The 56,489-nt window shown below is 72.4% G+C and carries 52 protein-coding genes and 1 pseudogene (2 of these 53 cut by a window edge); 20 read left to right on the forward strand and 33 right to left on the reverse strand.

Translation table 11 applies throughout. From position 1 onward, the window contains the following. From ABGB01_RS19915 to ABGB01_RS19930, 4 genes are all read left to right on the forward strand, one after another. Positions 1 to 213, forward strand: partial view of an endonuclease/exonuclease/phosphatase family protein gene (locus tag ABGB01_RS19915; protein WP_347775038.1) — the final stretch only. The gene continues 831 nt to the left of window position 1, outside the view; 213 of the gene's 1,044 nt are visible here — the last part of the coding sequence; its start codon lies beyond the left edge, outside the window; the stop codon is at positions 211 to 213. Between the two features lie 10 nt (positions 214 to 223). Then, positions 224 to 2,023 (forward strand): metallophosphoesterase, encoded by a 1,800-nt coding sequence (locus ABGB01_RS19920; RefSeq protein ID WP_347775039.1) that lies wholly within the window; start codon positions 224 to 226, stop codon positions 2,021 to 2,023. Positions 2,024 to 2,191: 168 nt separating this feature from the next. Further along, positions 2,192 to 2,914, forward strand: coding sequence for a VIT1/CCC1 transporter family protein (locus tag ABGB01_RS19925; protein WP_347775040.1), 723 nt, complete (start codon positions 2,192 to 2,194; stop codon positions 2,912 to 2,914). A 50-nt stretch (positions 2,915 to 2,964) separates the two neighbouring features. Next, positions 2,965 to 3,501, forward strand: coding sequence for a GNAT family N-acetyltransferase (locus ABGB01_RS19930; protein ID WP_347775041.1), 537 nt, complete (start codon positions 2,965 to 2,967; stop codon positions 3,499 to 3,501). Positions 3,502 to 3,516: 15 nt separating this feature from the next. Here ABGB01_RS19930 and ABGB01_RS19935 read toward each other — a convergent pair whose 3' ends face one another. After that, positions 3,517 to 5,193: a protein kinase gene (locus ABGB01_RS19935; protein ID WP_347775042.1), complete on the reverse strand. Its 1,677-nt coding sequence runs from the start codon at positions 5,191 to 5,193 to the stop codon at positions 3,517 to 3,519. 112 nt (positions 5,194 to 5,305) lie between these two features. Next, entirely contained in the window at positions 5,306 to 5,842 is a 537-nt protein-coding gene (locus ABGB01_RS19940; protein WP_347775043.1) for an XRE family transcriptional regulator, read from the reverse strand. A 76-nt stretch (positions 5,843 to 5,918) separates the two neighbouring features. On the opposite strand from ABGB01_RS19940, the gene ABGB01_RS19945 reads away from it, so the two are divergent. Both ABGB01_RS19945 and ABGB01_RS19950 read left to right on the forward strand, forming a co-directional pair. After that, positions 5,919 to 7,052 (forward strand): aminotransferase class V-fold PLP-dependent enzyme, encoded by a 1,134-nt coding sequence (locus ABGB01_RS19945; protein ID WP_347775044.1) that lies wholly within the window; start codon positions 5,919 to 5,921, stop codon positions 7,050 to 7,052. A 20-nt stretch (positions 7,053 to 7,072) separates the two neighbouring features. Then, complete coding sequence (locus ABGB01_RS19950) at positions 7,073 to 8,449, forward strand: amino acid permease (RefSeq protein WP_347775045.1); 1,377 nt, start codon at positions 7,073 to 7,075, stop codon at positions 8,447 to 8,449. On the opposite strand, the gene ABGB01_RS19955 is transcribed toward ABGB01_RS19950, so the two are convergent. Both ABGB01_RS19955 and pgi read right to left on the reverse strand, forming a co-directional pair. Then, positions 8,446 to 9,081, reverse strand: coding sequence for a LysE family translocator (locus tag ABGB01_RS19955; RefSeq protein WP_347775046.1), 636 nt, complete (start codon positions 9,079 to 9,081; stop codon positions 8,446 to 8,448). The two genes, ABGB01_RS19950 and ABGB01_RS19955, sit on opposite strands and share 4 nt — an antisense overlap. Positions 9,082 to 9,129: 48 nt before the next feature. Continuing rightward, the gene (gene pgi / locus ABGB01_RS19960; protein ID WP_347775047.1) at positions 9,130 to 10,773 is read right to left on the reverse strand and encodes a glucose-6-phosphate isomerase; all 1,644 of its coding nucleotides are present in this window, start codon (positions 10,771 to 10,773) and stop codon (positions 9,130 to 9,132) included. 175 nt (positions 10,774 to 10,948) lie between these two features. Here pgi and ABGB01_RS19965 point away from each other — a divergent pair, with 175 nt between their 5' ends. Both ABGB01_RS19965 and ABGB01_RS19970 read left to right on the forward strand, forming a co-directional pair. Further along, complete coding sequence (locus ABGB01_RS19965) at positions 10,949 to 13,252, forward strand: phosphoketolase family protein (protein ID WP_347775048.1); 2,304 nt, start codon at positions 10,949 to 10,951, stop codon at positions 13,250 to 13,252. Beyond that, a complete protein-coding gene (locus ABGB01_RS19970; RefSeq protein WP_347775049.1) occupies positions 13,228 to 14,436 on the forward strand; it encodes an acetate kinase in 1,209 nt (402 codons plus the stop codon). The genes ABGB01_RS19965 and ABGB01_RS19970 overlap by 25 nt, the downstream gene beginning before the upstream one ends. Positions 14,437 to 14,497: 61 nt before the next feature. On the opposite strand, the gene ABGB01_RS19975 is transcribed toward ABGB01_RS19970, so the two are convergent. After that, complete coding sequence (locus ABGB01_RS19975) at positions 14,498 to 14,905, reverse strand: ATP-binding protein (RefSeq protein ID WP_347775050.1); 408 nt, start codon at positions 14,903 to 14,905, stop codon at positions 14,498 to 14,500. Positions 14,906 to 15,140: 235 nt separating this feature from the next. Here ABGB01_RS19975 and ABGB01_RS19980 point away from each other — a divergent pair, with 235 nt between their 5' ends. The 4 genes and pseudogenes from ABGB01_RS19980 to ABGB01_RS19995 form a co-directional block, all read left to right on the forward strand. Next, the gene (locus tag ABGB01_RS19980; RefSeq protein WP_347775051.1) at positions 15,141 to 15,623 is read left to right on the forward strand and encodes a cation:proton antiporter regulatory subunit; all 483 of its coding nucleotides are present in this window, start codon (positions 15,141 to 15,143) and stop codon (positions 15,621 to 15,623) included. 8 nt (positions 15,624 to 15,631) lie between these two features. Then, positions 15,632 to 16,792, forward strand: coding sequence for a cation:proton antiporter (locus ABGB01_RS19985; protein ID WP_347775052.1), 1,161 nt, complete (start codon positions 15,632 to 15,634; stop codon positions 16,790 to 16,792). A 17-nt stretch (positions 16,793 to 16,809) separates the two neighbouring features. Then, positions 16,810 to 17,403 carry a pentapeptide repeat-containing protein gene (locus tag ABGB01_RS19990; RefSeq protein WP_347775053.1) on the forward strand — a complete coding sequence of 198 codons (594 nt, stop codon included), beginning with the start codon at positions 16,810 to 16,812 and terminating at the stop codon, positions 17,401 to 17,403. A gap of 125 nt (positions 17,404 to 17,528) precedes the next feature. Beyond that, a pseudogene (locus ABGB01_RS19995) lies at positions 17,529 to 17,663 on the forward strand (aldo/keto reductase); the annotation flags it as partial. A 92-nt stretch (positions 17,664 to 17,755) separates the two neighbouring features. Here the strand turns inward: ABGB01_RS19995 and ABGB01_RS20000 are convergent. From ABGB01_RS20000 to ABGB01_RS20035, 8 genes are all read right to left on the reverse strand, one after another. After that, positions 17,756 to 18,397 carry a copper resistance protein CopC gene (locus ABGB01_RS20000; RefSeq protein WP_347775054.1) on the reverse strand — a complete coding sequence of 214 codons (642 nt, stop codon included), beginning with the start codon at positions 18,395 to 18,397 and terminating at the stop codon, positions 17,756 to 17,758. A 77-nt stretch (positions 18,398 to 18,474) separates the two neighbouring features. Next, the gene (locus ABGB01_RS20005) at positions 18,475 to 19,047 is read right to left on the reverse strand and encodes a hypothetical protein (protein WP_347775055.1); all 573 of its coding nucleotides are present in this window, start codon (positions 19,045 to 19,047) and stop codon (positions 18,475 to 18,477) included. Between the two features lie 72 nt (positions 19,048 to 19,119). Further along, positions 19,120 to 20,088 (reverse strand): acyl-CoA desaturase, encoded by a 969-nt coding sequence (locus ABGB01_RS20010; RefSeq protein WP_347775274.1) that lies wholly within the window; start codon positions 20,086 to 20,088, stop codon positions 19,120 to 19,122. 269 nt (positions 20,089 to 20,357) lie between these two features. Further along, a complete protein-coding gene (locus ABGB01_RS20015) occupies positions 20,358 to 21,497 on the reverse strand; it encodes an FAD-dependent monooxygenase (protein WP_347775056.1) in 1,140 nt (379 codons plus the stop codon). Positions 21,498 to 21,522: 25 nt separating this feature from the next. Beyond that, complete coding sequence (locus ABGB01_RS20020) at positions 21,523 to 23,058, reverse strand: MFS transporter (RefSeq protein WP_347775057.1); 1,536 nt, start codon at positions 23,056 to 23,058, stop codon at positions 21,523 to 21,525. Positions 23,059 to 23,252: 194 nt separating this feature from the next. Continuing rightward, a complete protein-coding gene (locus ABGB01_RS20025) occupies positions 23,253 to 24,653 on the reverse strand; it encodes an FAD-binding oxidoreductase (protein WP_347775058.1) in 1,401 nt (466 codons plus the stop codon). A gap of 43 nt (positions 24,654 to 24,696) precedes the next feature. Further along, a complete protein-coding gene (locus ABGB01_RS20030) occupies positions 24,697 to 24,975 on the reverse strand; it encodes a hypothetical protein (protein ID WP_347775059.1) in 279 nt (92 codons plus the stop codon). 69 nt (positions 24,976 to 25,044) lie between these two features. Beyond that, a complete protein-coding gene (locus ABGB01_RS20035; RefSeq protein WP_347619218.1) occupies positions 25,045 to 25,944 on the reverse strand; it encodes a hypothetical protein in 900 nt (299 codons plus the stop codon). A gap of 203 nt (positions 25,945 to 26,147) precedes the next feature. Between ABGB01_RS20035 and ABGB01_RS20040 the strand changes: the two genes are divergently transcribed. Next, a complete protein-coding gene (locus ABGB01_RS20040; RefSeq protein ID WP_347775060.1) occupies positions 26,148 to 27,920 on the forward strand; it encodes an exo-alpha-sialidase in 1,773 nt (590 codons plus the stop codon). 185 nt (positions 27,921 to 28,105) lie between these two features. On the opposite strand, the gene ABGB01_RS20045 is transcribed toward ABGB01_RS20040, so the two are convergent. Further along, the gene (locus ABGB01_RS20045) at positions 28,106 to 29,089 is read right to left on the reverse strand and encodes a PRC and DUF2382 domain-containing protein (protein WP_347775061.1); all 984 of its coding nucleotides are present in this window, start codon (positions 29,087 to 29,089) and stop codon (positions 28,106 to 28,108) included. Positions 29,090 to 29,336: 247 nt separating this feature from the next. On the opposite strand from ABGB01_RS20045, the gene ABGB01_RS20050 reads away from it, so the two are divergent. Further along, positions 29,337 to 29,624, forward strand: coding sequence for an iron-sulfur cluster biosynthesis family protein (locus ABGB01_RS20050; RefSeq protein WP_132337477.1), 288 nt, complete (start codon positions 29,337 to 29,339; stop codon positions 29,622 to 29,624). A 54-nt stretch (positions 29,625 to 29,678) separates the two neighbouring features. On the opposite strand, the gene ABGB01_RS20055 is transcribed toward ABGB01_RS20050, so the two are convergent. Then, on the reverse strand, positions 29,679 to 30,659 hold the full coding sequence (locus ABGB01_RS20055; RefSeq protein ID WP_347775062.1) for an acetylxylan esterase: 981 nt from the start codon (positions 30,657 to 30,659) through the stop codon (positions 29,679 to 29,681). 119 nt (positions 30,660 to 30,778) lie between these two features. Here ABGB01_RS20055 and ABGB01_RS20060 point away from each other — a divergent pair, with 119 nt between their 5' ends. Beyond that, positions 30,779 to 31,054: a hypothetical protein gene (locus ABGB01_RS20060; protein ID WP_347619213.1), complete on the forward strand. Its 276-nt coding sequence runs from the start codon at positions 30,779 to 30,781 to the stop codon at positions 31,052 to 31,054. A gap of 70 nt (positions 31,055 to 31,124) precedes the next feature. On the opposite strand, the gene ABGB01_RS20065 is transcribed toward ABGB01_RS20060, so the two are convergent. The 8 genes from ABGB01_RS20065 to ABGB01_RS20100 form a co-directional block, all read right to left on the reverse strand. Then, positions 31,125 to 35,174: a hypothetical protein gene (locus tag ABGB01_RS20065; RefSeq protein WP_347775063.1), complete on the reverse strand. Its 4,050-nt coding sequence runs from the start codon at positions 35,172 to 35,174 to the stop codon at positions 31,125 to 31,127. A 228-nt stretch (positions 35,175 to 35,402) separates the two neighbouring features. Beyond that, positions 35,403 to 36,443, reverse strand: a complete 1,041-nt coding sequence (locus ABGB01_RS20070; protein WP_347775064.1) for an ABC transporter ATP-binding protein — start codon at positions 36,441 to 36,443, stop codon at positions 35,403 to 35,405. 13 nt (positions 36,444 to 36,456) lie between these two features. Continuing rightward, complete coding sequence (locus tag ABGB01_RS20075; RefSeq protein ID WP_347775065.1) at positions 36,457 to 38,151, reverse strand: iron ABC transporter permease; 1,695 nt, start codon at positions 38,149 to 38,151, stop codon at positions 36,457 to 36,459. Next, complete coding sequence (locus ABGB01_RS20080) at positions 38,151 to 39,161, reverse strand: extracellular solute-binding protein (protein ID WP_347775066.1); 1,011 nt, start codon at positions 39,159 to 39,161, stop codon at positions 38,151 to 38,153. The genes ABGB01_RS20075 and ABGB01_RS20080 overlap by 1 nt, the downstream gene beginning before the upstream one ends. Positions 39,162 to 39,188: 27 nt before the next feature. Next, positions 39,189 to 40,706: a CehA/McbA family metallohydrolase gene (locus ABGB01_RS20085; RefSeq protein ID WP_347775067.1), complete on the reverse strand. Its 1,518-nt coding sequence runs from the start codon at positions 40,704 to 40,706 to the stop codon at positions 39,189 to 39,191. A gap of 98 nt (positions 40,707 to 40,804) precedes the next feature. Further along, a complete protein-coding gene (locus tag ABGB01_RS20090; RefSeq protein ID WP_347775068.1) occupies positions 40,805 to 41,779 on the reverse strand; it encodes an alpha/beta hydrolase in 975 nt (324 codons plus the stop codon). 76 nt (positions 41,780 to 41,855) lie between these two features. Beyond that, positions 41,856 to 42,692 (reverse strand): alpha/beta hydrolase, encoded by an 837-nt coding sequence (locus ABGB01_RS20095; RefSeq protein WP_347775069.1) that lies wholly within the window; start codon positions 42,690 to 42,692, stop codon positions 41,856 to 41,858. A gap of 232 nt (positions 42,693 to 42,924) precedes the next feature. Further along, positions 42,925 to 43,587: a TetR/AcrR family transcriptional regulator gene (locus tag ABGB01_RS20100; protein WP_347775070.1), complete on the reverse strand. Its 663-nt coding sequence runs from the start codon at positions 43,585 to 43,587 to the stop codon at positions 42,925 to 42,927. Positions 43,588 to 43,648: 61 nt separating this feature from the next. Between ABGB01_RS20100 and ABGB01_RS20105 the strand changes: the two genes are divergently transcribed. Further along, entirely contained in the window at positions 43,649 to 44,515 is an 867-nt protein-coding gene (locus ABGB01_RS20105) for an NAD(P)-binding domain-containing protein (RefSeq protein WP_347775071.1), read from the forward strand. Between the two features lie 90 nt (positions 44,516 to 44,605). Continuing rightward, positions 44,606 to 44,788, forward strand: coding sequence for a DUF1918 domain-containing protein (locus tag ABGB01_RS20110; protein WP_347775072.1), 183 nt, complete (start codon positions 44,606 to 44,608; stop codon positions 44,786 to 44,788). Here the strand turns inward: ABGB01_RS20110 and ABGB01_RS20115 are convergent, their stop codons facing one another. After that, entirely contained in the window at positions 44,789 to 45,307 is a 519-nt protein-coding gene (locus ABGB01_RS20115; RefSeq protein WP_347775275.1) for a type II toxin-antitoxin system prevent-host-death family antitoxin, read from the reverse strand. Positions 45,308 to 45,563: 256 nt separating this feature from the next. Here ABGB01_RS20115 and ABGB01_RS20120 point away from each other — a divergent pair, with 256 nt between their 5' ends. Together ABGB01_RS20120 and ABGB01_RS20125 are read left to right on the forward strand one after the other, a co-directional pair. Further along, positions 45,564 to 46,097: a GNAT family N-acetyltransferase gene (locus ABGB01_RS20120; protein ID WP_347775073.1), complete on the forward strand. Its 534-nt coding sequence runs from the start codon at positions 45,564 to 45,566 to the stop codon at positions 46,095 to 46,097. A gap of 63 nt (positions 46,098 to 46,160) precedes the next feature. Further along, on the forward strand, positions 46,161 to 46,922 hold the full coding sequence (locus ABGB01_RS20125) for an SDR family NAD(P)-dependent oxidoreductase (protein WP_347775074.1): 762 nt from the start codon (positions 46,161 to 46,163) through the stop codon (positions 46,920 to 46,922). 48 nt (positions 46,923 to 46,970) lie between these two features. Here ABGB01_RS20125 and ABGB01_RS20130 read toward each other — a convergent pair whose 3' ends face one another. Both ABGB01_RS20130 and ABGB01_RS20135 read right to left on the reverse strand, forming a co-directional pair. Further along, complete coding sequence (locus ABGB01_RS20130; protein ID WP_347775075.1) at positions 46,971 to 47,624, reverse strand: response regulator transcription factor; 654 nt, start codon at positions 47,622 to 47,624, stop codon at positions 46,971 to 46,973. Continuing rightward, positions 47,621 to 48,919, reverse strand: a complete 1,299-nt coding sequence (locus tag ABGB01_RS20135) for a sensor histidine kinase (protein ID WP_347775076.1) — start codon at positions 48,917 to 48,919, stop codon at positions 47,621 to 47,623. The genes ABGB01_RS20130 and ABGB01_RS20135 overlap by 4 nt, the downstream gene beginning before the upstream one ends. A gap of 137 nt (positions 48,920 to 49,056) precedes the next feature. Between ABGB01_RS20135 and ABGB01_RS20140 the strand changes: the two genes are divergently transcribed. Further along, complete coding sequence (locus ABGB01_RS20140) at positions 49,057 to 50,013, forward strand: CPBP family intramembrane glutamic endopeptidase (RefSeq protein ID WP_347775077.1); 957 nt, start codon at positions 49,057 to 49,059, stop codon at positions 50,011 to 50,013. Here ABGB01_RS20140 and ABGB01_RS20145 read toward each other — a convergent pair. The 7 genes in view from ABGB01_RS20145 to ABGB01_RS20175 are tightly spaced (at most 13 nt apart) and all read right to left on the reverse strand, a layout consistent with a single transcriptional unit that may run on beyond the window. After that, on the reverse strand, positions 49,994 to 51,427 hold the full coding sequence (locus tag ABGB01_RS20145) for an aldehyde dehydrogenase family protein (RefSeq protein WP_347775078.1): 1,434 nt from the start codon (positions 51,425 to 51,427) through the stop codon (positions 49,994 to 49,996). The two genes, ABGB01_RS20140 and ABGB01_RS20145, sit on opposite strands and share 20 nt — an antisense overlap. After that, positions 51,424 to 52,494, reverse strand: coding sequence for a P1 family peptidase (locus ABGB01_RS20150; protein WP_347775079.1), 1,071 nt, complete (start codon positions 52,492 to 52,494; stop codon positions 51,424 to 51,426). The genes ABGB01_RS20145 and ABGB01_RS20150 overlap by 4 nt, the downstream gene beginning before the upstream one ends. Next, positions 52,494 to 53,672 (reverse strand): M20 family metallopeptidase, encoded by a 1,179-nt coding sequence (locus ABGB01_RS20155; protein ID WP_347775080.1) that lies wholly within the window; start codon positions 53,670 to 53,672, stop codon positions 52,494 to 52,496. Before ABGB01_RS20155 ends, ABGB01_RS20150 begins: the two co-directional genes overlap by 1 nt. After that, on the reverse strand, positions 53,669 to 54,469 hold the full coding sequence (locus ABGB01_RS20160; RefSeq protein ID WP_347775081.1) for an ATP-binding cassette domain-containing protein: 801 nt from the start codon (positions 54,467 to 54,469) through the stop codon (positions 53,669 to 53,671). The genes ABGB01_RS20155 and ABGB01_RS20160 overlap by 4 nt, the downstream gene beginning before the upstream one ends. Then, positions 54,438 to 55,358 (reverse strand): ABC transporter ATP-binding protein, encoded by a 921-nt coding sequence (locus ABGB01_RS20165; RefSeq protein ID WP_347775082.1) that lies wholly within the window; start codon positions 55,356 to 55,358, stop codon positions 54,438 to 54,440. The genes ABGB01_RS20160 and ABGB01_RS20165 overlap by 32 nt, the downstream gene beginning before the upstream one ends. Beyond that, positions 55,355 to 56,179 carry an ABC transporter permease gene (locus tag ABGB01_RS20170; RefSeq protein ID WP_347775083.1) on the reverse strand — a complete coding sequence of 275 codons (825 nt, stop codon included), beginning with the start codon at positions 56,177 to 56,179 and terminating at the stop codon, positions 55,355 to 55,357. The genes ABGB01_RS20165 and ABGB01_RS20170 overlap by 4 nt, the downstream gene beginning before the upstream one ends. A 13-nt stretch (positions 56,180 to 56,192) precedes the next feature. Next, positions 56,193 to 56,489, reverse strand: the end of a protein-coding gene (locus tag ABGB01_RS20175; RefSeq protein ID WP_347775084.1) for an ABC transporter permease. The gene runs 642 nt beyond the window's last position; the window shows 297 of its 939 coding nt (coding positions 643-939); its start codon lies beyond the right edge, outside the window; its stop codon occupies positions 56,193 to 56,195.

Below are 56,489 nucleotides of genomic sequence, written 5' to 3' on the forward strand. Positions count from 1 at the left end.
ACGGAGGCGTGCCCGCACCGCCAGGGCGAGTGGACCATGGGTGCCGAAGGCCTGCCCGACGACTACCACCGGCCCTACGAGAGCAACCGGAAGATCGACTACATCTTCGTGGACCGCCGTCACTTCAGGGTCGGCCCCGCGTCCGGCTGGGTCGTCTCGACACCGCACTCCGACCACCGCATCGTCGTCGGCGACGTCGCGCTGAAGCACTGAAAGGTCCGCCATGCTCAGGCGAACGAGACTGTGCGCCGCGGCGCTGACCGCGGCCCTGCTTCCGGCGGGGACCCTGACCGGTCAGGCCACGGCGGCCACCCGGCAGGCGGAGTTCCGCATCCTTCCGTATCTGCAGAGCCCGAGTTCCTCGGGCATCACCATCACCTGGTTCACCGAGGACGGCGAGCCGGGCCGGTTGACCGTCCACGGCCCGGGCCTCCGGGGCCGCCAGATCGCGCGGGTCGCCGGCGAGCCGCAGCCGGACCTGGCCTACACGGCCGCCGAGCTCACCCAGGAGATCCCCGGGCTGGAGCAGGGATCATGGCTCGGAGGGCCGGACAGCTACAAGCACTCCAGGCAGGTCAGCGGCCTGCGACCGGGCGCCCAGTACCACTACACGGTGGAGCAGGGCGGGGAGACCTTCCGCGGGCGCTTCCGCACCGCCCCGGCCGCCGACCGCTGGCAGCACATCAGGCTGATCGCCATGTCCGACTCCGAGACCGAGCCGCGCGGGCGCGTCCAGCGCCGGGAGTGGGCGCCGGGCGCCGGCGCCGCCGGCCGGCCCCTGGCCGATGCTGGTTCGCTCTGGGACCGGACGTACGGCACCACGGTCCTGTCCGGGACACGCGTCCTGCGCTATCCGCTCACCGAGGACGAGGGCCTGCGCCGCAACCTCGCGGTCGTGCGCGGCAGATCGCCCGACGCGGTCCTCTTCACCGGAGACCTCGTCCAGGGCGGCGGCTACCAGCCCGGCTGGGACGAGTTCTTCCGGCACACCGCCGGCGCCTCCGGCGACCTGCTGACCGGCGTGCCCATCATCCCCGCGTTCGGGAACTGGGAGAGCTTCGGGGCGATCAACGGCGGGTACGGCACGCCGGAGGACCGCACGCCGGTTGTACGATCGCGCGCCAAGTTCCACGCCTACTTCGACGCGCCGCCCAACGGAACGCCGGAGCACCGCGACAACTACCACCGCATCGACTACGGGCCGGTCACCGTGCTGACGCTCGACAGCAACAACGGCGAACCGGATGACAGCGCGGCGAGCTACCCGCCCGAGGAGAAGCTGATCGGCCGCGAGTACACCGGACCGGGCACCGACACCCAGGAGAACTTCACGCGCTCGGAGTACGAGGCGGCCGACGGCCGTGACCTCTCGGACTACAGCCCGGGCGGCCGGCAATGGACGTGGGTGGAGCAGCAGCTCCGCGATGCCAGAGCAGCGGGTCAGATCGTGCTCGTGCAGTTCCACCACGTCCCCTACAGCAGCGGGGAGCACGGCCTGCCCATGAACCACACGCTGACCTCGGGCCAGGGCGGCACCCCGATGCGGGTCTACCATCCCCTGTTCGAACGGTACGGGGTGAGCGCCGTCATCTCCGGACACAGCGAGATGTTCGAGCGGAGTTTCGTCGACACGGACGGCGACGGCACCGGTGTGCACTACTACGACGTGGGTGTCTCGGGCGACGGCCTGCGGGGCGTGCGCAGGGACGGCCCCACGCTCGACAGCCCGCCCCTGGCGTACAACGCGTTCAGCCGGTGGACGGCTGACCAGGGCGAGCCCGAGAAGTGGGACGTCGCCGGCGGGACGCCGAAGCTGCTCTCGGGTGGCAAGCACTACGGTCATCTCGAGATCGACGTCGACCGGGTGCGGGGAAAGGGCGGCCGGAAGGCGCGGATCACCCTGACCCCCGTCCATGTCTTCCCGGTCATGGACGACGCGCTGACGGTGCTCCGTACCGAGCGGCGAACCTACTCCGACCGCGTGGTGATCGACGTCGACGCCGACGGGAGGCCCGCGCGCTAGCCGCCACCACGGCCGCGCGGCCGGCGGACGCCGGCGAGAACCGCTGGACCACGCCCGCCGAGCTGTTCTGGCGGCGGAATGCCTGGCCAGGAAAGGCTTTCCTTCGTTGCGGATCTTGGCGACATATGCCTACATTTCCGGATAAGGCACCCGAAAACGGAGGAATGCATGACCATCGAGCTCACCCGGCCGTACTCGCCCGAGAAGCATCACAGCCACCGGGACGTCACCGGCGGCTGGCTGCGTCCGGCCGTGTTCGGGGCGATGGATGGGCTCGTGTCCAATTTCGCGTTGATCGCCGGCGTCGTCGGCGCGGCGGGCGCCGGGCGCGGCGCGGTGCTGGCGGGGTTCGCCGGTCTCGTCGCCGGGGCGTGTTCCATGGCGGCCGGGGAGTACACGTCCGTGAAGTCCCAGACCGAGCTGATGCGGGCGGAGATCGCCGTCGAGCGGCGCGAGCTGGCCAGGAACCCTGAGGGCGAGCTGGCCGAGCTGGCCGCCCTCTACCAGGCGCGCGGGCTCGACCCCGCGCTGGCGCACCGGGTGGCCGAGGGGCTGTCCGCCGATCCCGAGCAGGCGTTGCGGGTGCACGTCCGCGAGGAGCTGGGCGTGGATCCCGACGACCTGCCCTCGCCGTACGTGGCCGCGGGGTCCTCGTTCTGCGCGTTCGCCGCCGGGGCGCTGGTGCCGCTGGTGCCCTTCCTCTTCGGAGCGTCGGGGCTGGCGGTGGCCGTGGTGCTGAGCGTGCTGGCGTTGTTCGGGTTCGGGGCGGCGGTGGCGCGGATGACGGCGCGGCCGTGGTGGCTGGGCGGGCTGCGCCAGCTCGCGCTGGGCGTGGGGGCGGCGTCCGTCACCTTCGGGCTGGGCCACCTGCTCGGCGTCGCCGTCTCCTGATGGCGGGCGACCGCGCGGAAAGTGCCCAGGTACGTTTCTGGAGTATGAGCATGAGCAGCCCCCGCGAGCACACCTTCCGCCCAGCCCGCCGTTCCGACGTCCCCGCGCTGGTCGACCTGGTGCAGTCGGCGTACCGGGGAGAGAAGAGCCGGAACGGGTGGACCGGCGAGGCGGACCTTCTCCAGGGGCAGCGCGTGGACGCGGAGATGGCGACCGAGATGATCGACGATCCGTCCACGACCGTGATCGTCGCCGAGGCCGGCGGCGTCATGGTCGGGTGCTGCCAGCTCGAACGCCATGACAGCCACGCCTACTTCGGGACGTTCGCCGTCGCGCCCGACCTGCAGGGCGCGGGCACGGGGCGGGCGTTGCTCGCCGAGGCCGAGCGGCTCGCCCGCGACGAGTGGGGCGCCGGCGAGCTGCGGATGACGGTGATCGTCCAGCGTGAGGATCTCATCGCCTGGTACGTGCGCCGCGGCTACGTCCGCACCGGCGAGCTGTCGCCCTTCCCGTACGGCGATGAGCGGTTCGGCGTGCCCATGCGTGACGACCTGGCGTTCGAGACCCTGACGAAGAAGCTCGGCTGACGCCGCGTCCGGCGTTCAGCACATGGTCCACGAGGTGGACTGGCTCTTCCGCACCGGCGACGTGAGCTGGAAGACGACCGTGTGCTCGGTCCCGAGGTCGGGGCTGATCTGCTTCTTCGAACCGAAATAGTCGGACCTGGCGTGGGACGGGATGCGCCTGGAGCCGCTCTCGATCACCTGGCCGTCGACCACCCACTGGTAGGAGAACGGGGCTCCCATCTCGGAGGCGTCCAGCCCGATGCCGAAGCCCAGCGAGCCCGTGTAACAGGTGACACCCTCGCTGTTGATCTTGGACGAGCCGGCGACCCGGACGTAGGCGAGGGTGAACGATGCGGCCTTCGTGCGCTTCTCGCTCGCGGTGGGCGACGGCCGCCTGGTCACCGGCTTCCTGGTCGCCGGCCTCCTCGTCGGCTTCGGCGTGCTCGTGGGCGTTCGCCGCGCGGCGGTGCGTTCCCGTGACGGCTGCGTGGCGGGGCGCGAGCGTGTGGTCTCGGGAGCGGCCGATGGGGTACGCGGCTTCTTCCTGGGCGGGGCGGTCCTCTCGCGCCGGAGCGTGCCGGTGGCGGAGGGGGACGGCTCGCTGGAGCCGGCGGCCAGCACCGGCGGGGCGGGACTCCTGTCCCCCGAGGCGTTCCACACGACGACGCCGGCCGCCAGGCACACGGCGACCGCCCCGGAAACGGCGGCGATCAGCGGCACACGCGCCCTCGTACGGCGCGGCGGAAGCGTGTGACGCGGATCGCCACCCGCCGCCGGACGACCGGGCACGCCCGGCCGAGGGCCGGGGGTCATCGAGTGACCGGGCAGGCCGTGCTGGGCACTGTGCGACCCGTGCGCGTGACCGGGCGCGCCGTGCGGATGGCCGGGTGCGGTCTGCGGCGCCGGTGGGTGTGCCCCGGCCGGGTGCGGCCGTGACCCGCCGAGCAGGTGCAGGAGGACGTCCCGCATCCGCGGGCGGGCGTTCGGGTCCTTGGCCAGGCAGGCGTGCACGACCTGGCGCAGCGGCTCCGGCAGGTCGCCGAGGAACGGTTCCTGGTTGAGCACCCGGTTGATGACCGCGGGCAGCGAGTCCTCGCCGAACGGCGGCGTGCCCGTCCCCGCGAACACCATGACCGACGCCCAGGCGAAGACGTCCGCCGCCGGTCCGACGTACGCGCCCGCCAGCTGCTCGGGGGCCATGTACGCGGGCGTCCCGACCACGCTGCTGGTCACGGTGACCGCGGAGTCGGCGAGGCGGGCGATGCCGAAGTCGACGACGCGCGGCCCGTCCCGTCCGAGCAGCACGTTGGAGGGTTTGAAGTCGCGGTGCACGACCCCGGCCTCGTGGATGGCGGCCAGCGCCGTGGCCGTGCTGACCGCCAGGCGCTGCAGATCGGCGCCGCGATGGGGGCCCGCCTCCTGCAGGGACGGGCCTTCGACGTACTCGCTGACGATGTACGGACGCCCGCTCATCGAGGCGTCGAGCACCTGCGCGATGCAGAACGGCTCCACGCGCCGGGCCGCGGCGATCTCCTTGGCGAAGCCGTTGCCCCCGGCGACGGACTGGCGCAGCACCTTGACGGCCACCGGCCGGCCGTCGGGAGCCTGTCCGAGGTAGACGGTGCCCTGGCCGCCCTCGCCGAGCCGCCCGACGAGCCGGTAGGCCGCGATCGCCTCGGGATCGTCTGGGCGCAGAGGCTCGGGGTTCGGCATGAGGGGGGTGACTCCTGTGACGGGTGGGGCGGACCTCATGCACCTTAACGGGATAAATCCCGACGCGTGGGCGTGTTACGTGATCGACGCGCTCACCTGCCGGCGCGCCGGCTCAGTAGCTGGGCGGAGTGGCGACGATGAGGAAGTCGACCGGCTCGTCCCCGGTGTTGAGATAGCGGTGCGGCAGCGCCGAGTCGAAGGAGCAGCTGTCCCCCGCCTCCAGCACGTGCTCGGCCCCGGACACCTCGACGACGAGCCGTCCCCGCAGCACGAGCACGCACTCCTCGGACGGGTGCGACCACGGCTCGGCGGCCGACGATCCGCCGGGCAGCAGGTGCCCTTCCAGCACCTCCAGCCGCCCGTGCCCGGGCGACACGCGGGTGTAGGTGATCCCGCCCGCGGGAGACCTGACCAGCATCCGCCCCTCGCGCCTGACCACGGCCACGGCGGCCGCGTCGGGCTCCTGGAACAGGCTGAACAGCGGCAGGTCGAGCACCTTCGCGATCTTCCTGAGCGTTTCCAGGCTGGGGTCGGCCAGGTCGCGCTCGACCTGGCTGATCAGCCCGCTCGATACGCCCGCCTCCGCGGCCAGCTGGGCGAGGGTCAGCCCCCGTACGGTGCGGAGCTCACGGATCCTGGCGCCAATCACACGCAGATCCTAGCGGGCATTAATCCCATTGAAGATGTATTGACCTGGTTAAAACAGCCCCGATAAGGTGCCCGAAATGTCGCATCTGCTGAACGCCACTCAGTTCCGGGCCGAGTTTCCCTCCCTGACCGACTCCGTGCACCTGGCGAGCTGCAGCCAGGGAGCCCTGTCGTCGCGGCTCGCGTACGCGCTCCAGGAGATCGGCCACACGCTGCGCGACGCGGGCGCCCCCTGGGAGGTGTGGATGGGGGAGGTCGGCCGCGCCAGGCAGCGGTTCGCCCGGTTCATCGGCGCCGAGCCGGACGAGGTGGCCGTCCTGTCGTGCGCCTCGGAGGCCGCCTTCCAGGCCGCCTCGTCGCTCGACTGGTCGCGCCGTCCCGGTCTCGTCACCAATGACCTGGAGTTCCCGTCCATAGCCCACGTGTGGCTGGCCCAGCGCGGGCGCGGCGCCACGGTCAGGGTGGCCGCCGACACCGGCGAGAACGTCACGGCCGAGGCGTACGAGCAGGTCGTCGACGAGAGCGTCAACCTGGTGTCGGTGCCGCTGCACACCTACCGCAACGGCGCCCGCCTCCCGGTCGAGGACGTCGTCCGCCTGGCGCACGAGAAGGGCGCGCGCGTATTCGTGGACGCCTACCAGGGCGCCGGCGTCACCCCGATCGACGTGAAACGGCTCGGCTGCGACTACCTGGCGGCCGGGTCGCTCAAATACCTGCTCGGCCTGCCCGGCATCGCGTTCCTCTACGTACGCGGCGGCATGGAACAGCAGCGCGAGCCCGAGCTCACCGGCTGGTTCGGCCGCACCGACCCGTTCGCCTTCGACCCCCGGCTGCTCGACTTTCCCGCCGGCGCCCAGCGCTTCGAGACCGGCACGCCGCCCATCCCGTCCGCCTACGCGGCCAACGCCGGGTTCGACCTCATCGAACGGGTCGACATGGAGGCCGTGGACACGCACGTGTCCGCCCTGGTCGAGGAGGTGGCGGAGCGACTGACAGCGGCCGGCGAGCGCGTGGCGAGCCCGGCTGGGGCACGCGGCCCGCAGGTGGCCATCGCCGACGACGACCCGGCCCGGCTGGCGGCCAGGCTGGCCGAGCGCCGCATCTGGACCGCGCCGCGGGGCGACCTGCTGCGGCTGTCCTTCCACTACTACAACGACCGGTCCGACGTGGACGCGGCCGTCGAAGCCATCAGCGCCTGCCGCCGGGCCTGATCACCCCCGAGAGGTCTCTTGTGGACAACGCATCCGGACTGCGACGCAGGCTGACCGGGCGCCAGCTCACCATGATCGGGCTGGGCGGCGCGATCGGCACCGGGCTCTTCCTCGGCTCCAGCCTGGCGATCTCCCAGGCCGGCCCCGCGACCATCGTCGCCTACATCATCTGCGCGGGCGTCGCCCTGGTGATCGGCTGGTCGCTGGCCGAGATGGTCGTCGTCCACCCCGAGGCGGGCGCCTTCGGCGTCATCGCGCACCGGTACCTCGGCCCGTGGGCCGGATTCGTGGTCCGCTGGACGTACTGGACGATCCAGGTCATCGCCATCGGCGGCGAGGTCATCGCGGCCGGGATCTACGTGCAGTTCTGGTGGCCGTCGCTGCCGCTGTGGTTGCCCGTCACCGTCTTCTCGGCCGTGGTGCTCGTCGTGAACACCGCCGCGGTCAAGCTGTTCGGCGAGGTCGAGTACTGGTTCGCGATGATCAAGGTGGTGGCGATCATCGTGTTCATCCTGCTCGGCGTGCTGCTCGTCACCTACGGCCTGCCCGGCGCGGAGGCCACCGGCGTCTCGAACCTCACCGCGCACGGCGGGTTCCTGCCCAACGGGATGAGCGGCCTGTTCCTCGCCATGGTGTTCGTGCTGTTCAGCTACATCGGCACCGAGGTCGTCTCGGTCACCGCCGCCGAGTCGGAGAACCCGGTGCGCGACATCCCGCGCGCCGCCCGCCGCATGGTCACCCGGCTGGCCCTCTTCTACGTGCTGGCCATCGCGATCGTGCTCACGGTGGTGCCGTGGACCACCACCGCCCAGGGCGGCTCCGTGACCGAGAGCCCGTTCGTCAGCGTGTTCTCCGCCGCGGGCATCCCGGCCGCGGCGACCGTCATGAACTTCGTCGTGCTGACCGCCGCTCTGTCCAGCGCCAACACGAACCTCTACCTGACCACCAGGATGATGCACTCGCTGGCCGCCAACAGGTACGCCCCCGCCTGGACCGGGCGGCTCAGCGCCGCCGGCGTGCCGCGCAACGCGCTCGCGCTGTCGGCGCTCGGCCTCGCGCTCGCCGCGGTCGTGTCGGCGGCCAGCGAGAGCGACGCCTACCTGGCGCTGTTCGGCGTGTCGGTGTTCGGCGCGCTGGTCGTGTGGCTGCTGATCCTCCTCACGCACCACGCCTTCCGGCGCACCCGCGCCGCGCAGGGGCTGCCGCCCTCACCGGTCCGGCTCTGGGGCGCGCCCGTCACGTCGGGCCTCGTGATGCTCTTCCTCGCCGCGGTGCTCGTCTCTACGTTGTTCATCGAGTCGCTGCGGCCGGCGTGGTGGGCGGGCGTGCCGTTCTTCGTGATCGTCAGCGTGGCGTACGCCGTCGTCTCCCGCCGCTCGGCGTCACCGGGCAGCTAGGGGTTGCCGGAGGTGGCCAGCTTGACGCCGAGGGCGATCAGGGCGGCACCCGTCAGGCCGTCCACGGTCCTGCGTACGGCGGGCCTGGCGAAGACCTTGCGCAGGGTCCCCACGATGGTGGCCACCACCAGGAACCACGCGACCGTGCCCGCCAACGCGACCACCGACAGCACCAGGGTGTCCGGCAGCGAGGCGCCGGAGCTGAGGAACTGGGGCATGAGGGCCACGAAGAACAGGGCGGCCTTGGGGTTGAGCACGTTGGTGAGCAGCCCTTCCGCGAACGCCGCCCACGCGCCCTGCCCAGCCGGGCCCGGCGCGTCGAGCGTCAGGCCGCCGCCCCGGCGAAGGGCGGCCCGCAGCGCCCTGACCCCGAGATAGAGCAGGTAGGCCGCGCCGGCCACCTTCACCACGGTGAACGCCATGGCCGAGGCGGCCAGCAGCGCCGCGACGCCGGTGGCCGCGGCCACCACCCAGACGAAGACGCCCACGGAGATCCCCGTCGCCGCCGCCATGCCGTGCCCGCGCCCGGAGACGGCCGAGCGGCGTACGACGACCGCGAAGTCGGGGCCGGGCGACATCGCGCCGAGCATCACCACCCCGCCGAAAGCGACAAGCTGCGCCACAGAGGTCATGGCGTCCACTTTAGGGGCCCCGCCTGGCCGGTGACGCGGGGCGGGGACTCAGACGCGGCGGCCGCGCAGCTCGCGGTATCGGCGTACGAGCCGCTCGGTGGAGGGGTCGGGCAGCGCGGCCCCGCTCACCTGCGGCGGCTCGCCGGAGGTGAGCGCGGGCGCCAGGTCGAGCGCCATCTTCTTGCCCAGCTCGACGCCCCACTGGTCGAAGGAGTCGACGCCCCAGACGGCGCCCTCGACGAAGACGATGTGCTCGTAGAGGGCGACGAGCTGGCCCAGCGTGGACGGGGTCAGCTTGGGCACGAGGATCGTGGAGGAGGGGCGGTTGCCCGGCATGACCTTGTGGGGCACGATCCCGGCCGCGGTGCCCTCGCCCGCGATCTCCTCGGCCGTCTTGCCGAACGCCAGCGCCGAGGTCTGCGCGAGCAGGTTGGCGACGAGCTGGTCGTGCATGCCCTCACGATCTTCGAAGGGCTCGGCGAAACCGATGAAGTCGGCGGGCACCAGCCGGGTGCCCTGGTGGAGCAGCTGGTAGAAGGCGTGCTGGCCGTTGGTGCCCGGCTCGCCCCAGAAGATCTCGCCGGTGGCGGCGGTCACGGGAGCGCCGTCGGCGCGCACGGACTTGCCGTTGGACTCCATCGTGAGCTGCTGCAGGTAGGCAGGGAAGCGGTGCAGCCGCTGGCTGTAGGGCAGCACGGCGCGGGTCTCCGCGCCGAAGAAGTCGTTGTACCAGATGCCGAGCAGGGCCATCAGCACCGGCAGGTTGGCCTCGAACGGCGCCGTGCGGAAGTGCTCGTCGACGGCGTGGAAACCGGCCAGCATCTCGCGGAACCGCTCGGGCCCTATCGCGATCATCAGCGAGAGGCCGATGGCGCCGTCGAAGGAGTAGCGGCCGCCGACCCAGTCCCAGAAGCCGAACATGTTGTCGGTGTCGATGCCGAACTCGGCGACCTTCGCGGCGTTGGTGGAGACGGCCACGAAGTGCCGGGACACCGCGTCCTCGCCCAGCGCGTCGACCAGCCAGCGGCGCGCGACCCTGGCGTTGGTCAGCGTCTCCAGCGTGGTGAACGTCTTGGAGCTGATCACGAAGAGCGTGGTCGCGGGGTCGAGCCCGGCGAGGGCGCCGGTGATGTCGGCCGGGTCGATGTTGGAGACGAACCTGGCCGCGATGCCCGCGTCGGCGTAGTCGCGCAGCGCTTCGTAGGCCATGGCGGGGCCCAGGTCGGAGCCGCCGATGCCGATGTTGACGACGGTCTCGATGGGCCTGCCCGTGGCGCCCTTCCACTCCTGCGAGCGGATCCGGCCGGAGAAGGCGCTCATCTTGTCGAGCACGGCGTGCACGTCGGCCACGACGTCCTGGCCGTCGACCACCAGCCGCGTCTCGCGGGGCATGCGCAGCGCGACGTGCAGCACGGCGCGGTCCTCGCTGACGTTGATGTGCTCGCCGCCGAACATGGCCGCGATCCGCTCGCGCAGCCCGGCCCGCTCGGCCAGGGCCAGCAGCAGGTCGATCGTCTCGCGCGTGGCGCGGTGCTTGGAGTAGTCGAGGTAGAGGTCGCCGGCGGTCGCCGTCATGCGCTCGGCACGGCCCGGGTCATCCGCGAACAGCTCGCGCAGCTGCTTGCCGGCCAGCTCGCCGTGGTGCTTGTCGAGGGCCGCCCACTCCTGGCTCCGGGTGATGTCGCCGTTCACGCTCTTCCTCCTCGCGTCGCCAAACCGATCACCATCGTCCCGTAACCACGTACCCTCCCGGGTTGATTCCGCCCGTGGCGGATGAGACCTTTTGCGTACGCGGGACTCCTGTCATGTCCCGCACCTTGCCCGGCGAAAGTGGATTCAGCTCGCTCTCCAGAGGAAGCAGCAGAGCATGGAGCACATAGACGCATACTGGCGGGCGGCCAACTACCTGTCCGTCGGACAGATCTACCTGCTGGACAACCCGCTGCTGAGCGAGCCGCTGCGGCCCGAGCACATCAAGCCGCGCCTGCTCGGCCACTGGGGCACCACGCCGGGCCTGAACTTCTGCTTCGCCCACCTCAACCGGGTGATCAACGAGCGCGACCAGGACATGATCTACATCGCCGGTCCCGGGCACGGCGGCCCGGCGGCGGTCGCGCACGCCTGGCTGGAGGGCTCCTACACCGAGCGCTACCCCGACGTCACGCAGGACGTCGAGGGCATGCGGCGGCTGTTCCGCCAGTTCTCCTTCCCGGGGGGCGTGCCCAGTCACGTCGCGCCCGAGACGCCCGGCTCCATCCACGAGGGCGGCGAGCTGGGCTACTCGCTCGCGCACGCCTACGGCGCCGCCTTCGACAACCCGGACCTGGTCGTGGCCTGCGTCATCGGCGACGGCGAGGCCGAGACCGGCCCCCTGGCCGCCGGCTGGCACGCCAACAAGTTCACCGACCGCCGTCGCGACGGCGTGGTGCTGCCCATCCTGCACCTCAACGGATACAAGATCGCCAACCCGGCCGTGCTCGCCCGCATCCCCGAGCACGAGCTGATCAAACTCATGGAGGGGTACGGCCACCGCCCCCATCTGGTCGGCCCCGACCACGCCGAGATGGCCGGCACGCTGGACACCGTCTGGGAGGAGATGGCCGCGTACAAGGCCGGCGACGCCGACCGCCTCCCCATGATCATTCTGCGTACGCCGAAGGGGTGGACCGGGCCGCGCGAGGTGGACGGCAAGCCCGTCGAGGGCACCTGGCGGGCCCACCAGGTGCCGCTGGCGAAGGTACGCGAGAACTCCGCCCACCTGGCGATGCTGGAGGAGTGGATGCGCTCCTACCGCCCCGAGGAGTTGTTCGACGCCGACGGGCGCCCGGCCGCGGAGATCGCGGGCACCGTGCCGGCCGGACCGCGCAGGATGAGCGCCAACCCGCACGCCAACGGCGGCGAGCTGCTGAAGCCGCTGCGGCTGCCGGACTTCCGCACCCACGCGGTCGAGGTCAAGTCGCCCGCCGTGCAGGAGACCGAGCCGACGCGGGTGTTCGGCGGGCTGCTGCGCGACGTGATCGCCGGGAATCCGCACACGTTCCGGCTGATGGGGCCGGACGAGACCGCCTCCAACCGGCTGCAGGAGGTGTTCGAGGTCACCGACCGGGCCTGGAACGCCGAGCTGCTGCCCACCGACGAGAACCTCGGCGCCGGCGGGCGCGTCATGGAGGTGCTCAGCGAGCACCTGTGCCAGGGCTGGCTGGAGGGCTATCTGCTGACCGGCCGCCACGGGCTGTTCAACTGCTACGAGGCCTTCATCCACATCGTGGACTCCATGTTCAACCAGCACGCCAAGTGGCTGGAGTCGTCGCGGAAGATCCCGTGGCGGCGGCCGGTCGCGTCGCTGACGTACCTGCTGTCGTCGCACGTGTGGCGCCAGGACCACAACGGCTTCAGCCACCAGGACCCCGGCTTCCTCGACGTCGTGGTCAACAAGAAGGCCTTCGTGGTGCGGGTCTACCTGCCGCCGGACGCCAACACGCTGCTGTCGGTCGGCGACCAGTGCCTGCGCTCCCGTGACTGCGTCAACGTCGTCGTCGCCGGCAAGCAGCCCGTGCTCGACCTGTTCACCATGGACGAGGCCATCGCCCACTGCACGCGCGGCCTCGGCATCCTGCCCTGGGCCTCCACCGACCAGGGGGGCGAACCCGACGTGGTGCTCGCCTGCGCAGGCGACGTGCCCACCCTGGAGACGCTCGCCGCCGCCGCGCTCCTGCGCGAGCACCTGCCCGAGCTGAAGGTACGCGTGGTCAACGTCGTCGACCTCATGCGCCTCCAGCCCCGGTCGGAGCACCCGCACGGCCTGTCCGACGCCGAGTTCGACACGTTCTTCACGACGGACAGGCCGGTCATCTTCAACTTCCACGGCTACCCCTCGCTCATCCACCAGCTCACCTACCGGCGCACCGGCCACGACAACATCCACGTGAGGGGATACAAGGAGGAGGGCACCACCACCACGCCCTTCGACATGTGCATGCTCAACGACATCGACCGCTACCACCTGGTCATGGACGTCATCGACCGTGTCCCCGGGCTCGGCTCCACCCAGGCGCACCTGCGCCAGCACATGAGCGACGAGCGGCTGCGCGCCCGCGCCCACACGCGCGAGCACGGCGAGGACCCCGCCGACATAAGGTCGTGGACGTGGCCGGCCGCATCCTCGTCCTGAACGCCGGCTCCTCGTCCATCAAGTACGAGCTCATCGACGTCCGCACCCACGAGCGCCCCGCCAGAGGGCTGGTCGAGCGCATCGGCGAGGACGAGGGGCGCCTGACGCACCACGCGGGTGACGGGCCCGCCTACGAGAGGCAGGCCCGCTTCCCCGGTCACGCCGAGGGCCTGGACGCGGTCATGAAGGCGTTCGAGACGGCCGGGCCGGAGCTGAGCCCGGTCGCGGTCGGGCACCGGGTCGTGCACGGCGGCACCACGTTCACCCGGGCCGTGCTCATCGACGACGCCGTGATCGCCGCCGTCGAACGGCTGGCGCCGCTCGCGCCCCTGCACAACCCGGTCAACCTGACCGGCGTCCGGGTCGCGCGCGAGGCCTTTCCCGCGGTGCCCCACGTGGCCGTGTTCGACACCGCCTTCCAGCTGACGCTGCCGCCGGCGGCGCACACGTACGCGGTGCCGCGCGACTGGCGCGAGCGGCTGGGCGTGCGGCGCTTCGGCTTCCACGGCACCTCCTGCGCCTACGTCTCGCGCCGCGCCGCCGCCCTGCTCGGCCGCGACCTGGCCGGGCTCAACCTCATCGTGCTGCACCTGGGCAACGGCGCCAGCGCCACGGCGATCTCCGGCGGCCGCAGCGTCGACACCTCCATGGGCCTGACCCCGCTGGAGGGCCTGGTCATGGGAACGCGCTCGGGCGACGTCGACCCGGCGGTCAGCGGCTATCTCGCCCGGGTGAACGGGATGGACGCCGAGCAGGTGGAGGAGGCTCTCGGGCGCCAGGGCGGCCTGCTCGGCCTCACCGGCAGCGGCGACATGCGCGAGGTGCGGGCCCGCGACGACGACGAGGCGCGGCTGGCCCTGGAGATCTACACCAGGCGCATCCGCAAGTACGTCGGCGCCTACTACGCGCTGCTGGGCCGGGTGGACGCGATCGTGTTCACCGGCGGGGTCGGCGAGCACGACGCCGCCACCCGCGCCGAGTCGCTGGCCGGGCTCGGCCGGCTCGGCATCGCCGTCGACCCGGCGCTCAACCGGGCCGCGTCGACCGGGGAGCGCGCGGTGTCTCCGCCCGGCGCCGAGGTGGCCGTACTCGTCGTCCCCACCGACGAGGAGTGGGAGATCGCCCGTGAGGCCCTCGCCCTGATCAGCACGGGAGCCGAGCAGGACACCGCGCCGGATCCCTGACGGCCGGCGCGGATCCTTGACGGGCCGCGCCTACGGACGGGTCACGTCACCGGCGGGCGGATCAGAGCTCCGCCGGGCTCCGGAGGTCGGCGGTGAGCTCGCACCACACCGTCTTTCCGTCCTCGGCCGGCGCGATGCCCCACCCGGTGGACAGCAGCCTGACGACGTGCAGCCCCCAGCCGTCGCCGGGGCCGGGCTCGCGGGGCCGGGGCAGCCCGGGGCCGGCGTCGCCCACCTCGACCCGCACGTCCGACGCGTCGGCCCGCATGCGCAGCGAGGGCGGGCCGTCGCCGTGCACGAGCGCGTTGGTGACCAGCTCGGACACCACCAGGAGGACGTCCTCGTGCCGTCCCTGGTAGCCGCGGGCGGCCAGAGCTTCACCGACGATCTGCCGCGACGCCGTGATGCTGCCCATCTCCTCCGGCAACCGGGTGTCCACGGTGTACGGCTGCGCCTCCTTGCTGCCCATTCCTCTGCTCTCGGGGGGTCTTGTGCGGCCGGTCGGCCGTCCGTCTCACGGGTTCGTCACCTTGCGCCGTTGAGCAGTCTCCCATGAGTCACCATCCATCGCGCGGTGGGGGGCGCGACCGGCCGTGAACGGGCCCGCACAGGTGTGGCCGGCAGGTTCGGTAAGCGTACGTAGAGCGCGGGTAATGCATTGGTAGGGTTGTCCGGAAAAATACGGATTTGAACAGGTGGGACAGGTGGAGGTCGAACAAACAGCACTGCCCGGCATCGGTCTGCGGCACGATTTCACGACGCGCAAAGGACAGCGGGTCGGCATCGTGTCCCACCGCACCGGGCGCCGGGACCTCGTGATCTACGACAAAGAGGACCCCGACGCCGTCTGCCATACGGTCAAGCTCAATGACGAGGAGGCGGACACCCTGGCCGAGCTCCTGGGGGCGCCACGCATCGTGCAGCGGCTCAACCAGCTGCACGAGCAGGTCGAGGGCCTGGTCAGCGTGCAACTGCCGATTCCGGCGGACTCCCCGTACGTGGGACGCCCCATGGGGGACGCGCGTGTGCGCACGCGTACGAGCGCCTCCATCGTGGCCCTCGTGCGCAGCGGCAAGGTCTTCGCCAGCCCGGGACCTGATTTCGTCTTCACCGGTGGTGATGTCGTGGTCGTCGTCGGCAGCGAGGACACCACCGCCGAGGTCGCCGGCATTTTGGCAGAAGGGTAGGGCCGCGGGTGCACCATACCGCGATCCTTTTCCTCGAATTCGGTGCAGTACTGCTGGGTCTCGGAGTGTTGGGCGCGCTGGCGTTGCGCGGCGGCATCTCCCCCATCCCCCTCTATCTGATAGCCGGGCTGGCGTTCGGCACCGGCGGCGTGCTGCCGCTGGCCACCAGCGAAGAGTTCATCTCCGTCGGCGCGGAGCTGGGCGTGGTCCTGCTGCTGCTGACGCTGGGGCTGGAGTACAACGCCGACGAGCTCGTCACCAGCCTCACGAGCAACGCCCGCGCGGGCATCGTCGACCTGGTGCTCAACGCGGCGCCCGGCGCGATCATCGCGCTGCTGCTGGGCTGGGGCCCGGTCGCGGCGGTGGCCATGGCCGGCGTCACCTACGCCACCTCGTCGGGCATCACCGCCAAGGTGCTGTCGGATCTGGGGTGGATCGGTAACCGGGAGACGCCGACGGTCCTGTCGCTGCTGGTGTTCGAAGACCTCACGATGGCGGTCTACCTGCCGATCCTGACGACCATGCTGGCCGGGCTGAGCCTGGTGAGCGGGGCGATCTCGGTGGGCATCGCGCTGCTCACGGTCAGCATCGTGCTGGTCGTGGCGCTGCGGTTCGGGCGCTTCATCGAGGCGTTCGTGTCCAGCCCCAACTCCGAGGTGTTATTGCTCAAGGTCGTCGGCCTGGCCCTGCTGGTCGCCGGCCTCGCCCAGCAACTGCAGGTGTCGGCGGCGGTCGGCGCGTTCCTGGTGGGCATCGCGCTCTCCGGCGAGCTGGCCGAGGACGCTCAGGCGCTGCTGGCGCCCCTGCGCGACCTGTTCGCCGCGGTGTTCTTCGTGTTCTTCGGCTTCCAGACCGACCCGGCGAAGATCCTGCCGGTGGCCGGGCTCGCCGCGCTGCTGGCCCTGGTCAGCATGGTCACGAAGCTGCTCACGGGCATGTACGCGGCCAGACGGGCGGGCATCGCCAGGGCCGGTCAGACACGAGCGGGCATCGCCCTCATCCCGCGCGGTGAGTTCAACATCGTCATCGCCGGTCTGGCGGTGGGCGCGGGCGCGCATCCCGACCTGGGGGCGCTGGCGGCGGCGTACGTGCTGATCCTGGCCGCGTTCGGGCCCCTGGCGGCCAAGGCCGTGCAGCCCTTCATCACCGCCATCGCGAAGCGGGCCTGATCCGCTAGCTTGTTCGCATGGCACACCCCACGGAGAAGACGGTCTGGTCCACGGACTGGGACACGCTCGAGATCTCCGGCGAGAGCCATCGCCGGGTTCTCTTCCAGGACGTGGACATGACCGAGCTGGTCGACCATGGATCCTCGTTCGAGGAGTGCCATTTCAGCAATGTGCGGTTCAACGTGTCGGAGCACACCGACGCGAGGTTCCTCAACTGCACGTTCACGCGGTGCTCGCTGTTCGACGCCACGTTCACCGGGTGCAAGCTCACCGGGAGCGTGTTCGACGGCTGCACGTACGGCCTGCTGAAGGTCGAGGGCGGCGACTGGTCCTACACCGGCCTGGCGGGGGCCGATCTGCGGGGCAGCACCTTCCACGGCACCCGGCTGCGCGAGGCCGACCTGGCGGGCGCCCGGCTGGAGCGGGCCGAGCTGCGGCGGGCCGACCTGACGGGGGCGTCGCTGCGCGGCGCCGACCTGACGAAGTGCGACCTTCGCGGCAGCGACCTCAGCACGCTCGACCCGCGCGCGGTCACGATGACCGGCGCGATCATCGACCCGTTCCAGGCCACGGTCGTGGCCGCCGCGCTGGGCTTCGACGTCCGCGAGTGAGCAAGCGCGGGCTCAGCCGCTCACCGCGTGGAGGGCCCCCGGCACGCGGCCCGCGAGGCGGTCGAGCGCGCCCGCGATGTCGGCGCCGGCCGGCAGGTGGACGACGACGCTCTGCTCGCCGTCCCGCCGCGGGCAACCACCGCAAGAGCCTCGTCCGGTCGCTGGAGCAGAGCCTGCGGCGGCTGCGCACCGACTACATCGACCTCTGCTGGGTGGCGAGCCGGGCCAACACGCTGGCCGAGTGGCGCGGGTGGACCCCGGCGAGGTGGACCCCGGCGAGGTGGACCGCAGCCCCGGCATCTACGGCGACGCCGTCGACCGCCTCGACGGCCGGTGACGCATCCGGCCTGTTTCACTGAGCATCCGGCTGCTCTCCTCCGGGGCGGCGGCGCGCGGCCCTGAGCGCGACGACCGCGCCGAGCACGACGAGCACCGCCAGCGCGCCCCAGATCCAGGCGGGCACGCCGGACGCCGCCGTCTCCGAGGAGGCGGCGTCCTGCCCGGTCGCGGTGGCGGGCCCGGAAGAGGCCGGCTCAGCGGACGCGGGAGCGGGTGAAGGCGGTGCGGACGAGGTGGCGGCCGCGCCCTTCACGGAGAACGGGATCTCCCCCTCGATGGGGTGGCCGTCGGAGGAGACGACCCGCCAGGCGATCACGTACGAGCCGGGGGCGAGCGGTTGCGGCACGGCGGCGGACACCTTCGGCCCGTCGAGGCGGGGCTCGCCGAGCGCGACCTGCTTGCCCGCCGCGTCGCGCAGCACGACGAACGGGAACTTGACCGTCGCGGTGTATTCGAGCTCGATCTCCTCGATCGCGGACACCTCGGCGTCCTTGGCGGGCGAGCTGCTCTTGAGCTTGTCGTGGGCGTAGGCGGGCGCGGCGGGAAGGGCGAGGGTGAGCAGGCCGGTGAGCAGGCCGGTGAGCAGGCAGGCGAGCGCCGCGAGCGCCGCCTCGCGGATGCGTGATGCGGGGATGGTGGATGGCGGGAATGCCATGAAAGGTCTCCGGAAAGGGTCTCCCGGACGACCGCGCCCGTGGCGCCGGCGTCCGGATGCTGGCAGGGCGGCGAGCTTCAGCGTGAACGCTGGACCTTTCCTGGCGGGCCGCGCCTGCTGACCGTTCCGGAGACGATCTCCCCCGTGTACGCGGGGACGTCGGGGGTGGGGGGCCGCCATGACGGCAGGGCGACCTCCACGGGGGCGGCGACGAGCAGCCGGATGACCGGCGGCGGCGTGGCGTACAGGCGGATCATGAGCCACAACGCGCGCTCGCCGCGGTGCAGCCACCAGGCCGTCAGCGCCGCCACCGTGAGATGGACCAGCGCCATGCCCGGCCCCGGGTGCGCGTGCGCGAGCTCGGAAGCGGGGGCGGGGGCCAGCCGCTCGAAGAGCTGGTGCAGCAGCATCTGGGTGCCCGTGGTCGCGGCGAGCACCGCCACGGGCCCGCGCTCGCGACCGTCGATCAGGTAGGCCAGGCCGAGGGCCGCCAGCACCGCGGCGGCGTAGACCGGGAGCGGCACCGGCCCGCCGCCCGCCAGGGCGTGCCCGCCCGCCGACACCGCGCCGCAGGCGGCCGCGAACACGACGGCCCGCGCGAGCCGCAGCCCGGACGCCGCCGGGAGCGCGGGTGATGACGGAAGGGGCACAGCCGCCATCCTTACACAGGAACCCGCCGGTCCCGCGTTCTCACCACCCGCCGCGCCTCGCCGGGCGGGCCGTCAGGTCCTGGCGCTCGCGCGCAGGGGCCGGCCCACCTCGTGCAGGTGGCGCAGTGCCTGCCCCCAGGACCGGAAGAGGCCGCATTCGACGTAGTCGATGCCGAGCGACGCGCAGTAGTCCCTGACGATGGGCTGCGCCTTGCGGAGGTTCGCGGTGGGCATGCTCGGGAACAGGTGGTGCTCGATCTGGTAGTTCAGCCCGCCGAGCGCGGTGTTGACCAGGCGGCCGCCGCGGACGTTGCGGGAGGTCAGCACCTGGCGCCGGAGGAAGTCGAGCTCGTCCTCGGCGGTGAGCACCGGCATGCCCTTGTGGTTGGGCGCGAACGTGCAGCCGAGGTAGACGCCGTAGCACGCCTGGTGCACGGCGAGGAAGGCCAGCGCCAGGCCGGGCGGCAGCACCAGGAGCAGCGCGCCCGCGTAGGCCAGCACGTGGCCGGTCAGCAGCAGCCCTTCGAGTCTCCTGTTCTTCAGCGACTTCCTGCGCAGCGCGCGGAAGCTCGACACCTTCAGGTTCAGCCCTTCGAGGGTGAGCAGCGGGAAGAACAGGAACGCCTGCCAGCGGCCCACGAACCTGGGCAGCCCCCGGCTGGCCTCGGCCTGCTTCGCCGACCAGAGGAGGAAGTCGGGCGAGACGTCGGGGTCGTGGTCCTCGTGGTTGGGGTTGGCGTGGTGGCGGGTGTGCTTGTCCATCCACCAGCCGTAGCTGAGCCCGATGGCGAGGTTGCCGGTGATCAGCCCGGCGATCCTGCTGGTGCGCCGCGAGCGGGAGATCTGCCCGTGCGCCAGGTCGTGGGCCAGCAGGGTGACCTGCCCGAACGTCACGGCCATGAGGACCGCGACGGCGAGCTGCCACCACGAGTCGCCGACCCAGGCGAACAGCGCCCAGCTTCCCGCGAACAGGCCGGCGACCAGGGTGATCCTGGCCGCGTAGTAGCCTGGCCGCTTGTCCAGCAGGCCCTCCTGCGCCATACGGCGCGCCAGCTTGGCGAAGTCGCTTCCTCTCTCTCCTGATGGCCGGGCACGGGACGTGTCCACCACGGTCAAAGTCTTCTCCGATGCTGAGGCGTCGTACGGGGATTACGTACAGCATCGCGGACAATGCGACCGGGTGTGACCCCCGCTGTCACCCTTTCCCGTGGTAGGGCAGGCCCTACCACGGACGCCGGGACGACGTCCCCGCCGCCTGGGCCTGGGCTGCCGTACCCTCCGGGGTGGGGCGGGCGGCGGGGACGCCCGGCTCAGATCGATGGCAGGGCCGGCACCTCCCCGGGCGCGGCGGCGTCGCCGTAGATGTGCAGATCGGGGCGGAAGGCCCCGAGATAGGCGGCCCGGTCGTGGAAGGTGGCGGCCAGCGCGTCGCCGTAGTCGATGAGCTCCCTGTGCGCGTGCCTGCGGGGCTCGTAGCGGGCGTAGAGCAGCCGGTCGAGCAGGTCCTGGTCGCCGCCGGCCGTGCAGATGACGTCGGCCAGGATCTCGGCGTCGTGCAGCGTGTAGCTCATGCCCATGCCCGTCATCGGGTGGCAGGCGAAGGCGGCGGATCCGAGCAGCGCGGCGTTGCCCTTGTGGTAGGCGGCCACGCGCAGCGACGAGACCTTGATCCGCTGCCAGGTGGCGGGCTGCAGGGCGTTGAAGGCGTCCGAGCTGTCGGTGACGAACTTCTTCAAGGTGTCGATGAGGACGGGGATGCCGTCCTGGAAGATCTCCTTGTCGTCCTCCGGCGGCAGGCCGACGAACACCCTGGCCTGGTCCCTGTTGAGCGGGTAGAGGTAGGCGAGCCAGCCTTCTGAGCTGAAGTAGAGCCGGTTGAGCCGGGCGACGCTGGCGGTCAGCGGCACGGTGGCCACCCGCATGAGCAGCCGCTCGTACGGCATCGTCTGCTGCTCGATGTCGAGCGCCCGGCGTACGGCGGACTTGGTGCCGTCGGCGCCGATCACGACGCCGGCCCTGAGCGTGCGGCCGTCGGAGAGCGTCAGCTCCTCCACCTGGCCGTCGCCGATCGCGATGTCGTCGATGCTCGTGCCGAACCAGAACTCGACGCCCTCCCTGGCGCAGGAGGTGTAGATGAGCTCGACCAGCTCGCGGTAGGGGCGGATGAGGAAGCCGCCGTCGGGGAAGCGGCATTCCCTGATCGGGTCGCCGTCGTGGTAGTAGCGGATGGTGTCACGCCTGAGGCCATGGCGTTCGACGAGGTCCGCCAGCCCGTGACGGGCGAGCACGCGCTGGCCCGGGGGCTTGAGGAAGTCGGCGCCCGCGCTGGGGACCGAGGGTCCCTGCTCGATGACGACGACGCGCTGTCCGCGGCGGCCCAGTAACAAGGCCAGGAAGCAGCCGCCGAGCCCGGCGCCGACGATGGCCACGTCGCACGATGTGGTTGCCATGACGAGAGCCCTTCTGAAGGTTGAACTAGTTCGCAGGCCCGCGGGTGCCGGCGAGGGGGCCTGTTTCGGCCGCCCGCGGCAGCGGGACCCGGCCCATCCGGGTCTCCGCGGGGGAAACCGGCTGGGCGTCCGGCCGGAGGGCCGGTGGGGTGGTCGTGGGGGGTGTGCGGGTCTCGACCGGCAGCAGGGCGTCCGCCTCCGCCGCGACGGTGGCGAGGGTCATGCGCAGTTCGAGCAGGAGCTTGCGCGGCACCTTGACCATGACGTCGCCCGGGTCGGGGCGCATCCTGGTGATCTTGGTGAGGGCCAGCGCGCCGATCAGCACGGAGATGGCCACGCACAGCGCCAGCGCGCCCGCGAGGCCGGCGAAGGGGCCGGTCATGAACGGGTGGTCGATGACGACCGACACCACGGCGACCCCCACGGCGCCGCCGACCATGCGCGCCATGGTGGCCGAGCCGACGGCGGAGGCGTACTGGTGGGGGCTGGCGGCGAGGGTCGTGGCGACGGAGGTGCCGGGGGCGAGCGCGCCGACGCCGACCCCGACCACGACGCTGGCGATCAGGCCCCACACGGTGGGCCCTGACTGCACCAGTACGAGCACGCAGGCGCCGCCGCAGAGCAGGGAGCCCGCGTAGATCAGCCCGTACGGGCCGACGCGCTTGATGAGCCGCCCGGCCAGGAAGCTCGACACGACGACGGCCACCGACGTGGGCGTCAGCCACATGGCCACTTCGAGCATGGGGTAGCCGAGGTGCAGCAGGTAGAGCGGCTGCACGGTCAGCAGCCCGTACGACAGCGCGCCGAAGCCCCAGGTCGCCAGCCAGCCCCAGACGAAGCGGGGCCGCCGCCACAGGGCCAGGTCGATCGCGGGGAGCCGGTGGTGCCTGGCCTGCGCGAGCGCGCCGCCCAGCAGGGCCAGCGCCGCGAGCGCGAGCCACAACACGTCCGTGCCCCAGGCCATCGCCTTGGAGATGGCCAGCACGATGATCGCGATGCCGGCCGCGAGCAGCCAGGCGCCCAGCACGTCGGGGACGCCCTTGGCGCCGGCCCGCCTGCCGGACGGGAGCCAGGCGCAGGCGATCAGCAGCGCGACGCCGATGACGACGTCGGGGATGAACAGCGCCCGCCATCCGACGGAGGCGGCCAGCCAGCCGCCGCCCGCCTGCATGAGCAGGCAGCCGAGCCCGGACGCGGAGCTCCACAACGCGATCGCGCCGCGCCGCTCCGACTCCGGCAGCTCTCCCAGCAGCAGGCCGAGGCTGGCCGGGATCATGGCGGCCGCTCCCGCGCCTTGCACCGCCCGCGCCGCCAGCACGTACGACCAGGGCTCCACGGTGACGGCGGCGATCCCGCCCAGCACGAACACCACGAGGCCGACGGCCAGCACCCGCCGGCGGCCGAACAGGTCGGCCCACCGGCCCGCGGTGGCCAGCAGCGCCGCGATCGGGATGAACGCCGCGCTGGTCAGCCAGACCAGGTCACCGAGCGGCATGCCCGCGCCGGCGGGCGTGTACCGCAGCACTCCGACTGCCAGGGTGGTGGCCGTGGTGTCGGCCATCACCGTCAACATGACACCCGCACCGACCAGCCGCAGCATCACGCCGTGTCGGCGGTCTGCGCCGGCCGTGCTCGATCCCCGGACGGCCGCTGGTGACGAACGCACGTGGTCCCTCCATCTTCGCTGTCGATCTCGTGTCGCCCCGCCGCCTGGCACACTCCGGCTGTGCGGACGGCGGAGCCGGACGGGTGGGGTCAGGCGCCGTACCGGCCGGGCGAGAGCAGGCCGTCCGGGTCGAGCGCCGTCTTGAGCCGGTGCAGCATGCCGAGGCTGGCGGTGCTGGTCTCGGACCAGACGTCGGCGGCCGCGTGGTCGATGTCGGAGCGGTAGATGGCGCAGCCGTTGGCGCGCAGCACGCAGCTGCCGTCGTTGCGGAGCTGGTGCGCCCGGTGGGCGGCGTCGGGCGCCCCGCGGTCGAAGAAGATCTGCATGACGCCGTTGGCCATGTGCCTGCTGACCAGGTTCCACTCGGCCATGAGGGCGGTGGCGTGCGCGTCGACGGCCGTCTGCAGGGCGGCCAGGACGTGCTCGGTCTTCCGCGCGTGCATGGGCATCAGCGGCAGCAGCGCGAGGAAGCCCATCGGGCCCTCGTCGATCTGGTCGCAGGAGGTCACACCGAGCGCGTTGTGCACGCCCATGCAGGTGGGGATGCCCTGCGCCATGAGCGCTCTGGGGTAGAGCGGGTCGCCGGCGTCGACCTCGGTGGCGTCGACCACGCGCAGCGCCTCGGCGCCCTCGACCTCGATCAGCGCCTTGCGCAGCAGTTCCTCGGCCAGTTCGACCGTGGCGTCGCTGCCCATGAGCGGCCCGAGGATGGTGAACAGGGAGGGGTCGACGCCGGCGGGCAGCACCCAGTCGCCGTGGCCGGGCGTGAGCGACAGCTCGCGCACCCGCATCAGCCCTTCCGCCGGGTTGCCGCGGCGCAGGAACCCGGTCATCGCGCCGACCGCGACGCCGGCCTGGTCGCGCGGGATGCGGCCGTGCACCAGGGCGATGGTCTGCGGGCGCGGCACGAGCGAGACGGCCATGGCGGTGACGATGCCCAGGTTGTGCTGGACGAACGAGGACGTCAGGTCCGGCCCGGCGACCCGCCCGTGGTAGCGCCCCGCGGGGTCGAGCCCGCCCGTGGTGACGACGCTGCCGTCGGCCAGCACGGCCTCGATTCCGGCGACGTCGTGGACGCGGGAGCGGATGCAGCCGTCGCCGCGGTCGAGCGCGTTGCCGATGACTGAGGTGTCGGCGCACGAGGCGGTGACGTTCAGCATCCAGGGGGTGCCGCGCAGCACCTCGGCGAGCTGTGCCTGGGTCACTCCCGGCTCGATGACCGCGAAGCCGGCCTCGAGGTCGAGGCCGCGTACGCGGTTCATGCCGCCGAGGTCGACGACCAGGTTGTCGTCGGTGACCGGCATGGCCGAGCCCATGCCCCAGTTCCTGCCGGTGCTGATCGGGTAGAGGCGGCGCCTGGCCGTCATGGCCTGGCGGACGAGCGCGCGTACCTCGTCGAGCGTGCGCGGCGTCTCGATGCCCGCCAGGGAGCGTGGCTGGTGTCCCCCGACGTCACGCGACCTCAGCTCCGGTCGCGACAGATCCTGCATGACTCTCCTCAAAGATCAGATATCGCTCGATGGGGGGCACACTTCAGGCAGTGTGCTGGAGCAGGTCGTCGATGGAGCCGATGGCCTGGGTGGACATCTCCCTGATCTCGAGCAGCCGCCGCTCGACGTACTCGTCGGGCTCGTCGGAGGGGAGGGTGTCGGGGAGGGCGAGCGTGTCGCGCGGCCCGGGCTGCGCGGGGATCTCGTGCGGGCCGTACGGGTGACGCCGGACGTGCCCGGTGTCCCGGTGTTCGGTGTCCCGGTGTTCGGTGTCTCGGTGCTCGCGCCTGGCGCGGGCGGGCAGGTGCGGGGGGGTTCGCATGACGGGAGCTCTCCTACCGGACTCGGATGGGGTTTTCCGGGTGACCGCTCGCCCTTGAGCGGATCGAGGTCAGCGTGCGTCCTCCGTACGGCCGAGGTGTTCGGCCCGTGGAGCGGCGGCCGCGCGGGTCACGCGTGGCACGCCGTGGTTGATGACGCTCGCGGCGATGCGGCGTTCGGCCAGCCCCATGTGCGGGCGGCCGATGCCTGGAGCACTCGGCCGGGCGCCGGCCGAGCCACGGATCATGGTGCTGGCGTGCACCCAGCGGCGCGACTCCGCCAGCACGTCCCGCTGCGCGCGAGGCAGGTCGCGGTGCCGCGCGTACTGCTCGCAGACGGCCCGGGCGAGCACCCGCGCCATGACGAGGTGCTCCTCGCAGGCCCGGGCGACCTTCGCCTCCAGGCCGGCGACCTGCGCGAGGAGGAGCTGCAGGTGCGGCAGCTCGGAGCTGCGCTCGTACCCGGCGAGCTCGGCCAGCCGCTCCGGCCAGCGCAGCCGCCGCTCGATCGAGGCGCAGACGGTCGTGGCGACCAGTGCGGGCGGCTCGCCGTCCGGGTCCTGCCCGTCGAGTTGCACGGCCCGCTGCGCGGTGTGCTCGAAGTCGGCCAGGCGGCGCAGCCCGCTCTGCAGCAGGCGTACGCGGTTGTGCAGGCAGGCGGCGCTCCAGCCGAGGACCAGCAGGCGGTCGGCGTCCGCCTCGCAGTGCCAGCCGACCAGCGCCACTTCGCGGGCCATGCGGTGGTGCAGCACCCACGGCTCCGGCGCGGCGCCGGCGTCCACCGTCGTCTCGATCCACACCTGCAGCCCGCCGGGCGGCAGGTCGCCGACGCCGATCTCCATGCCCTCGGGGGCCACCCTGGCGCAGATCCGCTGGACCACGCGCTGCTGCGCGGCCGCCTCCGGCGCCACGGGCACCGGGCCTGGCAGCACGCGCTCTGGGGCCACTTGCGCCCTGGGCTCGATGCTCATCTGGGGCCACCTCCGAACCCGCGGTCTTTCGACCTACGTAAATTCACACTTAATGGTGCCGCCTCGATCGTCGTCAGACAGCGGTTCTATGTCAACTGTCAGTTTACGAATGGCATGAATCATCGGCCGCCCGGGCGTGAACCGGCGACTCCCCGCAGGTGAATGCCGGGTTGGCGGCGCGGGGTGATCTAGAGTCCGTACCGTTGGCGTACGGGGGAAAGGCGGGGCCGGTGCTGGTGCACGCAACCGTGGTCACGGCCCTGTCGGTGACCTTGACGCTGCCCGCCGCGCCTGCGCCGGCGCAGGCGCCGCCCGGCTACTGCCCGCTGCCCGACCATCCCGCCGCGAGCGAGGGTTACCTGATCGCCAGTGCTTCCTCACCCGATCTCGTCCATCCCTTTCCGCGGCCGCCAGCGCGGGAGCCGACGGCCTCCGAGCGGCTCGACTTCGCCGGCTTCCCGAACGTGTCGGTGCTCGACGTGACCGGCCGCGGAGGCGCTCCGGAGCGGAAGGTGATCGTCACCTACACCACGAACGTCGACGAGGTCGTGACCCTCACCAACGCGGCCGTGGTCTCGGACGACGACGGCGCCACGTTCGGCCCGCCGAGCCGCACGCCGCTGCGCGAGTCGCCCATCGAGCTGCACGACGGGCGCTTCTTCGCCACCGAGTACTACCCGTCCAGGACAGGCCCGCACACGGCCGCTCTCGGGGTGCTCACCTCGTCCTCGCTGGACGACGCCGAGAGCTGGCTGCGTTCCGAGGCGACCCTGACCACGCCGGGCGACCTGCTGCCGGGCGGGGCCGTGCACGGGACGCCGGTCCAGCTCGCCGGCGGCACGATCCTGATCACGCTCTACGCCCGTTACAGCGGCACGGAGGCGTACCAGGCCGAGGTGTACGCCAGCGAGGACGGGGGGACGACGTTCGCGCGGCGCGGGGTGATCGCGACGCCAGAGGAGGGGTTCAACTACACCGAGGCGGCCCTCGCGCAGACCGTGGACGGCAGCCTGCTGGCCGTGCTGCGCCACGACGGCGGGAAATACTCCACCCTGCGCCAGAGCCGCTCGGTGGACGGCGGCCGCACCTGGTCGCCCGCGCGCGAGCTGCGGTTCACCGGCCCCTTCGCCGATGGCGGCTGCGTCGTACGTGGAGTGGCGCCGAGACTGCTGCTGACCCCGGCGGGAGTCCTCGTGCTGAGCGCGGGGCGGCCGGACAACTGGCTGGCCGTCTCCCCCGACGGGCTCGGCGAGGCGTGGCAGGAGCCGCGGGTGACCTACCACAACCGCGACGGCATCTGGGACACGCACGGATCGTCCGGCTACACCGGCCTGGCCACCGTCGGCCCGCACCGGCTGATCCAGGTCTTCGACAACTGCAAACTCCCGGGCGTGCGGCCCGACGGGCTGCTCAACGAGACGGCGTGCCCGGCGCACGGCCGGTTCGAGCACGGCGGCTGGTACGCGATCAAGCGCCGTCTGTTCACCGTGGCCCCGCCCGGCCCCGGCCTGCTGGACCTGGCGGCGATGCGCCGGCGCGGCGACCTCACGATCGACACCACCATGACGTGGGCCGGCCGTCACCACCCCAGGACACGGCCCGCCGCGGCCTTCGACGGCAGCACGTCCTACTGGTCGGGCGCGGTCGCCGCCGGCCGCGGCCGCTACGTCCTGCATCTGGACCGGCCGTACGCCTTCACCCGGATCGGCCTCAGCCTGCGCCCCGGGCATCCGGCCGGAGCCCGCGTGTACATCTCACGGGACGGCCGCTCCTGGGGCGAGCCGGCGCTCACCGTCACCGGCAGGACCGACTACGCGATGCGCTACTCGGAGGTCGAGCGCACGGGCCGGCACGTCAAGATCATCCTCACGCGCACGCATGACTGCGACCCCGAGATCGGCCGCACGTGCAGCATGCTGAACGAGGTCGAGCTGTACGCGGGGGCCGAGCCTGGACGGCGCGCGCCCGGGCGCTGAGGCCCGCCACCAGCCGCGCGGACGAGCCCGGGCGCTGAGGCCCGCCACCAGCCGCGCGGACGAGCCCGGGCGCTGACGCCCGCCACGCGGCACGGAAAAGCCCGGGCGCTGATGCCTCTCACCAGCGACCGGGGCTTTTGCCTGGAAGGTCCGCAGCGGCGCGTCCGGCGCCACTGCCCCGTATGTCACCGCTCCGGGGGAAGGTCACTCCCGCCGCGGCCGAACATCCCCTCGTCGTCCCTGTCGATGGTCACCCCGTCCTCGTCGATCTCCAGCCGCTCCTTGCGGATCTGGCCCTCGACGGTCTCCTCGTGCCGCACGTCCCGCTTGCGGACGTGGATCCGCTCGACCGGCCTGGTCTCCTTGCCGACGACCGGACGCTCCTCGTGCAGGATCATCTCGCGGTCTTCCTCGCCGATCTCCACATCGTGCGCCGCCGTCGCGTCCCCTTCGTGGACGGCCTCGCGCTCGATCACGACCTCTTCGTGCGAGAGCGGCACCGTCTCGTGGACGGTCTCGGTGTCGACGTACTTGTGGAGGCGGACGCGGCCGGTCTCCCTGGTCTCCTTGCCGATGAGCAGCCGCTCTTCCGACCTGGTCATGGAGATGTCGTCGACGTCGGCGAGGTCGCCGGTGAGCCTTTCGCCGGTGACGCCGGGACCGGCCGTCCTGCCGGCGAAGTCCCGGCGGCCCGTCTCCCCCGCGGCGCCTTCTCCGGCCATCCCCTTGCCCGCTGGGCCGCCCGCCGCGCCTCCGGTGATGAGGTCGTCGCGGGGCGCGCCCGCGGGCCTGTCGGGCCGCTCCCCCGTGACCGGGGCCTTTTCCGTACGCGGTTCGCCGGCGCGCTGCTGCGGGACACTCGATGGCCGCATGCCGTAGTAGCGGTAGAGATTGGCCTCCTCGTCGATCGTGAGGCGGTCGTCGACGTCGATGTTCGGCGCGCCTTTGATCATCTCCTTGTCGAAGGGGACCCTGATCTCCTCCCCCGAGCGACGGGCGTTGGCCAGAGGCACGAAGGTCTGCTTCATACCGAAAAGCCCCGTGCGTACGGTCACCCACTCCGGCTCGCCCGAGCGATCATTGAGGTAGACCTGGCCCACCTTGCCGATCGACTGACCGTCCGACCCCACCACGTGGCAGTCGAGCAGGTTGCGGATCTCTGTTTCCATTGCCACGACGATCCCCCAATGCGCTCGTCCTGGTTTCAAACAGGACAAATACCCCATTTCGCCATAAATCCACGTTCTCCCGGGCTGTTTTTCACCTGCTCCGGGCATCACGCACGTTGTCCAGGGGACGGCGTGCCGACCACGCCGTTCCTGAGAACTTGGTAAAGAAAGAGTCACGAAGGGTTGAGCCGGAGTGAGGAGGGAAGGGCAGGCAACTCGTGAACGTCGAACGTGAGGAGGAGCCGTAGTGCTCACCCTGACAGCCAACGCAGCCCAGGCGATCCGCGACCTGACCGCGGCCGCGCCCGAGCCGTCTCAGAGCGGGATCCGCATCTCGTCCCAGGGCGAGGGCGCGAGTTCGCTCACCCTTTCCCTGGCCACCGCCCCCGAACCGGCGGACGCGGTGGTCGAGTCGGAAGGAGCTCGGGTCTACCTCGATCCGGTGGCTGCCACTGTGCTGGAGGACAAGTCTCTGGACGCCGGAGCCGACGACCAGGGGAGCGTGTCCTTCCTGGTCACCGAGCAGAGCGCCTGACGCGGCCTCCGCCGTGCCGGACCCGATCGGCGGTCCGGCACGGCGGGCGTCCGCTCAGCCGTCGCCGAGCAGCTTGTCCAGATAGCGCAACTGCTCCTCGGACTGGAAGCCGCCGCCGCCCTCGTGGTTGTTCCAGGGCCACACCGTGATCTCCTTGGGACCCTGCCAGTGGTTGTAGGCGGCGAACACCGTGGACGGCGGGCACACGTCGTCCATCAACGCCACCGAGTACAACGCCGGGACCCGCCCGCGCGCCGCGAAGTTCAGGCCGTCGAAGTACGACAGCGTGCGGAACACCTGGTCCGCCGTGTCGCGCCGGGTGGCGAGGAAACGCACCAGCTCCTGGTACGGGTCGCGCCCGGTGATCTCGACCGCGCGCCTGAAGTGGGTCAGGAACGGCACGTCGATGAGCGCGGCCTTGACCGACGGGTGCAGCGCGGCGGTGGCCTGCGCGATGCCGCCGCCCTGGCTGCCGCCCGAGACGATGATGCGCGCGGCGTCGACCGCCGGGTGCTCGATCGCCGCGTCCACGGCCCTGACGGCATCGGTGAAGACGCGCCGGTAGTAGTAGTCGTCCGGGTCGAGAATGCCGCGGGTCATCATGCCGGGCGCCTGCGGTCCCGCGCTGCCGTGCGGGTCGCCGGTCGCGCCGGGGCTGCCCACGTTGGCGCCGCCGTGGCCGCGCGTCTCCATCACGAACACCGCGTACCCGGCGGCCGGCCACATCAGGTGGTCCTTGGGAAACCCGCGCCCGCCGCTGTAGCCGATGTAGTGCATCACGCACGGCACCGGGCCGTCCGCGTCCTTCGGCAGCAGGAACCAGCCGTTGATCCGGTGACCGCCCCAGCCGGCGAACGAGACGTCGAACACGTCCACGGCGGCGAAGGGCAGGTCGTACGGGACGTACTCGGCGGCCGGGCCGGACTCCCCGGCCTCGGCCAGGGTGCGGGACCAGAACGCGTCGAAGTCGGCGGGCTCGTCGCGGTCGGGAAGGTAGCCGCGGAGTTGCTCAAGGGGCATGTCGAACAGGGGCACGAGGTCTCCAACCTGTAGCGGGAACAATGACATTTCATCGCATAGCACCGGAAAGCGCTATCCCGCCTCCGTATCGGGCCGGCTGTTCGAACACGTCTCCGCCGGGTAGGCGATCACCCGTGACTGAACACGTTGTCGAAGTTCCCTACTCGCACCTCTATCCAGGCCTGGTCCTGGACGCCCCTGCCGGCGCCTTCGACTTCCTCGTGCTGTTCGGCGACGATTCCGAGTCGCGGGCGCAGCTGGTGAACGACGACACCGGGCGCCCGGTGCTCAGGATGGGCGGCTACATGACGGCCAGGGGCACCGTCATCGACGAGCGCGTGTGGACCGTACGCGAGAGCGTGCGGCACGGGGACCGCGTCCGGCTGCGCCTGGGCCGCTCCCTCCCCTGACCGCTCCCTCCCGACGGCACCGGCCCGTGACCGCGCCGCCGAGCGACCCCGCCGTGCCGTGCCCCCGCCCTCAGCGGGATTCCGGTCGCGAGGAGTCGCCGCCGGCCTCGCAGGCGCCCGCCTTGGTGTTCGCCACCTTCCACTCCGCGCCCGGGAACGGGCTCATGAAGTGCGTCAGCAGGTCGACCGCGTAGTCCGGCACCTGGCCGCCGGGGTCGAGCAGCGAGACCATCTGGGGCCCGTCGGCGCCGCGCAGGGTGATGGAGTTCTTGCCGCCCCCGGCGACGAAACCGGGCTTGGCGTCCACCGTCAGGCAGGCCACGCTGAACCCGGCGGCCTTGATCTCCTGCTTGGCCCCGATGCGCCTCATCCGCTGGTCGTAGCGGCGCATGGCGAGCGACTTGGTGCCGCCGATCCGTACCGACTCGTGGAAGAGGTCGTTGCCGATGTCCCTGCGCAGCCTGACGTCCAGGGAGACGTCCGGCCGCAGGTCGACACCGTCGGCGGACAGCTTCAGCCGTCCGTAGTTCCCCTCGAAGGAGGGCGCCACGTAGCCGAGGGCGGGCGGCGCCTTCATGCCGAACGGGATCTTGCCCGGCCTGATCCGCAACCACGACATGCCCTGCACCGACAGCCCGACGTCCTCGACCGAGCTCCTGCCGAGCCCGAACTGCCCGGCCACCTGGTAGGTGAGGAAACCCTTGGTGTGCGGGACCTCCTTGCTCACCGCGATGCGCTGCTTGGCGACCGGGTCCATCCGCAGCCCGGCGCGCAGCGTGATGCGACCGGTCGCGACGGGTTTCGAGACGAGGTTGAGCGACCGGTCGGGATTCATGCGGATGGTGGTGTCCGAGGCCAGGTTCCTGACCGCGACCGCCACGTCCCCGAGGCGGCCCTTCGGGTCGATCAGACCGCCTTCCACGCCCAGATAGCCGTCGAGGGTGTTGACGCCGCCCAGCGCCTTGTACGTGACGGCCGGCACGCTGAACCCGGCGCCCGAGGCGTCGGCGTCCACCCCGAACCGGGCGGGCACGTCGGAGAAACGCAGCTCGCCGGTGCCCTTGCCGGGCAGGGTGACCTTGGCGCTGAGGCGCTCGACGGCCGCGGAGTTCGTCACGCGGATGCGGGTCTTGGCGCCGTACGTGCCCTGGACGGCCACGGCGGCGGGGACCGGATCGACCGCGACCCTGCCGCGCACCCCGCCCGACTCCGCGTGCACGTCGAGGCTGCCCAGGGTGGCGGCGGGCTCGATGCGGTACCCGGCGTTCACGGCGTTGCCCTTGGCCACGTCGAACGGCCCCAGCGCCATGCTGGTGATCTTGGAGGGCAGCCCGGTCAGGGTGGCCCTGGCCTTGATCGGGACGGGCGCCAGCACGCTGCTGGCCAGGTAGACGCCCAGGCTCTCGCGCTTGGGGTTGAACCCGGAGAACCCGAACGTCTTGCCCGCCGGGTCGACCGTGACCCGCTCGGGCAGCCCGGTCACGTCCAGGAAGCCCTGCAGCCCGTAGCAGCCGCGCTGCGGCGTGCAGAAGGGCCCTGGCGAGCAGCCCTTCGACCCGGTGGCGCAGCCTCCGTCCACCAGGGACACGCCGCCGCCGGGCAGGGCGGGGGCGGCCCGCATGCGGTCGAGCGCCGCGACCTTGCCCAGCCAGGCGCGGGCGCGCACGTCGAGCCGGGAGCCCTCGTACGTGAGCTTGCCGCCGGCGGAGGTGACGGCCAGGCGGCCGGGCGCGGGGCCGAGCGTGCCGATCAGGCCGAAGCGGGTGTCGCCCCGGGTGACGTCGGCGTCGACGGCGAGGGTCTGCTTGGCCGAGCGGAAGTCGGCGGTGAAGCCTTCGGCGGCCGGGGTGAACTCGACGTGTTCGAGCCCGTTGACCAGCACGCTGCCGTCCATGTCGCCGGAGGCCTCGTCGTAGTGCGCGGCCAGGTGGGGTCCGGTGGGCGACTTGGCGCCGTCGTGGTTGGTGAAGGCCAGTTCGGCCGTCCCGACGGGGCCCGACTGGCCGCGGAAACGGGAGGACGTGGCGTTCCACGAGGCGTCGAAGCGGGCCGGCACGTCGCGCACGTCGGCGGCGGCCCTGACGTAGCGATCGCCGAGCTTGACCCTGGCCAGCGCCGTCACCTTGTCGATCGGGTCGGCGGCGGTCCAGGTGAGCGTTCCCGCCTTGGTGTCGGCGACGAGCTCGGCCTGCTTGCTCAAGCCCTTGGCGGTCACCTGCAGGTCCTCGCCGGTCGGCTGCTTCACGTACGCTTTATTGGCATAAATCCGCAGTTCGTCGAGCTTTCTGGGCGCGGCGATCCGCATGGTGGACCGCTCGCCCAGCTCCCATGACGCCTTCACGTCGTCGCGCACGCCCATGAGCGTGCCGTCCACGGTGGGGCCGGACTTCAGGTTGGCGTAGGCGGCGTGGATGCGCTTGATCTCGCCGCTGGCCCGGAAGGCCGCCTTCCTGGCGGCGGGGTCGAGCGTGACGTCGACGGTGGCGGGCGTGTTCGAGATCTCCATCCTTGCCACGTGGGTGCCGTCGAGGCTGGCCGCGCCGGTGAACGAGCGGCCGCTGGAGTCGACCTCCAGGTGGGCGTGCGGCTTGCCGCCGTACGTGACGTCGAACTCGGACAGGCCCGACAGCAGCGCGGAGACCCCGACCGCGGCACCGTTCTTGATCATGGTGACGTGGCCGCCGCGCGGGCTGGAGATGGCGCCCCCGTTGCGCTGCAGCACCGCCTCGAACGTGCCGACCGGCGAGCTCGTCTTGTGCGTGACACGATGCTTGGTCAGGTCGTTGACCAGGCGCACCTTGGCCGGCAGGGCGCTCAGCTCCATCTTGACCACGGTCTGGGACGCGTTCCTGTCGTAATAGAGCAGGCTGGCGGCCCCGGCCCGCGACCGGCCCGAGCCGGCGTTGACCGACACGGTCTGCTTGCTCTTGCCGGAGCCGTACTTCGCCACGAAGGAGCGCGGAACGCGTTCGAGCTCGGCGCTGACCACCTTCGACAGCCGCCCGTCGCGGTAGGTGAAGGAGTTCAGGCGGGCGCGCGGGACGCTCGACGAGCTGTTGAAGCGGATCTGGCCGCCGGACAGGCGCACCTCGGCGCGGGCGGCCATCTTGTCGAGCACCGCGTGGACGAAGCGGTGGCCGTTCACGGCGAGCGCGTCCAGCGTGGCGGGCGAGGAGGCGGCGACGTCCAGGGTGGGCGTGTCGAGCGCGGCGTTGACGGTCAGCTTCTCGGTGGCGGGCGTCTGACGCAGGCTCACCGCGCTGCGCCCGGTCATGCCGGCGATCATGGCCGCGGACTCGCCGGGCTCCTTGCGGGTGATGCTCGCCTTGACCCGCCTGCCCTCCATGTCGACGGTGAAGTTCCCCCAGTCGCTGGCCGACAGGGAGGATCCGCGCTTCAACCCGTCGAACCCGACCGACACCTTGCCGTCGTACTCGGCCCAGACGCGGGCCCTGAGGTTCTCCCGCGACAGCCGCTTGACGGCGAACCCGAGCCCGACGGAGCCGCCCGCGGGGCTGGCGGTGGGTACGAGGTCGGCGGCCAGGTCGGGCGTGACGTCCCCCGTGACGTCGGCGGCGACCGGCACGCCGACGGGCTTGGAGATCGAGCAGGACACCGGCACGCTCTCGCTCTCGACGCAGAGCCGGTACGTCAGCCCCGGCACGGCCTTGCCGAGATTGCCGAACGTCTTGAGCACGGACGCCAGCGGCTTGATGAGCGTGAGCGTCTCGGCCTGGGAGGTGTCGGGCAGCACGTCACGCGTGTCGGGCGCCTTGGCGCCGAGACCCTGCTCCTTCTGGACGGCCGCGGCCTCGGCGGTGATCTCCTGGACGAGCCAGGGGCCGGCGGAGGTGGTCACCTCGGGCGCCTGGGGCCCCACCTTGTCGTCGCCGGCGGGCCGGAGCGCGAGCGACTCGCGGGTGGGCACGGTGACCGTGGCGGGCGCCGGCTCCTCCACGGCGGGCACGGGACGGACCTTCGCCGCTTCCCTCTGGACAGCGGCTGATGCGACCCCAGCTGGGGTGATCTCGGCTTCTGCGACGGCCGGCGGCACGGCCACCAGGGCCGCGGCACTTGCGATGGACGTCGAGACGAGCACGCGCAGGAAGGCGTGCGGCATGTAGCGTTCTCCCCGTACCGGTCTAATTCATCCCATCAGAAACATAGGTCACGAGCCGACCACATCCCCTCACTGGCCGTCAAACTGGTTCGGACATTGGAACTCCAGTTTTCTGACTCGGACGATCACTCACGGTCACCGCCGCAGCGGCCAGGGCGGCGCGTCCGCGCTGGTAGGGGTGGAGCCGCGGCCACCAGCCGGGAAGGTGCGGGACGGTGACGAGCACCCTCAGGCGACGCCGGTGTCCTTGCCGACGACGGTGAACCTCTCGGCTACCAGGCCCACGGTCGCGCCGGTGGACAGGGGGCTGCGGTGCTCGAAGGCCAGCTGCTCCCCTCCGGGCAACTCGGCGACCGACTCCCTGGTGCCGCCCTGGAAGCTGCTGCGCACGACCTTGCCGGTGAACTGGGCCTGACCGCTCTCGACGATGCGCAGGTCCTCGGGACGCAGCGCCACGTGCACGGCGGCCCCGGCCGGGCCGAGCGGCCGGCCGAAGCCGACCTTGCCGCCGCTGCCGAGCGCGAGCTCGCCGTCGTCGGTGACCTGGCCGCGCAGCAGGGTGACGCTGCCGACGAACGAGGCCACGAACGTGGTCTGCGGCCGTTCGTAGACGTCCTCGGGGGCGCCGACCTGCTCGACCCGGCCGCCGTTCATGACGGCGACCAGGTCGGAGATCTCCAGGGCCTCGTCCTGGTCGTGGGTGACGTAGACGGCGGTGATGCCGGTCTCCTGCTGGATGCGGCGGATCTCCCTGCGCATCTCGACGCGGAGCTTGGCGTCGAGGTTGGACAGGGGCTCGTCCATGAGCAGCACGTCCGGTTCGAGGGCGAGCGCCCTGGCCAGGGCCACGCGCTGCTGCTGGCCGCCGGAGAGCTGGCCGGGCCGGCGCTGCTCCCTCCCGGTCAGCCCGACCATGGCCAGGCCCGCGGCCACCTTGTCCGCGACGGCCTCCTTCGGCAGCTTGCGCAGGCGCAGCCCGTACGCGACGTTCTCGGCGACCGTCATGTGCGGCCAGAGCGCGTAACTCTGGAAGACGAACCCGATGCGGCGCTTCCAGACGGGCACCTTGGCGATGTCGCGCTCGCCGAAGCGGATGGCGCCGGTGTCGGCGGTCTCGAACCCGGCGATGATCCGCAGCAGCGTGGTCTTGCCGCATCCGGACGCGCCGAGCAGGGTGGCCAGCCGCCCCGACGGCACGGACAGGTCGACCGACTCGAGCGCGGTGGTCTCCCCGAACGTCTTGGAGATCCCTTCGATGCTGATGTCCATGATGAGCTCCGGATCACAGGGAGACCGTCTTGTAGCGACGGCGCAGCAGGTAGAGCGGGACGTAGACCGAGACCAGCAGCACCGTGGTCATGGCCGAGGCGACTCCGAACGGGCTGCCCGGCTGCATCGCGTTGGTGAAGATGACCACGGTCATGGTCACCCAGGGCACCGCGTACAGCATGACGGTGGCCGACAGCTCGGTGATCATCTGCAGGAATCCGACGGTGCCGCCGGAGATGACGGCGGGCCTGATGATCGGCACGACGATGTCGCGGAAGCTGCGCCGCGGCGGCGCGCCCACGCTCATCGCGGCCTCCTCCAATGACGGGTGCACCTGCCCGAGCGCGGTCTCGATCGACTTCATCACGTACGGCAGCCGCCGGATGAAGTACGCCACCACGATGATCAGCGCGGTGCCGGTGAGGATGACGGGCAGGTGGTTGAAGGCCAGGATGAACCCGATCGCGAAGACCGTGCCCGGCAGGATGTACGGCACCATGACGAGGTTGTTCAGCAGCGGCCCTGAGATCATGAACCGCTTGCGCGCCACGATGTAGGCCACCACGACGCCCAGCACGAGCGCGATCAGGCAGGCGATGCCGGCGAAGACGAAGCTCAGCACGATGGGCTGCAACGACTCCTCGAACAGCCGCCGGTAGTTCTCCAGCGTCGGCTCCCACTGCAGGATGCCCGACTGCCAGCGCAGGAAGCTGGTGAGCACCACCACCAGGTGCGGCACGAACCCGAGCAGCAGCGCCGTCCAGATGCCGGTCAGCACCAGCACCCTGGGGCCGCGGCGCAGCTCGCGCAGCGGCTGGTCCCTGCCTCCCGTCACGGCGAACGACCGCCTGGCCACGACCCTGCGCTGGGCCACCAGCGCCAGCCCGGAGACGAGCACCATCATGAGGCTGGCCGTGGCGGCCACGCCCGGGCTGGCGGCGACCTCGGACATGAAGTTCTGGTACACCACGACCGGCAACATCGAGTAGCCGCCGCCGATCAGCATGGGCGTGCCGAAGTCTGCGAAGATCCGCATCGCGGCCAGGTAGCAGCCGGTGGCGATGGCGGGCACGGCGAGGGGCAGCGTCACCTTCGCGTGGGTGCGCCACGGCGTCGACCCGACGGACGCCGCGGCCTCCTCCAGCGCCGGGTCCACCGCCCTGAACGCGTCGTACACCATGAGGAAGATCAGCGCGAAGGTGAACCACACGCCGACCCAGATGATGCCGCCGACCCCGAGAATCGACTCGAACGGCAGGGGCAGGCCGGCCTCCCTGGCGGCCTTGGTGATGATGCCGCCGCTGCCGAGCAGCAGCAGCCACGCGTACGCGCCGAGGAACGGCGGCGAGGTGGTGGCCATCGTGAGCATGGTGAGCACGCCCTGCCGGCCGGGGATGCGGTAACGCGCCACGACGAACGCGAGCGGCACCGCCACCAGCGCCGCGCCCGCGCCCACCGCCAGGCTGACGACGACGCTGTGCAGCAGCGGCTCGGTGAACCGCGCGTCGGTGACGAACGCGCCGAACCTGGCCAGCGTGAACGCGCCCGCGTCGTCGGTGAACGCCGCCCTGACGATCCACAACTGCGGGTAGACGATGAAGATCAGCAGAATGAGCAGCGCGATCAGCCCGGCGAGCCGCCACGGGTCGCGCCAGCTCGACCGGGACCGCCGGCCCGGCCGTCCCCGCGCGGTCGTGGAGGCCGCCATCAGCCCGCGCTCTTGACGGCGTCGTCGAACTTGGCGAGGATCTCGTCCTTCTTCTCCGCCGCCCACTTCTCGTCGACGTCGGCCCGCTTCAGCCCCTCGACCGCCGGCAGACCCTTGGGCGCGGGCACGTCGCCGCGCGACGAGCGGCGCTGCACCTGGTCGACCATGATCTGCTGGGCCTCCTTCGACATGAGGAAGTCCACGAGGGTCTTGGCGGCCGCCTCGTGCTGGGCGCCCTTGATGATGCCGGCGGAGCCGATCTGGCCCGACACGCCGTCCTCGGGGTAGATCAGCTTGATCTTCACGCCGGCGTCGACCCATTTGGCGCCCAGGTCCTCGTTGATGAACGACGTGCCGACCTCGCCGTCCTTGACCATGTTGAACATCGCGGTCGAGCCGTCGAGCATGCGGGCGTTCTTGACGAAGCGGTCGACGTAGTCCCAGTCGTGCAGGGTCACCATGGTGGTGAGCAGGCTGTAGGAGGTGCCCGACGACTTGGGCGTGGCGAAGGCCACCTTCCCCCCCGCGTACCCCGGCTCCGCCAGGTCCTCGAACGTCTTCGGGTGCTTGGCCGCGTCGGGGAACTTGTCGGTGTTCACTGCGATCGCCTGGAAGAGCAGGTCGGTGGCGTGCCAGATGTGGGCCGGGTCCTTGGCCACGGTGGCGGCGTCGTTCGGCAGCTCGACGGGGGCGATGAGGTCGGCGTTGGCGGTGTACAGCTCCGACGAGCCACCCCAGATCACGTCGCCGAGCGGCCGGTCCTTCTCGGCTCGCACCCGGGCGAACGCCTCTCCGGTGCCCGGCAGGCCGATCTTGTTGACCTTGATGTCGGGGTGCTCGGCCTTGAACGCGGCGAGGATCGGGTCGGTCACCTCGGGACCGCTCACCGAGTAGAGCGTCACCGTCTTGTCATCGCTCTTGCCCGCGGTGGCGTTGTTGGTCAGCACGCCCGAGCAGCCCGTGAGGACCAGCGCGAGCACGCCGGCGCCGAGCGTGGTGGCATACCGCATGAACTCTCTCCTGACACGAGGGGGGTTTCAACCGTCAGGGCGCACCCAGACGGGGTTGCCCGCGGCCCGCAGCGAGCTGTGGTCCCTGAGGGAGCTCGCCCAGAACCGGGGGTCGTTCCTGCCGGGGTCGGCGTGGACCTCCGCCCGGTAATAGGCCCGGTAATAGGCCCGGTGATCGGTGCTGCGGTCGCCGGGGGCGGCGAGCCGGTCCTCGACGGTGATCCGCTGCCACTCCCCCGGCTTGTCCGCGGCGGGGACGACGTTGATCAGCAGCCCGTCGCGCAGCACGAACACCACGACGGGCTCGTCCGCCCGCACGTCCACGTCGACCTGGACCCGCCCGCCGGGCGCCGCGGCGGTCGCGCCCATGGGGGCGCCGTTGACGTGCATGTCGACGTCCGCGCCCCGCCAGACGCGTACGCGCCCGCGCCGCAGGCCCTCGACGATGCCGCGCTCGCTGCCCTCGTCCGCGTGCACGACGGTGACCACCTGGCCGAGCGCCTGTCCGGGGTCGGCCGGGTCGTGGCAGTCGCTGCCCGCCACGCCGATCACCCGGTGGCCCGACGTCAGCAGGCGGTCCCACAGGCCGATCTGGGCGTCGTTGTTGGCGCCCTGCTGGAGGTGGGCGATCTCGATGAGGTCGACGGCTTCCCAGGGGGTGTCGAAGCGCCTCCAGGCCTGGTCGCCGCTGAAGGCGTGGTTGACGCAGACCAGGCCGCCCTGCCCGTGCACGTCGGCCGTGACGTCGACCATGGTGTGGTCCGGACGGTCGACGTAGGTGTCGACCCAGCGGGTCAGGCCGTGCAGGTTGGCGTGGCCGCGGTGGCTGGTCAGCTCCATGGAGTGCAGCAGCACGATGTCGTCATGAGCGTCGAGATCGGGCCAGTGGGCGGCGGTGAAGTGGTCGGTGACGGCCAGGAAGCCGAGGCCCGCCTCCTTGGCGGCGCGCACCAGGTCGGCGACCGGCCGGCGGCCGTCGGAGTGCGCGGAGTGGCTGTGCAGCTCGCCGCGGTACCAGCCGGGGCCTCCGACGGCCCGCCGCGGCCGCGCCTCACGGCCTCCCGGCCCGGTCGCCACACCGCGCGCCACTCCTGTCGCCACACCGCGCGCCGGCTCGGTCGCCGCGTCGCGCGCCGGTGCGGACGCCGCGCCGGCGGCGGCTCCGGCGGGGGTCTGTGCCGCGCGTACGGTCAGCGTGTACGGCGCCGCCGCCTTGTGCCGGTCGAGGTCGAGCCGCACCGTCCAGCGGCCGGCCGGGACGGGCCCGGCGACGCAGCCGGGACCGGCGCCGTCCGCTCCCACCCTGATCACCAGCCGGCGCGGGCCGGGACCTCCCGGGCACTGGACGTGGCCGCGAAAGGTGCCGTCGGGCTCCAGCAGCACGGCGTAGATCTGCACGACGTCGACGATCTTGTCGTACTCCAGCACCAGCTCCAGCTCGCTCACCCCGTCGGGGACGTCGAGCGGATAGTGCAGGTAGTGCAGGTCGAACGCCGGCTCCGGCAGGGTGGTCGCCACCGAGAGCAGCTCGCTCTCCCCGATCATGCGGTGCCCGCCTCCGTCCTGTCTGGATGGTTAATGCTTTCTATCCAGCAGATGAACGGCATGTCAACATTTGTTAAGACATAAGGGCAATCTGTTGTCTACCCGTGCGCCGGGCGCGCACCAGAAGGGCGCCGGCCGTTCAGGAGGTGGGTGCGGATGAGCTCGCCCACCGCGGCGGGAGCCTGGAGGTGCAGCAGGTGTCCCGCCCCGGCCACACGTTCCAGCCTGGGGCCCCGCAGGGCGGCGAGTTCGCGCTCGACTCCGGCGATGAGGGCTTCGCTCAGTTCGCGGAACTCGGCCGGCAGCCGGTCGAGCGGGGGTGCCTGGCCGCCCTGGACGAGCAGCACCGGGCAGCGGGTCCGCCGGAGCACGTCGAAGACGCTCCAGCCGTCCAGCGGCGCCAGCAGCGCGGCCTGGGCGTCGGGCCCCGGCCTGCGCCGCCACGCCGACGGGCCGTCCGGGGTCAGGCAGCGGCGGGCGCCCGCCTCCTCCAGGTCCGCGTCGATGCCCATGGCCTGGGCGCGCAGCCGTACGTGCTCGATCATCGTCTGCACGTGGTCGTCGGTGAGCACGGCCGGCGCCGCGGCCAGCGCGGCGGTCTGCGCGGCCCGGCGGCGGGCGACCTCCTCCGCGGGCAGCCCGGGGTAGAGCTCGGGCCGTCCGCCGCCGAACCCGTCGAGGTCCGCCACTCCGGGGCAGTCCGGCCGCCGCGCGCCATGGCAGACGGCGATCATGCCGCCCAGGGAGTGGCCGATGACGTACGGGTCGGTCAGCCGCAGGGCGCCGATGACCGCGTCGAGGTCGGCGAGGTGCGCGTCCCAGCCGTAACCGGCGCCGGCGGGGGGACCGGTGGGGGCGCCGGTGGGGGCGTCGGAGTGGCCGTGACCGCGCAGGTCGTAGGCGACCAGCCGGGCTCCCGGCAGGTGGCGGCGCAGCGGCTCCCAGTCGAGCAAGGAGCGGTTGGCGCCGTGGATCAGCACCACGTCGGGGCCGTGCCCGCCGTGGTCGGCCACGGCGATGCGGCCGGACGGGCCGTCGATGACGGTCGTGGCGGGGTCGGGGAGATCTCTCACGATGTGTGTCCTTCAACTCGGTGCGGGTGAGGTCGCCGGCTCCGCGGCGGGCTGCCGCCGGGGTTCGACGCGGTGTTCAGGCGCGCAAGGTCCTGAGAAGGAGTTCGCCGAACTCGGCGGGGTGCGTGGTCAGGCCGGTGTGCCCGCCGGGGAAATGCACGGGCTCGATGCCGAGCCGCTCGGCCAGGAACGCGGCCGGGCGGTAGGGCAGTTCGCCGCGCGAGTCCTGGCCGCACGCGAGCACGAGCCGGTCCCGCAGCGCCGCCAGCCGGTCGATGTCCGGGGCGTAGGACATGAAGCCGGGCACGATGCGCCCGATGAAGTACGGCAGGCCGGCCATCGTCTGTTCGGCCCGGGCCGCCGCCTGCGGCGGGAGCTCGACCTCGGCCCGCGGCTCGGTGGCGGTGCCGTCCTTCTTCAGCCCCGCCGCGAACACGGCCAGGGCGGGCATGGGCCCCTCCGTCCTGAACGTCTCCCGCACGCGGGTGATCAGTGCTCGATGCTCGGCGGCGTCGGGCAGGACCTCCACCACCGGCGGCTCGTGCGCGACGACGAGCCCGACGCGTCCGGGATGGGCGGTGAGCAGGTGCAGGGAGACGATCGCGCCGGAGCTCGCGCCGAAGACGCGGGCGGGCTCGCCGGGCGACAGCAGGTCCAGCAGCCGCAGCGCGTCGTCGGCGTGCTGCGCCACCCGCTGTTCGGCCTCGGGATCGTCCAGCGTGCTGCGGGCCATGCCGCGCGGGTCGTGGGTGGCGACCGTGTAGTGAGCGGCCAGGTCGCCGGCGATGCCGTCGAAGGACGCCGCGCCGCCCGTCCCTCCGGGGATGAGAAGCAGGAGCGGGCCCTCGCCGCGCACCTCGTAGTGCAGGCTCGCGCCGTCGACGCGCAGCCTGCCGGTCGTCGGGTCTGTCATGGCGAAACTCCTTTCGGGGCAGGGCCGGTGCCGTAGAAGCATCCTAGGACCCCTAGGTCAAAACCTAGGATTCCTAGGTATACCGCGTGAGCCCTGCGAAGGGAAACCGAGTTTTCGCCGAGATCGCCGGATCCAGGTGGCGGCCTCGGGCCGGTCAGGAGCAGCACGGCGAAGCGGGCCCAGGATCACCATCCGGGGCCCGCTTCGGGCGCTGAAGGCGGGAGCCGGCCGGCTACCCGTGGCCGGCGTGCGTCCGCGGATCGCCCGCGACCTCGCGGCTGTGCGCCAGCAGGGCCGGGTAGTCGGTGGCGATCCCGCCCAGCACCGCCGCGACGGCGCTCTCCACCTGGTCCCCGGTGATCGGCGCGTGCCCGAACAGCGCGCGGTAGTGCACCAGCGAGCCCAGCATGTCCAGCACCAGCTCTCGGTCGAGGTCGGCCCGCAGGTCACCGCGCGCCACCGCACGCTCGATCATCTCGGCCACCGCCGCTCTCGGCGGGTCGAACAACGTCGTCATGAACGTCTCTCGCGCCTCCGGCTCGGCCGCGCAGTCGGCGAACAATGGCCCCAGCACGCCGGGCCTGATCCGCCGGAAGGCCGCGACGAAGACGTTGATCCCCTCGTTGAGGTCGCAGAGTGTGCACCCGGTGTCGGGCGCGCGGGCGGTGCCGAGCCGGGTCGCCAGCGCGGCCAGGACGAGACGCCGCCGGTCGGGCCAGCGGCGGTAGATGGCCGGCTTGGTCGCGCCCGCGCGCCGGGCGACCTCCTCGATGGTGAGCCGGGCGTAGCCGGCCTCGTCGAGCACCGCCAGCGTCGCGTCCAGCACGGTCCGGCCGATCTGCGGGTCGCGCGGGCGGCCCGCGCGCGGCGCCCGCCCCTCCTGACGTGGTTGCACGAGCCCGAGTCTAACCCTTATGTTTCGTTTCGACCCGTAATGTAATTAGGAAGGCTTCCTCATGAACGATCTCTCCGTGACGGTGCTCGGCCTCGGCGCCATGGGCGCCGCCCTGGCCCGCACGTTCCTGGAGCACGGACACCCGACCACGGTCTGGAACCGCTCCCCCGCCAAGGCCGCCCCTCTCGTGGCCGGCGGAGCGCGGCACGCGGGCACGGTCGCGGACGCCATGGCGGCGAGCGACCTCGTCGTCCTCTGCCTGACCGGCCACGACGCGGTCATGGAGGTGCTGGCCGCCGGGGGCGCGTCCGCGGCCGGCCGTACGCTGGCGGACTTCTCCACCGGCACCCCCGACGAGGCCCGCGAGAGCGCCGCGTGGGCCCGCGAGCACGGCGCCGTTCACCTCGACGCGGTCGTCCAGGCGGGCCCCGCGGACATCGGCACCCCGGCCGCCACGCTGATCTACAGCGGCCCGGCGCGGGCGTTCGCGGCCTGCCGTCCGGCGCTGGAGCCGCTCGGGACGGCCCACCACGTCGGCGAGGACCCCGGCCAGGCCGGGCTGTACGACCTCGCACTGCTCGGCCTCTGGTACGACACCACGCTCGCCTACCTGAACGCCCTGGCGCTGGCCGGCGGGACCGGGGGCGTCGAGCCCGAGACGTTCGCGCCGTTCGCGGCCAAGCAGATGGGCTACGTCGTGGCGGCGGCCCAGGAGACGGCCCGCGAGGTACGCGACCGCTCCTACCCGCGGGGCCCGGCCTCCCTGACCGAGCACGCCCCGGTGCTGGAGCACCTCGTCCGGCTACGCGCCGCCGCCAAGCTCGGCACCGGCCAGTTCGAACACCTGCTGGCCCTCGTCAACCGGCGCATCGCAGACGGCCGCGGCGACGAGGGCTTCACCGGCATCGTGGAAGAGCTCGCACGCTGACCCCGCCCCCACGGCCAGTCGTCTTTGCGAAGACGCCCACCTGGTGCAGTGTGGGAGTGAGCCTCCAGAGTCGGCCGAGGGGAAGTCACCATGCAGGCGAACGTCGGCGACACGCTGATCGTCCACGGTCACGTCGTGGGCCAGGGAGACAGGAAGGGCGAGATCATCGAGATCCGCGGCCCTGACGGCACCCCGCCCTACATCGTCAGGTTCGAGGACGGGAGCGAGCATCTCATCTTCCCCGGACCCGACGCGGTGATCAAGCCGGCCTGATCAGTCGTCCTCCAGCGCGTCGAGTGCCTGGCCGATGCTGTCGCCCGAGCCGAACGCGACCTCGGCGCCCTCCTGGTCGCGCACGCTGGCGGTGGTCCGCCCGTGCTCGTCGAGGGCGAGGACGATGGTGCCGCCGCCGAGCAGCATCACGTCGGCGGTGGGCAACTGGCGGGGAGCGGGGCCGTCGATCAACCGCGCGGCCGCGACCAGGGCGGCGATGGGGCGTCGGTGCCGGGACAGCAGCACGGGCTCGTGCTCGTACGGATGGGCGACCTGGCGTACGAGGTCGCCGAGCTTGCCGCGGGCCGTCGACACCGGCACCAGCGGCAGGCCGCTCAGCAGCCCGGACACCTCCGACAGCGGCACCAGCGCGGCCCATTCCGAGCGCTCCCGGGTGATCAGCGTGATGGCGCCGCTCCTGGCCTCCCGCACGAGCGCACCCCAGCGGGCGCGGGCGTCCTCCACGCCGAGCGGCGCCCCGAGGCGGGCCACGAGCTCGTCGTACGCGGGCCGTGCCATGTTGATCACCCGGAGATCGTAAGCCTCCTTACGAAACTCCCGCAAGCCGCCCGACGAAATTCGTATGGAACCGCACCCGCGGGCCGTCTCCGTACCCGGAACATGAACGGCGGCGGACAGGAAACCTCGTTCCACGGCGGAAGGCCGGCAGAGGACGAAATCCCACCCGTGCGGTGGCCGTCCGACGGCCCGGGCCCCCGGACGGCCGCGTGAAAATCTGTCGAGCCCGTACGATCCGGCTGGCTACCGTTGCCCCGTGCACGTTCACCTGGAGACCGAGCGGCTGGTCCTGCGCCGCTTCACCGAGTCCGACGCCGACCTGCTCTTCGCCCTGCACAACGACCCCGACGTCATGCGCTACCTCAACGGCGGCAAGCCGACGCCGCGCGAGGTGATCGTCGGCGAGACGCTGCCCAGGTTCATCGCGACGGGGTTCTTCGCCGCCGCCGAGAAGTCCTCGGGGGAGTTCATCGGCTGGTTCCACCTGCGCGCGCCCGAGGGCAGACCGGCCGACGAACCCGAGCTGGGCTACCGGCTGCACAAGCGGGCCTGGGGCAAGGGGTACGCGACCGAGGGCTCGCGGGCGCTGGTCCGCGAGGCGTTCGAGAAGCAGGGGGCCCGCCGGGTGTTCGCGCAGACGATGGCCGTCAACCTCGGCTCCCGGCGCGTCATGGAGAGGTGCGGGCTGACGTTCGTCCGCACGTTCTTCGAGGACTGGCCCGACCCCCTCCCCGGATCCGACCAGGGCGAGGTGGAGTACGAACTGCTGCGCTCCGACTGGCGGCCGTGAACGGAGCCCGCATGGAGCGGGAGACCTGGTGCACTGGTCTGACCAGTCGTTAGGGTGCCTCGTATGAGATATGACGCGCTGTTCCGCCTGGACGGGCGGCGGGCCGTGGTGATCGGGGCAGGAAGCGGGATCGGCAGGGAGGCGGCGCTGGCGCTGGCCGCGCACGGGGCGTCCGTGGTGTGCGCCGACCGTGACCTGGCCGCGGCCGAGGAGACCGCCGGCCAATGCGCGGGCCGTGCGCGGCTGGTCGACGTGCTGGACTCCGCCGCCGTGCGCCGGCTCGCCGGCGAGGAGCCCGCCGACGTCCTGGTGTTCACCGCCGCGACCAACGTCCGCAAGCGGCTGCTCGACTACACCGGCGAGGAGTTCGACCGGGTCGTGGGGCTGAACCTGCGGGGCTCGTTCGACGTGGTGCGGGCGTTCGGGGCGGGCATGGTGGAGCGGGGGCGCGGCTCGATCATCGGGTTCGCCTCGATCCGGGCGTCCGTCACCGAGCCGGGGCAGAGCGTCTACTCCGCCACCAAGGCCGGGCTGGTGCAGCTGCTGCGGACCGCCGCGGCCGAGTTCGGGCCGCACGGGGTGCGGGTGAACGCGATCGCGCCGGGCGTGGTGGAGACGCCGTTGACGAAGCAGATCAAGAACGACCCTGGCTGGTACGACGCGTACGCCGCAAAGAGCGCGCTCGGCCGGTGGGCGGCGGCGGAGGAGATGGCCGGGGCCGTGGTCTACCTGGCGGGCGACGCGGCCAGCTTCGTCACCGGCTCGGTGCTGTACGTCGACGGCGGCTGGACCGCCGTGGACGGCCGCTTCGACCCCCCGAACTGACCGCCGGCGCGCCGACCGGGCCGGTTCGGCCGCGTCGGTTCCGCCGGCTCAGTCCGGGTCGGTCCGGGTCGGTCCGGGCCGGGTCGGTCCGGGCGGTCTGGCGATGTGAATGGCGAGCTGGGTGCGGTCGCGCAGGCGGAGTTTGCGCAGGATGCTGGAGATGTGGTTCTTCACCGTGCCCTCGGTGATGAACAGCCGCCTGGCGATCTCGCGGTTGGTGGCGCCCTGGCCCACCAGCACCGCCACCTCGCGCTCGCGTTCGGACAGCTCCTCGCCGGGGTCGCGGGCGGCGGGCGCCCGCCGTAGCTCGGCGACCACGCGCTCCGCCGCGACCCCGCCGAGCACCGTCTCCCCGCGGGCCGCCTTGCGGATGGCGGCCACCAGCTCGTGCGGCGGGGTGTCCTTCAGCAGGTAGCCGCGGGCGCCGGCGCGCAGGCCGCCGAAGATGTAGTCGTCGTCGTCGAACGTCGTCAGGATGATCGCGGGCACGTCGAGCCTGGCGATGAGCTCGATGCCGTCCATGCGCGGCATCCGGGCGTCGACCAGCGCAACGTCGGGCCGGGCGGTGTCGAGCAGGTCGAGCGCGGCCACACCGTCGGCGGCCTCGCCCACCACCTCGATGCCCGGCTCCAGCTCCAGCAGCTTGCGCAGCCCTTCGCGCATGAGGACCTGATCGTCCACGATCAGCACCCGCACGGTCACACGCGCACCTCCGCTCGCGCGGGCAGGCTCACCCGCAGCACGAACCCGCCCTCCGGCGCGGCCCCGGCCGTGAGCGTGCCGCCCAGGGCTGCGATCCGGTGCCGCAGCCCCGCGAGCCCGCGCTCGCCACCCGCCGCACCCCGATCGCCACTGCCACCCGCCCCGCCATCGCCACCCGCCACGCCATCGCCACCCGCAGCGCCGGCGCCGTCAGCCGCGTTCTCGTCGTCGCCGCCCGCCGTGGCCCGGTGGCCGTCGTCGGTGATGGACAGCTCCACCCGGTCGCCCGCGGACGACAGCACGACCTCGACCCTGCGCGCGCCCGAGTGGCGTACCGCGTTCGTCAGGCCCTCCTGCAGCGTGCGGTAGAGGGCCAGCTCGGCCTCCTCGTCCAGCGCGAGCTCGCCTCCCGCCGCGCGGAACGTGACGTCGAGGCCCGTCCCCCCGAACGACCTGGCCAGCTCCGCCATGGCCGCGGGACCGGCCCGCCCTTCGAGGGCCAGCGGTTTCAGCGCCCGCACCCAGCGCCTGGTGTCGGCCAGCGCCTCCGTGGTGAGCCGCTGCGCCTGCCGCACCTCGGCCCACGCGTCGTCGGGCCGGGCCTCCCGGTAGCGCTGGGCGTTCTCCAGGCCGAGGTTGATCACCGTGAGGTAGTGGCCGACGGAGTCGTGCATCTCGCGTGACATGCGGGCGCGTTCCTCGGCCACGGTCAGCTCGCGCACCCGTGCCGCGTAGCGCCCCAGCTCCGCGTGTGCCTGGCCGAGCTCGCCGAGCAGACGTTCCGTCTCACGGGCGCGCTGCCGCGCGGCGAGAAGGATGTGCGCGGTGACCAGCGCCCAGACGGCGAAGACCCCCATCACGGCCGTCTCCGCGACCGCCCAGCCGGCTCCGTCCGCGCCCCGCACCAGCAGGCCGGCGACGAGCGAGACGGCCACCAGCACCACGCTGAACCCGGCGCCTCCCGGGACTCCGAACACGCAGACGGCCTGCACGATCGTGACGGCGATCAGCGGGACGCTCGTCGCGCCGCTGCCGACGGCCGCCCCTCCCATCGCGGCGAGCATGAAGAGCAGGCCGGCCGCCTTGCGGGCCGGCGAGGCCCGGCGGTTCCAGTGCAGGAAGGGCCACAGGAGCAGCAGCGCCACGGGAGGCACGACGTACAGCCACGACGCGCCCGCGGCGGCCAGTCGCAGCCCGCTCCACAACAACACCAGGCTCGCGAAAGCGAACAGCGCGGTCAGCACGTACGGGGCCCGCGTGTCCGTGCCGTGGGTCCAGCGATCACCTCCAGCCACGGCATCACGCTAACACCAGGGCCGGGCCGTTCCCCGCCGCCGGCGGGGGAACATGACCTGCGACATAGCCCGGGGTCGTACCTGGACAGGTCGCCGGTGGGATTCGCCTCGCGCGGCGTTCGCCTACCTTCGGCGGCATGACTTCTCCTGCCGTCACTTCGAGGGGGACCGGACGTGACACCCATCCCCTGCTCACCGTTCTCCTGGCGCAACTGATCTACGCGGCCGGCCTCCTCGCGGGCGTCCTCCTGTTCCAGACGCTGGGTGCGCTGCTGGCGGGGGCGCAGCCGTCGCCGCCGCTCATCGCCGTCTTCGCCGTGCTGCAGGCCGTGCTCGGGCACGCGCCCATCTTCGCGCTGCTGTGGGCTTGGGTGCGGTTCTACGAGCGGCGGCCGTTCGCCGCCTCGCTCGGCCTCACATGGGACGGGCTCGCCTGGAGGCAGCACGCGACCGGCTTCGGCCTGGGGGTGGCGTTCATCGCGGGGTGGCTGGCGTTGCAGGCCGCCATCGGGAACCTGCGGGTGGACGACACGCTGGTCGCCTCCGGCACTCCGCTCGCGGCGCTGGCGTACCTGCTGCCGGCGTTCTATCTGGGCAGGATCGTGATGATCTCGATCGAGGAGATCCTCTACCGGGGCTGGATCCTGCGCAGCGCCACCACGCGCTGGGGTGCGACGGCAGGCATCGCGATCTCGTCGGGGGCGTTCGCGCTGTTCCACTTCGCCGGCCCGCTGATGCTGATCTTCCCCCTGCACCGGTTCACCTGGGTGCTGGCCGCCAACCTGGTGCTCTGGTCGGTGCTGGCGGCGCTGCTCACGCTGATGGGCGGCAGCCTGTGGGCGGCCATGGCCTTCCACGCGACGCCGCTCTGGCTGGCGACCCATGTCTTCGTGGTGGCCGCCCCCGGGCAGCGCCCGCCGCAGCTCGCCATGGTGCTGCTCTCCCAGCCGCAGGCGAGCCCGCTGCTGGGAGAGCCCGCCACGGCCGGCCCGTTCACGGGGCTGCCGACCACGCTGCTGCTGGCGCTCCTGTGCGGCGCCGCCTTCGCCGCCTACCGGAGGCGGGGCCGGCGCGTCACGCCTGTGGCCGGATGATGGCCATCCTGGTGACGGTCAGCTCCTCGATGGCGAACCGCGGCCCCTCGCGGCCGGCGCCCGAGTCCTTCACGCCGCCGTACGGCATGTTGTCCGCCCTGAAGCCGGGCACGTCGTTGACCACCACTCCCCCGGCCTCGATCCGCTCGATGGCGGCGAACGCCGTGGTCAGCGACCGGGTGTAGACCGCCGCGTGCAGGCCGTACCGTGAGGCGTTGACCGCGGCGAAGGCGGCGTCGAGGTCGGGCACCGAGCGCACGCAGACCACAGGACCGAAGATCTCCTCGTCCCAGGCGTCGGCGCCGTCGGGGACGTCGGCGAGCACGGTGGGCGCCAGGGCGCGTCCGACGCGGTGCCCGCCGGTGATCGGCCGCGCTCCCGAGGCGGAGATCCACGCGAGCACGCGGTCGGTGGCCGCCTCGTCGATGAGCGGGGCGACGCGGGTGCCCGGCAGGCGCGGGTCGCCGACGGTGACGCTCTTGACGCGCTCGGCCAGCAGGGTGACGAACCGGTCGCGTACGGGCTCCTCGACCAGCACCCGCTGCACCGAGATGCACGCCTGGCCGGAGGCGTAGTAGCCGCCGCGCACGACCGCGTCGGCTGCGGCCTCCAGGTCGGCGTCGGCCGCCACCACGAGCGCCGCGTTCGAGCCGAGCTCCAGCAGCACCTTGGTGGGGGCGGCGCCGCGCGCGATGGCGTGGCCCGCCGCGGCCGAGCCGGTGAACGAGACCGCGCCGATCCGCCGGTCCTCCACCAGCGTCCTGCCGACCGCGACGTCGCCGGTGACGAGCTGCACGGCGGCCGGGGGCAGCGCGCCGGCCGAGCGCAGCAGGTGGACCAGCCAGAGCGTGGCCAGCGGGGTCGCGGGCGCCGGCTTGACGATCACGGGACAGCCGGCGGCCACAGCCGGGGCGATCTTGTGCGCGGCCAGGAGCAGCGGGTAGTTGAAGCCGGTGATGCCGACGACGACGCCGATCGGCCGGCGCGTCCAGAACCCGATCAGGCCCTCCCCCGACGGCAGCAGGTCGAGCGGCACGGTCTCCCCGTGCAGCCTGGCGACCTCCTCGGCGGCCGTGGCCAGGGTGACCAGCGTCCTCGCGACCTCCACCTTGCAGTCGGCCAGCGGTTTGCCGGTCTCCAGCACCAGGAGCCGCTCGAACTCCTCGCGGGCCCCCTCCAGCGCGTCGTGGGCGTGCGTGAGGGCGGCACGCCGGGCGTGCGAGGGCAACGCCGCCATGGCGGGGGCGGCGGCCAGCGCCGCGTCGAGGGCCTGCCGGGCGTGCGCCGGCGTGCCCAGCGGGGCGGCGGCGACCCGGGTGCCGTCGTAAGGGAAGATCACGTCGGTGGTGGCCGCGGTCTCCGTCCATCCGTCGCCGATGGGAAGTCCGGCGGGCCAGGCTTGCTCGATGCTCATGGCTCTTTCCGTAGGGCGCTGGGAAACACGTCGAGGTACGCGGGCGCGCCCTCGCGGCCGGTCGCGGCCAGCACGGCGTGCGCCACGGCGCGGCTGAACGCGTCGGCCGCCACCGCCAGGGCGTCCTGGAGCACGTCGTGGTCAGGGGCGGGGCGGGCGCAGGTGGCCAGGGCGAAGATGGTGTCGCCGTCCGTCATGGTGTGGGCCGGCCTGATCGCCCTGGCCAGGCCGTCGTGGGCGACCGCGGCCAGCTTGCCGCACTGGGCCTTGGTGAGGGTGAGGTCGGTGGCCACCACGCCGATGGTGGTGTTGAACGACGGAGCCTTCTCCGGACGCCAGGCCGCGGCCTCCTCCGGCGCGGGCGGCTCCAAGGCGAACTCCCCTGGCAGTCCGTACCTGGCGCCGGAGAGGGTGGCGTCGGCGGGGTCGAGCACGGAGCCCGCGGCGTTCACGACGGCCAGGGCGGCCACCGTCGTGCCGTCGGGGAGCACGGCGCTGGCCGTCCCCACGCCTCCGGCCAGCCCGCCCGCCACCGCGCCGGTGCCGGCTCCGACCGACCCGTTCGCCGTCGCCGGCGCCGTCGTGCACGACACCCCGCCGTCCTGGGTCACCGCAGGCGGTCCGCCTGGGGCCGAGACCTCTGCGTCGGACGCGGCGTCGTAGGCGGCGGCGCCCAGCGCCGCGTCTGGGACGGCGCGGAACGTTCCGCCCCGCCCGAGGTCGAAGATGACGGCGGCCGGCACGATCGGTACGGCGCCGCCCGCCACGGGATAGCCGGCGCCCGCGTCGGCGAGCCGGTCCACCACCCCGCACGCCGCCCCGAGCCCGAACGCGCTCCCGCCCGACAGCACCACGGCGTGCACCCGCTCCACCAGGTTGCGCGGGTCGAGCAGCTCCGTCTCCCGGGTCCCAGGCGCGGCCCCGCGCACGTCGACCCCGGCCACCGCGCCCCCGGCGGGCGCCACGACCACGGTGGTGCCGGTGCGGTGGCCGCCGCCGACCCGCTGCGCGTGGCCGACGCGCAGGCCGGGGACGTCCACCAGCGCGTTGGCGGGGCCTGGGCGCATCAGTGGTCTCCGGTCAGGAACCGGCGGGCGGCCTCGGCGAACACCCTGGCGCACTGGACGATCTCGGCGACCTCGACGAACTCGTCCGCCTGGTGCGCGATCCACTTGCCGCCCGGCCCGTACACGACGGAGGGGATGCCGCCCCAGTGGGTCAGCACGGTCCCGTCGGTCGAGCCGGGCACGCCGCCGTACACGGGTTCCCGCCCGGTCACGGTGCGGTGCGCGGCGGCCAGCGCCGCGACGACCGGGTCGGAGACGGGCACGTCCACCGGCGGCCGGTCCACCAGCGTCGACACCTCGGCGGTGATCCCGTCGCGGGAGGCGAGGGCCGCCACCCGGTCGGCGATGACCTTGTGCTCGACGCCCGGGACGGTCCGCACGTCGACGAAGACGGAGGCGACCGCGGGGATGACGTTGACCTGCTCCTCGGACCCGGCCCGCACCACGGTCGGCGTCACGTACACCTCGCCGAGGTGCTCGTGCGCCGGGTGCAGCGCCTGGAGCTCGTCCTGCAGGGACCGCAGGCCGGAGAGGAGCTCGCCCACGGCCTGGATGGGGTTGCGGCCGTGCTGCGGCATCGCGCCGTGGGCCATCCTGCCGGTGAGGTCGACGCGCAGCCGCAGCGCGCCCTTGGCGACGGCGCAGATCTCGCCCGCCTCGGGCTCGGCGACGATCGCGCCGTCCACGTCGGCCGCCAGCCCTTCGGAGACGAAGTGGTGCGCACCGATCATGAGCCCTTCCTCGTCGGCGAGCGCGCACACCTTGATCCGGCCGGGGAACGGTCCAGTGAGCTGCAGGGCGCGGGTGGCGTAGAGGGTGGCCGCGAGGCCGGACTTCATGTCGGCGCTGCCGCGGCCCCACAACCGCCCGTCGCGGATCTCGCCGCCGAACGGGTCGACGGTCCAGGTGGACAGGTCGCCCTCGGTCACCACGTCGGTGTGGCCCTCGAACATCAGGGTCGGCCCGTCACCGCCGCCGCCCTCGACGACCGCCACGACGTTGGGCCGTCCCGGCGCCGCCTCGTACACGACCGGCTCCCAGCCCCACTCGCGCATCTTCGCCGCGACGAGTTCGGCGGCGGGCCGCTCGTCGCGCCCGCGCGCCGGGTCGTTGGTGCTGGGGATCCGCACCAGCGCCCGCGTGAACTCCACCACGCCGTCGGCGTCGACCTCGATCACCACAAACCCTCCAATGTCGGTACGGCCCGCAGCAGCTCCTGCGTGTACGGATGGGCGGGCGCCTCCCAGACGTCGTCCACCGGCCCGGTCTCCACGATCTCGCCCCCGCTCATGACCGCGACCGTCTCGCACACGTGCCGCACCACGGACAGGTCGTGCGAGACGAAGACGAGCGTGAGGCCCAGCTCGTCGACGAGGTCGGCCAGCAGGTTGAGGATCTGCCCGCGTACGGACACGTCCAGGGCGCTCACCGGCTCGTCGGCGACCAGCACCTTCGGCCGGGGCGCGAGCGCGCGGGCGATCGCGATGCGCTGCCGCTGCCCGCCGGAGAACTGGTGCGGGTAACGGCCGGCGGCCTCGGGCGGCAGCCCGACCCCGGCCAGCAGTTCGCTCACGCGGTCGCCGGCCGGCAGGCCGAGGGCGACGAGCGGCTCGGCGACGAGGTCGCGTACACGCATGCGGGGGTCGAGCGAGCTCATCGGGTCCTGGAAGACGATCTGGAGGTTCTCGCGCAGGAACCGCAGCCGTTTCTCCGGCAGGCCGGCGATCTCCTGCCCGTCGAAGCGGATGGAGCCGCTGGTGGGCCGGTCGAGCGCGCACAGCAGGCGCAGGAGCGTGGACTTGCCCGACCCGGACTCGCCGACGATGCCGAACCGCTCCCCGCGCCGGACGGTCAGCGACACGTCGCGCAGCGCGTGGACGGCGGCGCCCGGCCTGGTGAGCGAGGTGCGGGGCCGGTGGTAGACGCGGTTGAGGCCGCTCGCCTCAATCAGCGGGGTGCCAGCATGCGAAGGCATGTCCGTCTCCTGTCAGCGCCGGCGCCGTCTCGCACGCGGGGGTGGCGTGCGGGCAGCGGTTCCTGAACACGCAGCCGCCGGGGAAGCGGCCCGCCGACGGGACGCTGCCCTGGATGGTGGGCAGCCGGGTGCCGCGCGGGGTGAGCTTGGAGGCGGCCAGCAGCCCTTCGGTGTAGCGGTGGCGGGGGCGGGTGAAGACCTCGCGGATGGGGCCGCTCTCGACGACGCGGCCGCCGTACATGACGAGGACCCGCTCGCAGACGGAGGCGACGACGGCGAGGTCGTGGGTGATGAACAGCAGCGCCGGCGCGACCTCGGCGATCAGCTCGAGCATCTGCTTCTGCACGGTGACGTCGAGTGCGGTGGTGGGCTCGTCGCAGATGAGCAGGCCCGGTCCGTTGGCCAGGGCGATGGCGAGCATGACGCGCTGCCGCTGGCCGCCGGAGAGCTGGTGGGGGTAGGCGCGGGCGACCTGGCCCGGTTCGGGCAGGCGTACGCGTTCCAGCATCGCGACGGCGCGTTCGCGGGCCTCCTGACGCGGCGTGCCGTGCAGCGTCATGACCTCGGCCACCTGGGCGCCGACGCGCATGAGCGGGTTGAGCGCGGTCATGGGTTCCTGGAAGACCATGGACACCTCGCGGCCGCGCAGGTCCTTGACGCGGCTCTCCGGCACGCCGACCAGGTCGCGATCGCCCAGCCGGGCGGTGCCCGAGGCGGTGACGTCCTCGGGGAGCAGACCCATGAGCGACAGCGCGGTCAGCGACTTGCCCGACCCCGACTCGCCGATGAGGCCGACCCGCTCGCCGGGCGCGATCGTGAACGAGACCTCGCGCACGAGCTCCAGCGATTCGGCCCTGACGGTCAGCTTCTCGACCCTCAGCGTGCTCACCGGATCCTCCTGAGCTTCGGGTCCAGATAGTCGCGCAGTCCGTCGCCGAGGAGGTTGAAGCCGAGCACCGCCAGCGCGATCGCCAGGCCCGGCCAGAGCGCCAGGCGCGGGGTGGAGAACAACAGCTCCTGCGACTCCTGCAACATCCGGCCCCACGACGGCGTGGGCGGGCGGGTGCCGAAGCCGAGGAACGACAGCGCCGCCTCGGCCAGGATCGCGATCGCGAACGACACCGACGCCTGCACGATCAGCATCGAGCCGATGTTCGGCAGCACGTGCCGCACGGCGATGGCGGGCCGCCGGCGCCCCGCGGCCCTGGCGGCCATGACGTAGTCGGTCACCATGACCTGCAGGGTGGCGGCGCGGGCCACCCGGGCGAACGCGGGCACGGTGGCCACCCCGATCGCGATCATGGCGGTGAGCGTGCCGGCCCCGTAGACCGCGCCGAACATGACGGCGAGCAGCAGCGCGGGGAAGGCGAACACCAGGTCGTTGACCCGCATGATCAGCTCGGAGAGCCAGCCGCGCGGCGTCATCCCGGCGATCATGCCGAGCGGGACGCCGAGCGCGGCGGCGATGCCGACGGCGACGATGCCGACGTAGAGGGTGGTGCGCGCGCCGACCATGAGCTGGCTGAAGGTGTCGCGGCCGAACTTGTCGGCGCCGAGCGGGTAGCCGCCGCCCGGCTCGCGCAGCTTCTGCGCGGCGTCGACGAGCGTCGGGTCGTGCGGCGTCCAGAAGAACGACGCCACGGCCGCGAGCACCACGAGCCCGACGAGCGCGCCGCCGGCGACCAGCCCGGCGTTCGTCCTGCCCCTCATCGCACCCTCCGGTTCACCGCAGCCTCGGGTCGAGCAGGTGGTAGGCGACGTCCACCACGAAGTTGATCAGCAGGACGGCCGCCACCAGCACCATCACGACACCCTGGACGAGCAGCAGGTCGCGCCCGGCGACGCCGTTCAGCAGCAGGTCGCCGAGCCCGGGGATGACGAAGACCCGCTCGACCACGACCGCGCCGATCAGCAGCGTGGCCAGTTGCAGGCCGAGCACGGTGACCACGGGGACGGAGGCGTTGCGCAGCCCGTGGCGCCACAGCGCGCCGGTGCTGGCGCGGCCCTTGGCGCGGGCGGT

Source organism: Nonomuraea sp. B5E05 (genome assembly GCF_039880665.1).
Classification (GTDB): domain Bacteria; phylum Actinomycetota; class Actinomycetes; order Streptosporangiales; family Streptosporangiaceae; genus Nonomuraea.

Excerpts from the sequence above, each read along its gene's own strand:
- ABGB01_RS19920 (WP_347775039.1), top strand. The coding sequence starts at position 224 with ATGCTCAGGCGAACGAGACTGTGCGCCGCGGCGCTGACCGCGGCCCTG.
- ABGB01_RS19925 (WP_347775040.1), top strand. The coding sequence starts at position 2,192 with ATGACCATCGAGCTCACCCGGCCGTACTCGCCCGAGAAGCATCACAGC.
- ABGB01_RS19930 (WP_347775041.1), top strand. The coding sequence starts at position 2,965 with ATGAGCAGCCCCCGCGAGCACACCTTCCGCCCAGCCCGCCGTTCCGAC.
- ABGB01_RS19935 (WP_347775042.1), bottom strand. The coding sequence starts at position 5,193 with ATGCCGAACCCCGAGCCTCTGCGCCCAGACGATCCCGAGGCGATCGCG.
- ABGB01_RS19945 (WP_347775044.1), top strand. The coding sequence starts at position 5,919 with ATGTCGCATCTGCTGAACGCCACTCAGTTCCGGGCCGAGTTTCCCTCC.
- ABGB01_RS19955 (WP_347775046.1), bottom strand. The coding sequence starts at position 9,081 with ATGACCTCTGTGGCGCAGCTTGTCGCTTTCGGCGGGGTGGTGATGCTC.
- ABGB01_RS19965 (WP_347775048.1), top strand. The coding sequence starts at position 10,949 with ATGGAGCACATAGACGCATACTGGCGGGCGGCCAACTACCTGTCCGTC.
- ABGB01_RS19975 (WP_347775050.1), bottom strand. The coding sequence starts at position 14,905 with ATGGGCAGCAAGGAGGCGCAGCCGTACACCGTGGACACCCGGTTGCCG.
- ABGB01_RS19990 (WP_347775053.1), top strand. The coding sequence starts at position 16,810 with ATGGCACACCCCACGGAGAAGACGGTCTGGTCCACGGACTGGGACACG.
- ABGB01_RS20000 (WP_347775054.1), bottom strand. The coding sequence starts at position 18,397 with ATGGCATTCCCGCCATCCACCATCCCCGCATCACGCATCCGCGAGGCG.
- ABGB01_RS20010 (WP_347775274.1), bottom strand. The coding sequence starts at position 20,088 with ATGGCGCAGGAGGGCCTGCTGGACAAGCGGCCAGGCTACTACGCGGCC.
- ABGB01_RS20015 (WP_347775056.1), bottom strand. The coding sequence starts at position 21,497 with ATGGCAACCACATCGTGCGACGTGGCCATCGTCGGCGCCGGGCTCGGC.
- ABGB01_RS20020 (WP_347775057.1), bottom strand. The coding sequence starts at position 23,058 with ATGGCCGACACCACGGCCACCACCCTGGCAGTCGGAGTGCTGCGGTAC.
- ABGB01_RS20025 (WP_347775058.1), bottom strand. The coding sequence starts at position 24,653 with ATGCAGGATCTGTCGCGACCGGAGCTGAGGTCGCGTGACGTCGGGGGA.
- ABGB01_RS20030 (WP_347775059.1), bottom strand. The coding sequence starts at position 24,975 with ATGCGAACCCCCCCGCACCTGCCCGCCCGCGCCAGGCGCGAGCACCGA.
- ABGB01_RS20035 (WP_347619218.1), bottom strand. The coding sequence starts at position 25,944 with ATGAGCATCGAGCCCAGGGCGCAAGTGGCCCCAGAGCGCGTGCTGCCA.
- ABGB01_RS20045 (WP_347775061.1), bottom strand. The coding sequence starts at position 29,089 with ATGGAAACAGAGATCCGCAACCTGCTCGACTGCCACGTGGTGGGGTCG.
- ABGB01_RS20065 (WP_347775063.1), bottom strand. The coding sequence starts at position 35,174 with ATGCCGCACGCCTTCCTGCGCGTGCTCGTCTCGACGTCCATCGCAAGT.
- ABGB01_RS20070 (WP_347775064.1), bottom strand. The coding sequence starts at position 36,443 with ATGGACATCAGCATCGAAGGGATCTCCAAGACGTTCGGGGAGACCACC.
- ABGB01_RS20075 (WP_347775065.1), bottom strand. The coding sequence starts at position 38,151 with ATGGCGGCCTCCACGACCGCGCGGGGACGGCCGGGCCGGCGGTCCCGG.
- ABGB01_RS20080 (WP_347775066.1), bottom strand. The coding sequence starts at position 39,161 with ATGCGGTATGCCACCACGCTCGGCGCCGGCGTGCTCGCGCTGGTCCTC.
- ABGB01_RS20085 (WP_347775067.1), bottom strand. The coding sequence starts at position 40,706 with ATGATCGGGGAGAGCGAGCTGCTCTCGGTGGCGACCACCCTGCCGGAG.
- ABGB01_RS20095 (WP_347775069.1), bottom strand. The coding sequence starts at position 42,692 with ATGACAGACCCGACGACCGGCAGGCTGCGCGTCGACGGCGCGAGCCTG.
- ABGB01_RS20105 (WP_347775071.1), top strand. The coding sequence starts at position 43,649 with ATGAACGATCTCTCCGTGACGGTGCTCGGCCTCGGCGCCATGGGCGCC.
- ABGB01_RS20110 (WP_347775072.1), top strand. The coding sequence starts at position 44,606 with ATGCAGGCGAACGTCGGCGACACGCTGATCGTCCACGGTCACGTCGTG.
- ABGB01_RS20115 (WP_347775275.1), bottom strand. The coding sequence starts at position 45,307 with ATGGCACGGCCCGCGTACGACGAGCTCGTGGCCCGCCTCGGGGCGCCG.
- ABGB01_RS20125 (WP_347775074.1), top strand. The coding sequence starts at position 46,161 with ATGAGATATGACGCGCTGTTCCGCCTGGACGGGCGGCGGGCCGTGGTG.
- ABGB01_RS20140 (WP_347775077.1), top strand. The coding sequence starts at position 49,057 with ATGACTTCTCCTGCCGTCACTTCGAGGGGGACCGGACGTGACACCCAT.
- ABGB01_RS20145 (WP_347775078.1), bottom strand. The coding sequence starts at position 51,427 with ATGAGCATCGAGCAAGCCTGGCCCGCCGGACTTCCCATCGGCGACGGA.
- ABGB01_RS20150 (WP_347775079.1), bottom strand. The coding sequence starts at position 52,494 with ATGCGCCCAGGCCCCGCCAACGCGCTGGTGGACGTCCCCGGCCTGCGC.
- ABGB01_RS20160 (WP_347775081.1), bottom strand. The coding sequence starts at position 54,469 with ATGCCTTCGCATGCTGGCACCCCGCTGATTGAGGCGAGCGGCCTCAAC.
- ABGB01_RS20170 (WP_347775083.1), bottom strand. The coding sequence starts at position 56,179 with ATGAGGGGCAGGACGAACGCCGGGCTGGTCGCCGGCGGCGCGCTCGTC.